Below are 55,879 nucleotides of genomic sequence, written 5' to 3'. Positions count from 1 at the left end.
CGCCTGCCCGGTGGCGGGCAGCGCGGCCAGACAGATCAGCGAAGCAGTGGCAAACAGTCGGGTCATGGTCTCTCTCCGGTTGCTGGCGAGGGCAACGCCCCCGGTGCCGCACACCCTGCGCCGACCGGCCCCGGCCTTCCAGTCACGCCCCCGCGAGCGCGCGGCGATATGCAGGCTTTTGCTCACTCGACGCACCGCCCCTGAAACACCACTCTGTTGTCGTCGATCGGCAATTGGCCCTGCGGCGTGTCCGGCCCGATCTGCCAGTCGATGTCCGACGTGCCGAGATAGGACATGCAATAGACCGTACCCTGATAACGCGCCGCGCTGCTTGCCCCGTCGATCGAGGCGCTGACCGGCCCGCCGGTGGACACGAATTGCGACCGATCGGCCTTGCTCGCCTTGACCTTACCGTCGAAGGTGACGCCGCCATATTCGATGCCGGTCTTGCTGGAGCAGGCCGCAAGCCCCGAGAGCAGCAGCGCCGCCAGAGTGATCCGCAAGATGCGTGTCTGTCGCACGGCGCCCCTCACTCGGCAGCCACGGCGCTGACGCGGCCGGTCTTCTTGTATTTGATGCGGTCTTCGATCTCGTTGCGGAAATGCCGGATCAGACCCTGAATCGGCCAGGCCGCCGCATCGCCAAGCGCGCAGATCGTGTGGCCTTCGACCTGCTTGGTCACGTCGAGCAGCATGTCGATTTCCTCGACCTCGGCCTCCCCGGTCACCAGACGATCCATCACCCGCATCATCCAGCCGGTGCCCTCGCGGCAAGGCGTACACTGACCGCAGCTTTCATGCTTGAAGAACTTGGACAGCCGCCACACGGCTTTGATCACATCGGTATTCTGATCCATGACGATCATGCAGCCGGTGCCAAAGGACGACTTGTTCTCGCGCATCCAGTCGAAATCAAAGATCGCGTCTTCGAGCGAGGCCTTCGGCAGCACCGGACAGGACGCCCCGCCGGGGATGATCGCCTTGAGATTGTCCCAGCCGCCGCGCACACCGCCGCCATGCTTTTCGATGATCTCGCGCACCGACATCGACATCTCTTCCTCGAACACCGAGGGGGTGTTGACGTGGCCGGTCAGCGCCATCAGCTTGGTGCCCGAGTTGTTCTTGCGCCCGAAGCCCGAGAACCACGATGCGCCGCGCCGCAGGATGGTCGGGCAGACGGCGATGGATTCAACATTGTTCACCGTGGTCGGGCACCCGTAAAGCCCCGATCCCGCCGGGAATGGCGGCTTCATCCGGGGCATGCCCTTCTTGCCTTCAAGGCTTTCCAGCAACGAGGTTTCCTCGCCGCAGATATAGGCCCCGGCGCCGTGATGCAGATACAGATCGAAATCCCAGCCCGACCCGGCGGCGTTCTTGCCCAGAAGCCCGGCGTCATAGCATTCGTCGATCGCCGCCTGCAGCGCCTCTTTCTCGCGGATATATTCGCCGCGGATATAGATATACGACGTATGCGCCTGCATCGCGAAGCTGGCGATCAGCGCGCCCTCGATCAGCGTGTGCGGATCGTGGCGCATGATCTCGCGGTCCTTGCAGGTCGCGGGCTCGGATTCGTCGGCGTTGATCACCAGATAGGCCGGGCGACCGTCGGATTCCTTGGGCATGAACGACCATTTGAGCCCGGTCGGGAAGCCCGCGCCGCCGCGTCCGCGCAGACCGCTGGCTTTCATCTCGTCGATGATCCAGTCGCGGCCCTTGCCGATGATCTGTGCCGTCCCATCCCAATGGCCACGCATTTTCGCGCCCGCGAGCGAGCGGTCATGCATGCCGTACAGGTTGGTGAAAATGCGGTCCTCGTCCTTCAGCATCGCATCACTCCTCGTTCGAGCGGTCCTTCTGGCGCGCACGCCAGAGCCCGTAGATCATCCAAATCGCCGTCCCGAACCCGGCGAGCGCCGCCAGATCAAAGAAAGCCCGTGTGCGCTGGGTCCAGCCCAGCAGATCGCCCGCCACTGTGGCGGCGATCCAGGCAAGGCCGGTTCCGGCGATCAGCAGCGCGATCACGCGCCCTTGCCGGTTATGTCGGTCCTTGCCGGTCATTCGTTCGCCTTGCGGCGCCTTTGCAGACGCCGCCCTTTTCCAAACCCTACGAGGCGCCAGTCCGGGCGCCGGACGCAAGCGTCCTCGCCTGCCCGACCCAGTCATCGCGCGACACCCTGCCCCGGAAGCCCTTCAGATTGTCATCCATCCAGGCAATTTCCGGTGCGTTCCATTCGGCGATCTGCTCAAAGCTCCAGACCCCCAGTTCGTTCAGTTGCGCTTCGAGCGCCGGGCCGATGCCCTTGATCTGGCGCAGATCGTCAGCGCCGCCCGCCGGCCTGTCGCGCGCTTCGGGGCGCTGCTCATCTGCCACCGCCTCGTAACGCCAGCTGCCCTTGCGGCTGGCGAGCTCCTGCTCGCCCGCAAGCGGCTTGCTTGCCGTGATCAGCGGGGCCTCGGCGGGCTTTTCTGCCACCGAGGCCGGCGCCGCCACATCGGGGGCAATGACCGGGTCAGACGCGGGCTCTTGGGCAACCGGCGCCTGCGGCGTAACCTTGGGCGCCGGAATCGGCGAGGGCTTGAGCGCGGTCAGCTGTGGCACCGGCGCTCCCAGCCAGACCAGCAGCGCCCCCAGCAGCAGCGCGGCGATCAGACCCAGCAGCAATGCCGCGAAAAATCCCTTGCTGGCGATCCCGAACAGAAACACCAGCGCACCGGCGATGCCGGCGGCAATATAGGTGTTCTTGCTGTTTGCTGCGTTCATCGAAGCTTTGCCCATGTTCCTGTCTCCCCCCGGGTTGCAGCCGCCCCTCGGGCGGCAAGGTAGCCCTTTCTACCCTTTATCGCCCTCCGCCGGGTTTTCGACCTTGGTCGCGTTTTCCACCGGCGCTTCGCGCTTGTCGATGCCGGTCTCATCTGCTGGCGCCCCTTCGGACAGCTGCGGCGTGTGCAGATCCGGTTCGGCGTCGCCCTTTTCGTGGCTGCGATCGCGCCACGGCGTGCGCAGCGGCACCTCGGTGCCGTCGATGCGTTTCACCGTATCGCCGATGGCAAGCGCCAGCTCGACCGAGGCGTTGTGATCCATCCGGCCTTCGACATGGTCGGTCAGCACCACCGGCCCGCCCAGCGGTTCCGATGCAAAGCGCCCGTTCTGCGGCCCCGGTGCCGGCACCTCGCCCGCCGCAAGTTTATCAAGGATCTCCGTCAGCTTCTCGGCGGTCAGATCCTCGTAGTAATCCTTGCCGATCTGCGCCATCGGCGCGTTGGCGCAGGAGCCGAGGCATTCCACCTCTTCCCAGCTGAACTTGCCATCGGCCGAGACCATATGCGCCTTTGGGGCGATCTTGTCCTTGCACACCGCCATCAGGTCTTCGGCGCCGCAGATCATGCAGGTGGTGGTGCCACAGATCTGCACATGGGCGATGCTGCCCACCGGTTGCAGCTGGAACATGAAGTAAAACGTCGCCACCTCGAGCACGCGGATATAGGCCAGCCCCAGCATCTCGGCGACGGTTTCAATCGCCGGGCGCGACAGCCAGCCTTCCTGTTCCTGCGCGCGCCACAGCAGCGGGATCACCGCCGAGGCCTGACGGCCCTCGGGGTATTTGCTGATCTGGCCCTCGGCCCATGCGAGGTTGGCATCGGTGAAGGCGAAGCTTTCAGGCTGGTCGGGATGAAGACGGCGAAGCATCGGCGGGATGGCCTCTCAACTGTGGATCATGTCCGCGCGGGGCGCGGCTGCCCTGACGGGCAAGAACGGGTTATCGGCGACGCGCATCCGGTCAGCCAGCGGCGACGGGCGCGAGGGCGGGTTCGGGGGCGGGCGCAACCGGGGCGCAGCGTCCGGTGACAAGGCGCAGGCCACCGCCGTCAAGCGGCACCGCATCGCCCGCCTTGACCTTGTATTGCGCGATCAGTCGCACCTCGTCTCGGCTCAGCCCGGTCTGAAGCTCGACCGGCAGATAGTCGGCCTCGGTCACCAGATCGCAGCCGATCGAGGCGACCGCATCATCAAAGGCCAGCAGATCGGCCTTGTCCGTGCCCTCGGGCGGCAATGCCAGCACGCATCCCGCAACAGCGGCGATGGGCAACAAGGCCAGAGTTTTCTTCAACATCACGGGTCCACGGTCCTTTGGTCTTGTCTTGCGCCTTGGCGGTTCCCCACGCGGCGGATGAGCGGGGCGGCGCGCCACCCCTGCCAGATCAGCGGTCGACCTCGCCGAACACGATATCGAGCGAGCCGAGCACAGCCGCCACGTCGGCGAGCTGGTGCCCCTTGCACAGGTAATCCATCGATTGCAGATGCAGAAACCCCGGCGCGCGCAGCTTGGCGCGATACGGCTTGTTGCTGCCATCCGCCACGAGGTAGACGCCGAATTCGCCCTTCGGTGCCTCGACACAGGCGTAGATCTCGCCCGCCGGAACGTGAAAGCCCTCGGTGTAAAGCTTGAAGTGGTGGATGAGCGCCTCCATCGAGGTCTTCATCTCGCTCCGCTTCGGCGGCGTCACCTTGCCACGGGCCAGCACATCGCCCTGATTTTCCGGCAGGCGCAGCTTGTCGATGGCCTGCTTCATGATCTTCACGCTCTCGCGCATCTCGGCCATGCGGCAAAGATAGCGGTCATAGCAATCGCCGTTCTTGCCGACGGGGATCTGGAAGTCGAACTCGTCGTAGCATTCATAGGGCTGGGCGCGGCGCAGATCCCACGCAAGGCCAGAGCCACGCACCATGACACCGGAATAGCCGTAATCCTGAATGTCCTGTTCGGTCACAATGCCGATGTCGGCATTGCGCTGCTTGAAGATGCGGTTCTCGGTCAGCAGCCCGTCGATGTCATCGAGCATCTTCGGAAAGGTGCCGCACCATGCCTCGATATCGTCGATCAGCGCGGGCGGCAGATCCTGATGCACCCCGCCGGGCCGGAAATAGGCGGCGTGCAGACGCGCACCGCTGGCCCGCTCGTAGAAGATCATCAGCTTCTCGCGTTCCTCGAAGCCCCAGAGCGGCGGCGTCAGCGCGCCGACATCCATGGCCTGCGTGGTCACGTTCAGCAGGTGGTTCAGGATGCGCCCGATCTCGCAATACAGCACGCGGATCAGCTGGGCGCGGCGCGGAACCTCGGTGCCGGTGAGCCGCTCGATGGCCAGGCACCAGGCATGTTCCTGATTCATCGTGCCAACGTAATCGAGCCGGTCGAAATACGGCAGGTTCTGCAGGTAGGTGCGGCTTTCCATCAGCTTTTCGGTGCCGCGATGCAGCAGGCCGATATGCGGATCGCAGCGCTCGACGATTTCGCCGTCAAGCTCCAGCACCAGCCGCAGCACGCCATGCGCCGCCGGGTGTTGCGGCCCGAAGTTGATGTTGAAGTTGCGGATCTGCTGCTCGCCGGACAGCGCGTCCACGCTGCCGTCGTCGAATTTGGAGCCGTCCATCATTTCAGACCTCTCACACGGGGGCGGGACAGATCTTCGCTCGAAGATCGATCAGCGCGGGCGGTACACAGATTTCTCGCACGAGAAACCCTGGGCTCGGGCAAAGCGGGCATCACTTCGCCTCGGCCTTCTCATCGCCGGGAAGGATGTAGTTTGCGCCTTCCCACGGCGACATGAAATCGAACTGGCGGTATTCCTGCACCAGCTTCACCGGCTCGTAAACGACGCGCTTGAGCTCTTCGTCATAGCGCACCTCGACATAGCCGGTGGTCGGAAAATCCTTGCGCAGCGGGTGGCCGCGGAAGCCGTAATCGGTGAGGATGCGGCGCAGGTCCGGGTGGCCCGAGAAGATGATCCCGAACATGTCGAACACCTCGCGTTCGAACCAGTCCGCCGACGGGTGCACCTTGGTGATCGAGGGCACGGTCTCGCCGTCGCGTGCCGAAACCCGCAGACGCACGCGATGGTTCTGGTACATCGACAGGAAGTGATAGACCACATCGAAGCGCTTGGCCCGCTCGGGGTAATCAACCGCGGTGATATCGACCAGCGACGAAAACCGGCAGGACGCATCGCCCTTGAGAAACTCGACAAAGCCCGCGATGTTCGCTGGCGCCACGTCGATGGTCAGCTCGCCAAACGCCACTTCCCAGCCGATCACGCAATCGGGGCGTTTCATCTCGATATGGCCGCCAAGGTCCTTGAGTGCCTGTGTCATGCCTCTGCTCTCCTCAGCGCACGATGGTGCCGGTGCGGCGGATCTTTTTCTGAAGCGCCATCAGCCCGTACATCAGCGCCTCGGCCGTCGGCGGGCAGCCGGGCACATAGACATCGACCGGAACGATGCGATCGCAGCCGCGCACCACCGAATAGCTGTAATGGTAATAACCGCCGCCATTGGCGCAGGATCCCATCGAGATCACGTAGCGCGGCTCGGGCATCTGATCGTAGACCTTGCGCAGCGCCGGGGCCATCTTGTTGGTCAGCGTACCAGCAACGATCATCAGGTCAGACTGGCGCGGGCTGGCGCGCGGAGCGGTGCCGAAACGTTCCAGATCGTAGCGCGGCATCGAGCTGTGCATCATCTCGACGGCGCAGCAGGCAAGGCCGAAGGTCATCCAGTGCAGCGAGCCGGTGCGCGCCCAATTGATCACATCATCGACCGAGGTCAGCAGGAAGCCCTTGTCGGACAATTCGCGATTGAGTGCCTGCGTGGCGACCTCACGGTCGCCGCCAGCGGTATTCGCCCCTGTCATCACTCCCATTCCAGCGCCCCTTTCTTCCATTCATAGGCAAAGCCTGCGGTGAGCACCGCCAGAAACACCATCATCGACCAGAAGCCGGCGTCGCTGACATCCTTGAACGCCGTGGCCCACGGAAAAAGAAAGGCGATCTCGAGATCGAAGATGATGAACAGGATCGACACCAGATAGAACCGGACGTCGAATTTCATCCGCGCATCGTCGAATGCATTGAAGCCGCATTCATAGGCCGACACTTTCTCGGGATCCGGATGGCGCACCGCAAGCACCACGGCGGCGAGGATGAGAATGGCGCCTAGCGCGATTGCGACGGCGAGGAACACGAGGATCGGGAGGTACTCCCGCAGCAACTCTTCCACTGGCTGGCTCCTTGCACAGGGGCACCGATTGTCCGGCGCTGGGACCATGGCGATCTTGCCTTGCTGACCCCTGATCTATCGCTGGTCTAGCGCGGGGTCAACAAGCTCAGAGAATATTCAGAAAAGGTGAACGTCATATTTTTCAGAAGGATACCGGGGATCTCTGGCCAATAGCGACACATATTGGGATTTTTGTTCTTTGCTGGCGGATAGATATCCGGCGTGCAGACGTGCGTTGCGCAGACTCGGTGGTGCAGACTCAGCGGCTCAGGACCACGAGGGCCAGCGCCGTCATCACCGCCCCAAGAGGCGCCCAGAGCTGCCGCTCGATCGGCTTGCGCGATGCCGCGTGCAGCAGCGTCAGGGCCAGTTGCAACGCCAGCGCCGTCCAGCCGCTGTGGCGCGGCCAGCCCAGCCCCGGAAACCCGGCGGCCGACACGATGGCCAGCGCCAGAAGCCCGTAGACCGGCACGTGGATCAGCGACTGCGCCCGCCCGGTGCGCGCTGCCGGGGCCGCCGCCGCCCAAGGGGCCCCGACCGCCAGCGCCAGATGGAAGACCATGATCGCTCCGCAGAGCGTTGCATATAAATGGGCGATCTGAACGGTCACCGCCTCTGTCCCCGTTTGCGCGCCCTAGCCCGCCACGCGGCATGTCCGCGCAACCTCCGACCTCAGGCCCATGGCGCCGGGCGCTTGTCGAAAAACGCCGAGATGCCGCTGCGGGCTTCGTCGGTTTCCCAGCGGGCGGCAAGCGCGTCGATGGCCATGTCGACCTGTTCCGGCGTCACCTGTCCGGCCAGCGCGTTCAGCAGCGCCTTGGCCTCGCGCACCGCCTGCGGCGCACAGGACAGATACGGCGCGATCTCGGCCTCGAGCGCCGCGTCCAGCGCCTCGGGGGCGACGCAGCGGGTGAGCAGCCCAAGCCGCACCGCCTCGGTCGCACCAAAGATCCGCCCGTTCATGAACACCTCACGCGCCGCCCGCGCCCCCATCTTCGCCACCACGAAGGGCCCGATATTAGCCGGGATCAGCCCCAGCCTGACCTCGGTAAAGCCCAGCTTTGCCGTCTCGACCCCGACCGTAACATCGCAAACCGAGATCAGCCCAACGCCGCCGCCAAGGGCATTGCCCTGCACCCGCCCGATCAGCGGCTGTGGCAGCCCTGCCAGCGCCTGCAGCGCCGACGCAATCCGCCGCGATTCCGTGCGGCGGGTCGCGCCATCCATGTCGAACTGCGCCTGCATCCATGCCAGATCGCCCCCGGCGCAAAAGCTCTTGCCCTCGGCGGCAAGCACCACGACGCGCACCGTTTCATCACCGGCCAACGCGGCGCAGGCGGCTTCGATCTCGCCCATCATCGCGGCCGACAGGGCGTTGTGCTTTTCGGCGCGGCTCAGCCACAGTGTCGCCACCCCGCGCGCGTCGCGCTCTATGCGAACCTCAGTCATGTTGCCCCCCGCATGGCGCGGGCCAATGCCGCCGCCTCGTTTAGCACCGATGCGTCAAGCCCGGTGTCATATCCCAGCGCCGCCAGCCGCGCCGCCAGCACCTCGGTTGCCACGTTGCCCGCCGCGCCCGGCGCATAGGGGCAGCCGCCAAGCCCGCCGACCGCCGCGTCGAACACCCGCAGCCCACGCGACAGGGCGACCTGCACATTGGCCAGCGCCTGCCCGCCGGTGTCGTGGAAATGCCCCGCCAGCGCCGAGGCCTCGACCTCGCCGAGCACCGCCGCCAGCATCGCGTCCACCGCCTCGGGGGTGCCGCGCCCGATGGTATCGCCGAGCGAGACCTCGTAGCAGCCCATCGCCCGCAACGCGCCCGCAACCCGCGCCGCCGCCATAGGGGCCACCGCGCCATCGTAAGGGCATTCCACCACGCAGGAGACATAGCCGCGCACCGGCACGCCCCGGTCCTGCGCCGCCTGCGCCACCGGGCGGAACCGCGCGAGGCTTTCCTCGATCGAGGCGTTGATATTGGCGCGGCTGAACCCCTCGGAGGCCGAGCCAAAGATCGCCACCTCGTCCGCCCCCGCCGCCATCGCCGCCTCGAACCCCTTCATGTTGGGGGTCAGCGCCGTATAAGACACCCCCGGCGCCCGCGTGATTCCCGCCAGCACCTCGGCCGAGCTTGCCATCTGCGGCACCCATTTCGGGCTGACGAAACTGGCGCATTCGATGCGTTTGAACCCGGCGCGCGACAGGCAATCGACCAGCGCGATTTTTTCCGCCGCCGGGATCTGGCGCGCCTCGTTCTGCAAGCCGTCGCGCGGCCCGACCTCGAAGATTTCGACGTAACCGCTCATCGCGCCCCCCTGCTGCTGCTCATGCCAGCTCCCACGCCGGATAGAACGGCTTTGCATATAGCGGCTGCTCACCGCCCGGAAGCGCCGCCTTGAAGGCGGGGCGCGCGGTGATCCGGGCATACCAATCCGCAACGCGCGATACGCCGTCGAGCGCCGCGAAATGCCCCGCCATATACACCGCCTGCCCGACCGCCACATCCGCCGCCGTGAAATCGCCCAGCAGATGGGCGCGCCCGGCCAGCCGCGCCTCGATCGCCGCGTAGCATTTGCCCAGCCGCTTTGCCTCAAGCTGCATGATGATGGGCGAGCGCATGGCATCCTCGCGCAGCATGATGTGCTGCTGGGTCAGGGTCGCGCAATGCTGGCTGATGGTTTCCGCGAAATGCAGCCACGACAGCCAGTCGGCCCGCTGCGCATCGCCCGGCGCGCGCCACAGCGGCCCCGGATGAAGCTCGCACAGGTACTCCATCATCGCGAGGCTTTCGAACAGCACCGCGCCGTCGATTTCCAGCGCCGGCACCCGCCCCGCCGGGGACAGCGCCAGATAGGCGTCGGATCGCAGTGAGCGATCGAACGGGTGGAAGATCACCTCGTGCTCAAGCCCGAGTTCGTGCAGCAGCCACAGCACCCGCATAGAGCGGGATTGCGGCACGTGGTGCAGACGGATCACGCCTCTTCCTCCAGCCGGATCAGCGCCGCGCCCGCCTCGACCTGCGCGCCGGGCGCGACCAGAAGCTCGGCGATGATGCCATCGCGCGCGGCGGTCAGCGTGTGTTCCATCTTCATCGCCTCGAGCACCGCAAGCCGGTCGCCCGCCTGCACCGCCTGCCCCACGCTGGCCAGAACCGCGACCACCCGCCCCGGCATCGGCGCTTCGATCAGGTTGCCTGACGCGCCCGCCGCCGCCGCCCGTGCCAGCGGATCGATGATGCGGAACACCGCGCCGCCGCCGTGGAACAGCGTTACCGTCTGGCCATCGCGCAGCAACTCTGGCGCGGGGCCACCGCCGATGCGCCAGCCAGCGCCGATACGCTCGGCCAACACAAGGTCTTCGCCCAGCGTCACCTCGATACGATGGGCCGAGATCACCCGCAGAACCGCCGAGATCTCTTCGCCGTCATGTTCCAGAACCACAGTCCGCGCCAACGGCTGCCACAGCGTCAGCCCGGCCAGCGCCGGTGCGACTTCCCACAGACCCGCCGCGCAGATCGCCGCCTGCGCCACCAGCGCTGCGGGGGTTGGCGCCTGCGCAGTCAGCTCGGCCAGATCGCGCCCGATCAGCCCGGTATCGACCTCGCCGCGCGCAAAGCCTTCGTGCCGGGACAGCGCGCCCAGAAAGGCAAGGTTGGTCACCGTTCCGGCCACCTGCGTTTGCGCCAGCCCCTGCGCCAGCTTGCGCAGCGCGATGTTGCGGGTTGGGCCGTGCACGATGACCTTGGCGATCATCGGATCGTAATGCGGCGAGATCACATCCCCGGCGCGCACCCCGCTATCGGCCCGCAGCTGCGGCGGGAAGCGCAGCGCCGACAACCGCCCTGTTGCCGGCAAGAACCCCGCCGGCACGTCCTCGGCATAAAGCCGCGCCTCAAAGGCGTGGCCGGTGATGGTCAGGTCCTCCTGGGCGCAGGGCAAGGGCTCCCCCGCCGCCACCCGCAGCTGCCATTCCACCAGATCGACGCCGGTGATCGCCTCGGTCACCGGATGTTCGACCTGAAGGCGCGTGTTCATCTCCATGAACCAGAAGCCATCGGGGCGCAGCCCGTCCGAGCCATCGACGATGAATTCCACCGTGCCCGCGCCCTTGTAGCCGATCGCCTCGGCGGCGCGCACCGCTGCCGCACCCATCGCGTCGCGCATCTCGAGCGTCATGCCGGGCGCGGGCGCTTCCTCGATGACCTTCTGATGCCGCCGTTGCAGCGAACAGTCGCGTTCGAACAGATGCACGGCGCGGGTGCCATCGCCAAACACCTGCACTTCGATATGGCGCGGCGCGGTGACGAATTTCTCGATCAGAACCGCCGGGTTGCCAAAGGCCCCGCGCGCCTCGCCCTGCGCCGAGGCCAGCGCATCGGCAAAGCCCGCCGCGCTGTCGACCAGCCGCATCCCCTTGCCACCGCCGCCCGCAACCGCCTTGATCAGCACCGGATAGCCGATCTGCTGTGCCTGCTGCGCCAGAAACGCTGCGTCCTGTTCCGCGCCGTGATAGCCCGGCACCACCGGCACGCCGGCCTCGTGCATCAGCCGCTTGGCCGCGTCCTTGAGCCCCATCGCCCGGATCGCCGCCGCGCCCGGCCCGACAAACACCAGACCCGCCGCCTCGACCGCATCGACGAAATCGGGGTTTTCGGACAGGAAACCATAGCCCGGATGAATCGCCCCCGCCCCTGTATCCAGCGCCGCCTTGATGATGACATCGCCGCGCAGATAGCTTTCGCCCGGAGACGCGCCGCCGATGCACACCGCCGCGTCGGCCATGGCGACATGCTTGGCCCCGGCATCCACATCGGAATGCACCGCGACGCAGCGCAGCCCCATGGCGCGCGCGGTTTCCATCACCCGGCAGGCGATCTCGCCCCGGTTGGCGATCAACACCGTGTCAAACATCTCAGACCCTCCCGCCTGTTTTCCCCGCCACAACAGCGCGCTTACATCCGGAACACGCCAAAGCGCGTCTCTTCGATGGGCGCGTTCAGCGCGGCGCGCAGCGAAAGCGCCAGCACCTCGCGCGATTTGCGCGGATCAATGATGCCGTCGTCCCACAGCCGCGCCGTGGCATATAATGGGTGCGACTGGCGCTCGAACATCTCGACCGTCGGGCGCTTGAAGTCGGCCTCTTCCTCGGGCGACCATGTGCCGCCCGCGCGCTCGATCGCATCGCGCTTGACCGTGGCCAGAACCCCGGCGGCCTGCGCCCCGCCCATCACCGAAATGCGGCTGTTCGGCCATGTCCACAGGAACCGTGGCTGATAGGCCCGCCCTGCCATGCCGTAATTGCCCGCCCCAAAAGAACCGCCGACCAGCATGGTGATCTTGGGCACGTTGGTTGTTGCCACCGCCGTCACCATCTTGGCACCGTGGCGCGCGATGCCCTCGTTTTCGTATTTGCGCCCGACCATGAAGCCGGTGATGTTCTGCAGGAACACCAGCGGGATATTGCGCTGCGAGCACAGCTCGATGAAATGCGCGCCCTTTTGCGCGGCTTCGGAAAACAGCACGCCGTTGTTGGCGACGATGCCGACCGGCATCCCCATCACCTGCGCAAAGCCGGTCACCAGCGTGTCGCCATAGCGCGGCTTGAACTCATCGAAATACGAGCCATCCACCAGCCGCGCGATCACCTCGCGGATGTCATAAGGCGTGCGCAGATCGCCCGGCACCACGCCAAGGATCTCTTCGGGATCATAGGCCGGTGCTTCCCCGGCCAGCCCCAAGGCGCCCGGCAGGTTCAGCGAACCGACCGCCCGGCGCGCTAGCGCCAGCGCATGGGCATCGTCTTCGGCAAGGTAATCGGCGACCCCGGACAGCCGGGTATGGACATCGCCGCCGCCCAGATCCTCGGACGAGACCACCTCGCCGGTGGCCGCCTTGACCAGCGGTGGCCCGGCCAGAAAGATCGTGCCCTGCTCGCGCACGATGATGGTCACATCCGACATCGCGGGCACATAGGCGCCCCCCGCCGTGCACGAGCCCATGACCACGGCGATCTGCGCAATGCCCTTGGCAGACATCCGCGCCTGGTTGTAGAAGATGCGGCCAAAATGGTCGCGGTCGGGAAAGACCTCGTCCTGATTGGGCAGGTTGGCACCGCCGCTGTCGACCAGATAGACACAGGGCAGCCGGTTTTCCTCGGCGATCTCCTGCGCGCGCAGGTGCTTCTTGACCGACATCGGATAATAGGTGCCGCCCTTCACCGTGGCGTCGTTGCACAGCACCATGACCTGCCGTCCCGCCACCAGCCCGATGCCCGCAACCACGCCCGCCGCCGGGGCCGCGCCGTCATACATGCCATGCGCCGCCATCGCGCCGATTTCCAGAAACGGCGCGCCGGGATCAAGCAGGTTGGCGACCCGTTCGCGCGGCAACATCTTGCCGCGCGCCACATGCCGCTCGCGCGCCTTGGCGCCGCCGCCCTCTGCCGCCAGCGTGGCGGCATCGCGGATCGCGGCCAGCGCCTCGAGATGGGCGGCGCGGTTCTGCACAAAGGCTTCGGACGTCGGAAGCGCCTGGGATTGCAGTTTCATGAGGTCTCCTCCAGACGGGTGAACATCTGCTCTGTTGGCGCATTGCCAGCGCGCGGGCTCACGGCGCGCCCTCTGCTGCGGCGCGTGCCCTGAGATCCTTGCGGATCACCTTGCCGGTCACGGTCATCGGCAGCCCCTCGACAAAGGCGATTTCCCGTGGGTATGAATAGCTTGACAGCCGATCCTTGACGTAGTGCTGCAAGTCTGCGGCGCTGGCCTGCGCGCCGGGTTTGAGCACCACATAGGCTTTGACGATTTCGGTGCGCAGCGCGTCGGGCTTGCCCACCACGCCAACCGTCGCAACGGCGGGATGAGACAGCAGGCAATCCTCGATCTCGGCGGGGCCGATGCGGTAGCCCGCCGAGGTGATCACATCATCTTCGCGCCCGACAAAGCGCAGATAGCCGTCTTCCCATCGCCCACGATCCCCGGTCACCAGCCAGTCACCGCGAAACTTGCGCGCGGTTTCCTGCGGATTGTTCCAGTATTCCAACATCATGGAGCCTGCACCTCTGGCGATCGCTATGTCGCCTTCGCCCAGAGTTTCTGCGCCGTCAGCATCGATCACGCCGATGCGAAACCCCGGCGCGGGCTTGCCGATGCAGCCCGGACGCGGTGTGAAAAGCGCCCCGCAAGAGCTTGCAACCATGTTACATTCGGACTGACCGTAGAATTCGTTGATCGACACACCAAAGGCATTGCGCCCCCAGTCCAGCATCTCGGCCCCAAGCGGCTCGCCGCCGCTGGCGACAGAGCGCAGGCCGGGAATGCCGGTGTTCGCGGCTTTCAGCATCCGCAGCGCGGTCGGTGGCAAGAACACGTTGCGGACAAGGCCGTCGCGGCAAATCCTGAGACAGTCGTCGATCTCGAACCGCGCCATGCGCGCCGCCACCACCGGAACCCCAAGATACAGCCCCGGCATCAGCACATCGAACAGCCCGCCGATCCATGCCCAATCCGCCGGGGTCCACAGGATGTCATCATCCTGCCCGAGCAGATCATGGCTCATCTCGACGCCGGGCAGATGGCCCGCCAGAACTCCGTGCCCGTGCAGCGCGCCCTTTGGCGCACCGGTGGTGCCAGAGGTGTAGATGATGATCGCCGGATCGCCGGGCGAGGTCTGGGCAGCGGGCCATGCGCCCGGCTCCGGCAGCGCCCCAGCCGTCAACACCGGCAGCGCAAATGGCGCCAGCATCGCCGCGCCCTCATCGTCGCTGACCGCGACGCGCGCACCGCTGTAGGCCAGCCGCGATGCAAGAGCATCGCGGCGGAACAGCTTGAACAGCGGCACCGATATCGCGCCCATGCGCCATGCCGCGATATGGGCCGCGGCGCAAAGCGGGCTTTGCGAGAGCAGCACAGCCACCCGGTCGCCGCGCGCAACGCCCTGCGCCCGCAGCCACGTCTCGACCTGCCGCGACAGCCGTTGCAAGGCCCCATAGCTGACCGGAATCGGCTCCGGCCCGCGCAGATCAATAATCGCCGTGCGCGAGGGCACCACCGCTGCCCAGCTGTCGCAGACCTCGTCGGCAAGATTCACCTGCGCGCGCACCGGCCACGCGAACCTGTCGCGCAGGGTTTCGTAATCGGCATTGTGGCACAGCATTGCCCGCGCCCGGCACTCACCCATTGGCCTCATCATGATGAACCCACTGCAATTTCAGACAGATACATGGCTCAGCTCACAGCCGACATCAGCTCGCGCCCGACCAGCATCCGGCGGATTTCCGACGTGCCCGCGCCGATCTCCATCAGCTTGGCATCGCGGAACAGCCGCGCCACCGGCGCATCCGCCAGAAACCCCGCGCCGCCCATCGCCTGCACCGCCTGATGCGCCTGCACCATCGCCTGTTCGCTGGCATACAGACAGCAGGCCGCCGCGTCCTGCCGCGTCACATCGCCCCGGTCACACGCCTTGGCGACCTCGTAAACATAGGCGCGGGCAGAATTCATCGCGGTATACATGTCGGCGATCTTGCCTTGCATCAGCTGAAACGAGCCGATGGGCTTGCCGAATTGCTGGCGCTCGGCAAGATAGGGCATCACCTCGTCAAGACAGGCCGCCATGATCCCGGTGCCGATCCCCGCCAGCACCACCCGTTCGTAATCGAGCCCCGACATCAGCACGCGCACGCCGCGGCCTTCCTCGCCAAGGATATTGTCGAACGGCACTTCTACATTGTCGAAAATCAGCTCGGCGGTGTTGGACCCGCGCATCCCCAGCTTGTCGAAATGCGGGCTTGTCGAAAAGCCGGTCATCGACTTTTCGATCAGAAAGGCGGTGATGCCCTTGGATCCGGCTTCGGGGTCGGTCTTGGCATAGACCACCAGCGTGTCGGCGTCCGGGCCATTGGTGATCCAGTATTTAGAGCCGTTCAGCACGAAGCGGTCGTTTTTCTTTTCCGCCCGCAGCTTCATGCCGACCACGTCAGAGCCGGCCGAAGCCTCGGACATCGCCAGCGCCCCGACATGGGCGCCGGAAATCAACCCCGGCAGGTATTTCTGCCGCTGCGCATCGCTGCCGTTCAGCTTGATCTGGTTGACGCACAGGTTGCTATGCGCCCCGTAGCTCAGCGAGACCGAGGCCGAGGCCCGCGCGATTTCCTCGACCGCGATGACATGGGCCAGATAGCCCATCCCCGCGCCGCCGTATTCCTCGGGCACCGTGATGCCCAGCAGCCCAAGCTCTCCCATCTCGGGCCAAAGCTCATTTGGAAAGGCGTTGCTTGCGTCAACCTGCGCCGCAAGCGGCTTTACCCGGTCCTGCGCCCAGCGGTGGACCATGTCGCGCAGCGCGTTCACGTCCTCTCCAAGATCAAAGCTCATGCCTGCGCTGAACATATCCCGCCCTCCTCCTGACGATTTATTTGAACGCTTGTTCATATCTTGGCGTGCGATGGGTGATCCGTCAAGCGAAAGGAACATCGGGCGAGCCCGGCGCGTTAGGTGCACAACAAGGAAAGGACACCCCATGACCAAGGATCTGAAAGACGAATTCTGGAGCCAGCTCAAAGATGTGCGTGCCGGCCTTCTGACCGCTGACGGCGAGCGCCCGGTGCCGATGTCGCCGCAGGGCGATGCCGAGGGCAAGGCGATCTGGTTCATCACCGCGCGCGGTAGCGCCGCTGACCGGGGCGCGAGATCCGGCGGCGAGGCGACGTTCTACATCGCCGATTCGAAGGCGCATCTTTATGCCAACGTCTTCGGCACGCTCGAGGCGGTGAACGACAGCGAAAAACTTGACGAGCTGTGGAATGCCTTTGCCGCCGCGTGGTTCGAGAATGGCCGCGAAGATGCCGCCGTGCAGCTGGTCAAATTCACTCCGCGCGAGGCCGAAGTCTGGTCTGGCGATGGCGGCGTCAGCTTTCTCTACGAGATTGCCAAGGCGAATTTGGCGGGTGACACGCCGGACGCGGGCGAGCATGGTCGGGTGGTGTTTTGATCTGACCTCAGGGAATCATCCGATGAAACGTATCTGCCTTGCCGCCCTGCTCTGTGTTTTTCCGTTGATGGCGCAGGCCGAGCAGGTCGGCGAGGTCGGCGTCGACTGGACGGGCAACGACATCATCATCGATGCCGTTGCCGACCCCAAGGTCGAGGGCGTGACCTGCCATGTCGCCTATTTCGATCGCGGGTTGATCGACCGGCTGTCCAAGGGCAACTGGTTCGAAGACCCGTCAAATGCGTCGATTGCCTGCCGACAGACCGGGCCGATCACCATTGGCGACATCGACCGCAGCGATGAGGGCGAAGACGTGTTCCGCACCTCGCGTTCCATCGTGTTCAAAAGCCTTCGGGTGAAGCGGATCTTTGACGAAGAAAACCAGACGCTGATCTATCTGGTGCACGCGCAGCAGGTGGCGGACGGCTCTGCCAAGCTGGCGATCTCGACGGTGCCGCTCTACGGCTCCGGCGCGGACTGAACCATCAGGCGGTCACGTCGTGGCCGTAAATCCAGTCGAACTGGCGCAGAATGCGATCCGGCGCGATGCGCCCGGCCGCCGCAAGACCCAGATGCGCCGCGCGGCGGATCAGCGGGTTGCTCAGATGATATTTCCACGCATTGCCGGTGGCTGCGGCGACGATCCGCGCGCAGCGATCCCGGCGAAGCTGCTGGTAGCGCGCCAAGGCCTGCGGCTGATCGGCGCTTGCATCAAGGCAGCGTGCAAGCGTCCAGCCATCCTCCAGTGCCATGTTTGCGCCTTGGGCGAGAAAGGGCAGCGTCGGGTGGGCCGCATCGCCCAGCAGCGCGCAACCTTCGCCAAACCAGCGCCGCGCCACCGGGTGACGAAACAGCCCCCAGAGCCCAACCTTGTCGACCCGGCTGAGCATCTGCGGAACGCTGCCGCCGAACCCCGAGAAGGCGGCGCGCAGATTGGCGGGATCATCTTCATGGGCCCAGCCTTCGGGGGTCCAGCCCTTGCGTTCCTCGGCGGCGACGATGTTGACCAGCGTGCCATTGCGCAGCGGATAACTGACCAGATGCCGCCCCGGCCCCATATGTACCGTGACCTCGGGCGGATGGCCGAAATCATTGGGGATGAGGGCGCGCCACGCCACCTGCCCGGTGAATTTTTCCGGCGCCGCGCCGTTGAGCTCGCCGCGCAGCACCGAATGCAACCCATCCGCGCCGATGACCAGATCCGCCGAGCGCCTGTCGCCAGTCGCCAACGTCACCTCTGGCACCATGCCGGGCGTAATCTGCGTGACCTTCTGATTCAGACGGATCTGAACGCCAGCCGCGCGCGCCGCGTCGGCCAGCAGTTCGACCAGATCGGCGCGGTGGGCAAAGAGATAGCCCTGCCCCTCGGGCAGCTTGCCAAGATCCAGCCGAAGCACCTCGCGCCCGGCGCGGTGATCGCGCAACACTACGGCCCGCGCCTTGCTGGCCCGCGCGCTCAGCGCCGCGCTTTGCCCAAGCGCCTCGATCACCCGCAGCCCGTTCGGGCTGATCTGAAGACCGGCCCCAACTTCGCGGATCGCCTCTGCCTGTTCCAGCACCGTCACCTCGGCGCCGCGCTGGCGCAGCGCCAGCGCCGCCGCCAATCCCCCGATGCCAGCGCCCACGACGATGATCTGCCTGCCTGCCAGTGCCATGCCTTGCTTCCCCAAGGTTCGTCTGCCCGAAACGCAGGACGCCGGGGCGTGCAACCCCGGCGTCCTACTTGCAGCCACGCTGCCGCCCGAAGGCGTCAGTCGTCGCGGTGCACTTTCTCACGCCGCTCATGGCGCTCCTGCGCCTCGAGACTCATGGTCGCGATAGGCCGCGCATCAAGCCGCTTGAGCGAAATCGGCTCGCCGGTGACTTCGCAATAGCCATATTCGCGCTCGTCGATGCGGCGCAAGGCGCTGTCGATCTTGGCGACGAGCTTGCGCTGCCGGTCCCGGGTGCGCAATTCGAGCGCCCGGTCGGTTTCCTCGCTGGCACGGTCGGTGACATCAGGAATGTTGCGGGTGGAATCCTGCAAGGCCTCGATGGTATCGCGGCTTTCGGCAAGAATATCATTCTTCCACGCAAGCAATTTGCGCCGGAAATATTCGAGCTGACGCTCATTCATGAACGGCTCGCTGTCTGCCGGACTATAATCGTCTGGAAGAAAGGTCTCGGGCTTCATTTCTGCTCCCTCTTGAAAGCCGGCCCCTTCATGGTTGACCCCTGAACGACTCCGGCACCCCTTACGTGGCTGGAATTATCCCATGGGACTCGGCTTGTCACTATACAATCCACCTAGGCGCAAGCATATCCATCGAGTGTGCGCCTCGTGCCCGGAAATTGGGCGTGAAAAATTTAACAGTTTTGAAACAAATGATTTATTGCTGTGAGAGGCGGCCTGCCCCGGCCTCACGAGACGCACCAGCTCTGCCCCGGCCCCACAATTGCGCGGGACCGGGGTGTGGTGGGCGCAGGCGTGCTAGAGCACCGCTTCCAAAGCCCGGCCAAGCCGCGCCACCGTGCCATCCACATCCGCCAGCTTGTCGAGCCCGAACAGCCCCAGCCGGAAGGTCGAGAACCCCTCGGGCTCGCCCACCTGCAACGGCACCCCGGCGGCAATCTGCGTGCCCTGCTCGGCAAAGGCCTTGCCCGACTTTATCTCAGGCCGGTCGGTATAGCTGACCACGACGCCCGGCGCGCCATAGCCTTCGGCCGCAACAGAGGCCACACCGCGCCCCGCCAGCAGCGCGCGCACCTTGTCGCCAAGCTCCCATTGCGCCGCCTTGGCTTGGTCAAAGCCCATCTGCTGCGTTTCGAACATCGCATCGCGGAACATCCGCAACCCGTCGGTGGGCATGGTGGCGTGATAGGCGTGGCCGCCCGCCTCATAGGCCGCCATGATGTCGCGCCATTTCTTCAGATCCATGGCAAAACTGTTCGAGGCGGTGGCCTCCATACGCTCCAAAGCCCGCTGCGACAGCATCACCAGCCCGGCGCAGGGCGTGGCCGACCAGCCCTTCTGCGGGGCAGAGATCAACACGTCGACGCCGGTGGCGCGCATGTCGACCCAGACACAGCCCGAGGCGATGCAGTCCAGCACCATCAGCGCGCCGACCTCATGCGCCGCCTGCGCCATTTGCGTGATGTAATCCTCAGGCAGGATGATCCCGGAGGATGTCTCGACATGCGGCGCAAAGACGATCTGCGGCGCTTCGCGGCGGATCGCCTCGCAGACCTCGGCGATCGGCGCGGGCGCAAAACCCGTGGTCGGCGCGTTGCCAATCTGGCGCGCCTTCATCACGGTGACCTCGCCGCCAAAGCCGCCCGCGTCGAAAATCTGCGACCAGCGGAAGGAGAACCAGCCGTTGCGCACCACAAGCGCCTTCGCGCCCTGCCCGAACTGGCGGGCAACGGCCTCCATGCCAAAGGTGCCACCACCGGGCACCAGCGCCACGCCATCGGCGCCATACACCTCGCGCAGCAGCCCCGAGATGTCGCGCATCACCTCCTGAAACGCGGCGGACATGTGGTTGAGAGAACGGTCCGTGAAGACCACCGAAAATTCGTCAAGCCCGGTCGGGTCGACATCGCTGCGCTGAGGCATGGTAAGCTCCTTGCATATTTGCGCCATGGCTAGACCATCGCGGGCAAAAGGCCAACGCCTCCGAACGGCTTTGTGGGACGGCGGGCGGGGCGATGCGCGCAGCGCGAGCGCCGGTCCCGTCACAACAACGGCTCACTCACAACGGCCCCGGACGGCGCTCCTCGCTCAGCATCACGTTCGCCTCGACATTGCCCACCCCCGGCAGCGTCATGATCCTCCGCCGCAGCACCCGCTCGAAATCCGGCAGATCGCGCGCCACCACCCGCAGGCGATAATCGAACGCCCCCAGCACATGGTCGACCACCTGCACCTCGGGGATCGCCCGCACCGCGCGCTCGAAATCCTCAAGGCTCACCCGCCCCTTGGTCGCCAGCTTGATGCCCAGAAACACCGTCACGCCAAAGCCCAGCTTTTCAAGGTCGAGATCCAGCCGCGCCCCGCGGAACACCCCCGCCGCCCGCAGCCGCTGGATGCGCCGCCAGCACGCCGGTTGCGACAGCCCCAGCGCCCGCCCCAGCGCGCCAGCGCTGGCGGTGGCATCCGCCGCCAAGGCCCGCACCAGCGCCCGGTCGATCTCGTCCAGCTCGACGCTCACAGCGGCACCGTTTCATCTGCTTTCACCAAACTCACATGCATCAGCGCCTCTACATCCGAGAGATGCGGCAGCACCAGCAGCCGTTCCCGGTACAGGCGCTGGTAATGCGCCAGATCGCGCGCGATCACCGCCAGCCGCAGATCGACCGTCCCAAGAAAGGTCTGAATCTCGATCACTTCCGGCACACACCGCGCCTCGGCGAGGAATTCGTCAAAGGCGCGCGGCTCGGTCTTGTCCAGCGTCACCCGCAGCATCACCTCGATGCTGTATCCCAGCACGCCCCAGTCGATCACCCCGCGCACCCCGCGCAGCACCCCGCTGTCGCGCAGACCCGCCAGCCGCCGCGCCAGCGTCGAGGGTGTCACCCCGGCGCGCTCGGCCAGTTCGGCCATAGGGGTTTCTGGGTCGGCCTGATACTGGCGCAGGATGCGCCTGTCCGTATCGTCAAGCATGGATTATCCGCATATTTGCCATCAGGCGAATGATCTTTCACCTTTCGGCGGAAACAGCAAGAAAAACGAAAGCAAAATAGCTGCAACCCCGCCTAACTTGCGGCGCATAACAAAAGACCGTCACGGAAGGACGAAGACATGCGCGTTTACTATGACCGCGATTGCGACATCAACCTGATCAAGGACAAGAAGGTTGCCATCCTCGGCTACGGCAGCCAGGGCCACGCCCACGCGCTGAACCTGCGCGATTCCGGTGCCAAGAACGTCGCCGTCGCCCTGCGCGAAGGCTCTGCCTCGGCCAAGAAGGCCGAAGGCGAAGGCCTCGCCGTCATGGGCATCGCTGAAGCCGCGGCATGGTGCGACGTGATCATGTTCACCATGCCCGACGAGCTGCAGGCCGAGACCTACAAGAAATACGTCAAGGACAACCTCAAGCCCGGCTCGGCCATCGCCTTTGCCCACGGCCTGAACATCCATTTCGGCCTGATCGAGGCGCCCGAAGGCGTCGACGTCATCATGATGGCGCCTAAGGGCCCCGGCCACACCGTGCGCGGTGAATACGTCAAGGGCGGCGGCGTGCCCTGCCTCGTGGCCGTTCATCAGGATGCCACCGGCAAGGCGCTGGAAATCGGCCTGTCCTATTGCTCGGCCATCGGCGGCGGGCGCTCGGGGATCATCGAGACCAATTTCCGCGAAGAATGCGAAACCGACCTGTTCGGTGAGCAGGCCGTGCTTTGCGGCGGCCTTGTCGAGCTGATCCGCTGCGGCTTCGAAACGCTGGTCGAGGCGGGCTACGCCCCCGAGATGGCCTATTTCGAATGCCTGCACGAAGTGAAGCTGATCGTCGATCTGATCTATGAGGGCGGCATCGCCAACATGGATTACTCGATCTCGAACACCGCCGAGTTCGGCCAGTATGTCACCGGCCCGCGCATCCTGCCCTATGAGCAGACCAAGAAAGCCATGAAGGACGTTCTCACCGACATCCAGCAGGGCAAGTTCGTGCGTGACTTCATGCTGGAAAACGCCGTTGGCCAGCCGACGCTCAAGGCGTCGCGCCGTGCCAATGACGAGCACCTCATCGAAGAAACCGGCGCCAAGCTGCGCGGCATGATGCCGTGGATCTCGGCCGGCAAGATGGTCGACAAAGCCAAGAACTGATCCGGCCCACGCCGCATCATCCGGCCCGCGCCATCCCGGCGCGGGCCTTTTTCATGCCCACTTACAGCCCCATCGAGCCCAGCACGATCACAAGGATCGTCGCCAGCACTGGGATGCAGACGGCAACCACAAAGATATCCGCATAGCTTTTCTTGTGGGTCATGCCGGTGATCGCCAGCAGGGTGATCACCGCGCCATTGTGCGGCAGCGCATCAAAGCCCCCCGAGGACAGCGCCGTCACCCGGTGCATCAGCCCCATGCTGACACCCTGCGCCTGCCCCATCTCGGCAAAGCGCTCGCCAAGCGCGTTCAGCGCGATCGACATGCCGCCAGAGGCCGATCCGGTGATCCCCGCCAGCACGTTGACCGCCACCGCCAGCGAGGCCACAGGGTTGTCGGGAAACAGCCCCAGCACCGCATCGCGGATCAGGCCGAAGGCGGGCAGCGAGGCGATCACCGCGCCGTAGCCGACCTCGGAAGCAGTATTGAACACCGGCAGAAGCGAGCCCATGGTGCCGGTATTCACCGTGTCGAGCAGATCCTTGAACCGCGCCCAGTTCAGCGCGATGGCCAGCAGGATCGACAGGGTCAGCGACACGATGATGGCCCAGATCCCCGCGACCGAAGACAGCGAGGTCGCGCCGTATTTCGGCTCGGCAAGGTAGTCGGCGCTCATCATCGGGATCACCACATAGGTGAACAGCGCGTTCAGCGTGATCACCGCGATCACCGGCGCAATCGCGACGGCGAAATTCGGCAGCACCACATCGCTTGGCAGCGTGCTGTCGGCGCCGGTTTCTTCGTGCTCGCCATAGCCCTCGCCTCGGCCCTGCGCGGCAGAGCGGCGCCGGTTCAGCCAAAACGTCCCGCCGCCCAACATGATCACCCCCGCCAGCGTGCCCAGCAGCGGCGCGGCAAAGACGTTGGTGCCGAAGAACGGGATCGGAATGGCGTTCTGAATTGCCGGGGTGCCGGGGAAGGCCGTCATAGTAAAGGTAAACGATCCCAGCGCGATGGCCGCGGGCAGCAGCCGCTTGGGCACATCGGCCCGGCGGAACAGCGCGTTGGCGATCGGATAGATCGCAAAGGCCACCACGAACAGCGATACCCCGCCAAAGGTCAGCACGCCGCAGGCCAGCACCACGGCCAGCACCGCCTGTCCGGGGCCGACCCATGCCACGATGCGCTCGGCGATGGTGCGCGCCGCGCCGCCATCGGCCATGACCTTGCCAAAGATCGCGCCAAGCAGGAACAGTGGGAAATAGGTGATCACATAGCCGCCAAGGCTTTGCATGAACACCTGCGTATAGGTCGCCAGCACCGGCAAACCGCCCGACATCAGCACCGCAAGACAGGCCAGCAAGGGCGCAAGGATCAGCACGTTGATCCCCCTGTATGCAAGATACATCAACAATCCCAGTGACAGGATGATCCCGATCAGTCCCATGGACAGTGCTCCTCATGATCACGGTTTAACGACAAGGGTAAGTCTCCTCAGGGTTGTGGCCCACAGGCAAGGCTAGGCCAACCCGGCGCAGCGCACAGGGCCTTCACGGATCTGTCATCGGGTCAGCGGAACACCAGCCCCCACAGGATCGGCAGCAGGATCGCCGTCGCCAGCGCGTTCAGCCCCATGGCAAGGCCGGAAAACGCCCCCGCTGTCTCGTTGACCTGCAAAGCGCGGGCGGTGCCGATGCCGTGGCTGGCGGTGCCCATGGCAAGGCCGCGCGCCGTCCATGGCCGCACCCGGCAGGCGTTGAGCACCATGGTGCCGAACATCGCCCCGATGATGCCGGTCAGGATCACCAGAACCGCCGTCACCGATGGCAGCCCGCCGATCTCCTCGGCGATGGCCATGGCCACCGGCGCCGTCACCGATTTGGGCGCGATGGTCGCCATGATCTCGGGCGTGGCGCCCAGCAGCCACGCCATGGCGACCGATGTGGCGATGGCCGTCAGCGAGCCGCAAAGCAGGCTGATGGCGATGGCCACGCCCGAGCGTTTCACCACATGCCATTGCCGGTACAGCGGAATCGCCAGCGCCACCGTGGCGGGGCCAAGCAGGAAATGCACGAACTGCGCGCCTTCGAAATAGCTGGCATAGCTGGTGCCGGTGGCGGACAGCACGATGACGATGATCACCACCGCCACCATCACCGGGTTCAGCAACGGGTTGCGCCCGCCCTTTTCGAACAGCCACGCAGCGGCCTGAAACGCCACAAGGGTCAGCGTCAGGTGGAACAGCGGCGATGCGCTGAGATAGATCCACGTCTCTGACAGGTTCTGCAAGCTACCCATCCGAGCGCTCCGCGCCAAGCCATGCCATCAGCACCCCGGTCACCGCGATGGTCGCCAGCGTGCTGACCAGCAGCCCCGCGCCCAAGGGCAAGGCCGCCTCTCCAAGCAAGTGGAAATGCAGCATCACCCCGGTGCCCGCCGGTACGAACAGCAGCGACATCGTGCCCAGCAGCCCGGCCGTGACGCGCCCCAGGTCTTCGGGCACATGGCCCCGGATCAACAGGAAGACGAACATCAGCACCATGCCGACCACCGGTCCGGGGATCGGCAGCGCCAAGGCACCGACCAGCAGTTCTCCGAGAAGCTGGCAGGCAAAGATCAGGGTAAGATAGCTCAGCAAGGATAGGCTCCGTCGCAAGGAGGCATGGTGGAATTAAGACTGGCGCCAGCGCACAGCGCAAGAGCATGGCAGCGCAAAGGCGACATGTGCCGCGTGAATGCCCGCTCAGGCGTCATGCGCCGCCTTATCCGGGGCTGGCGCAGATATGGCCTCGAGCAGTCGGGCCGACGATCCGCGCCGCGCGCAAGATCGCACTGCTCTCAGCCCCCGGAGCGCGCCGCAAAGCACGGGCCGGGGCGTCGGGATCACTCCCAGCAGCTGACCTTGACCGTCATCGCGGTGGCGGTCGCTGTCAGGTCTTCGGGGGCCAGTGCGCCGCCGCCCCGCGCGGCAAGGCCTTGCACCCCGGCGCTTGACAGGAACGCCCGCAAGGCTTCGGCATCGGCGGCAAAGCCAACCTCGGCTGGCAGCTGCGCAGCGCCCGTCGCCTTGGGCAGCAACATGCCCAGCACCGCCCCGCTCATGTCCAGCACCGGCCCGCCGCTGTCGCCGTCCCGCGTAGCAACGGCAAGGCGTTCGACACTCTCTTCGCCATTGAGGCCGCGCATGTCCTCGATGGTGCCCCATGTCAGGGTCGGCGCGCTCAGCACGCCGCCAAAGGAATACCCCGCCACGGAGATTTCCGATTTCAGCCGCGGCACCTCGCCGCCAAATGCGGCCACGCCGCGCGGCGCCAGCGCCACCGCCGGTTGCAGCAGCGCCACGCCAAGCGCCGCGTCGCTTGCCGCAACAGTGGCCTCATATGCGCCGTCCAGCGTCACCCGCCCGCAGCCTGCCACCGCCTCGGCGGCGGTCACAACAGCCCCGCCGGGGCTGACGAAAAAGCCCGACACGCTTTGGCGCGGCTGGCGAACCTGAAGCCCGGACACAAGATCAACCGCCTGACCATCCACGCTCACCGCCGCCGGGTCGAGCACCCCGTCCAAGGTGGCGAAAGACGCCTTCATCAGCGCCATGACCCGGCTTTGCCGCTCTGCGTCACCGGCGGGCCAGATCAGCGTCCAGCCTTTGATCTGCCCCCCCTGCAGCGTCACCTCGGTGTGACTGGTGAGGCGCGCATTGGCCCCGGTCAGCACGAATCCGTCGCGGTTGCGCGTCCGTGCGCCCTCGGGCGGCACGATTTCCAGCGTCTGCATGATCTCGTACAGGCCATTGAGGGTCTGGCGGTCGCCGGGCTGGCTGATCAGCAGCACGCGGGCTGCCAGATCGCCGCTGGGCTCGTAAATGGCAAAGGGCGCCTCGTAGCGATCAAAGGCAACCGCGCCGGTCGGCATCTCGATGGAAATGCCGGCGCGGCTGTCGTTGACCTGCGCCATGTCCAGCCCGTCAAGCACGGCGTTGTACTGGCCCAGCAGATCGGCGCGCTGCAACGTGGTCAGCACGCCGGTGACGTCATAGCCCTGACGCGCCTGCCAGTCGGCCATGGCGCGGCGGGTACCGGCGCCAAACGCGCCGTCGATGCCCGCAGTATAGACGCCCGCCCATTTCAACGCGACCTGAAGCATCTCGCGCTGGCCATGCGTCAGTCGGGCCTCGCTGGCACGGGCCTCGCGCGGGGATTCATCGATTTGCGGCTGGGGCTGCGGGACAGGCACCACCTGCGGCGCGGGGGCCGGATCTGGCACGTTCAGCACCCCTCCCACCGGGAAGAACCGGTCGCGGTATTCGCTGCTGGCGGCAAGATAGGCGTCGCTCGGGATCCGCCCGCTGCCGCGCAGCTGGCGCAGCATCGCATTGGCCGCATCGGGCGCATAGGGTCCGAGCGCAATGCCATACCAGCCACCGCCCAGCGTGAATCCGTTCACATCGTTGAGCGCGGCGGCATAGCCGCGCACCGCATCCTCGGCCTCGCGCAGGCTCGGCTGGGCCTCGATCTGGATATAGACCGTCTCCTGCGCATCTGCCCTGTCCGCGATCAGCAGGGCCGCCGCGCTTGCCATAAGAAAGGTCCGAAACATACCCGTATAGCCCCAAGTCGTCATGTCGTGTTGCGTTTCACGGCGTTGTAACAGACCCCGGCGCACCGTCACCTGCAATTCTGCGCGAGAGTGGCAAGCTGTGGCAGCAGCGCCAGCCCCTCGTGCATTGACCCTCCGCGCCGCTGCGCATAATGCAGGATGCGACAGACAGCAGGGGCACAGCATGACCGGCATCCAGGACAAACCGCGCAGTTTCCAGGAGATCATCCTGCGGCTTCAGACCTATTGGGCCACCAAGGGCTGCGCCGTGTTGCAACCCTATGACATGGAGGTCGGCGCGGGCACCTTTCATCCCGCCACCACCCTGCGCGCGCTGGGTTCGAAACCCTGGGCGGCGGCCTATGTGCAGCCCTCGCGCCGCCCGACCGACGGACGCTATGGCGAAAACCCCAACCGGCTTCAGCATTATTACCAGTTTCAGGTGCTGATCAAACCGTCGCCGCCCGATCTTCAGGATCTCTACCTTGGCTCGCTTCAGGCCATCGGCATCGACATGGCGCTGCACGATGTGCGCTTTGTCGAAGACGACTGGGAAAGCCCGACGCTGGGCGCATGGGGGCTTGGCTGGGAGGTCTGGTGCGACGGCATGGAAGTGTCGCAGTTCACCTATTTCCAGCAGGTTGGCGGGCATGACTGCACCCCGGTTTCGGGCGAGCTGACCTATGGCCTCGAACGGCTGGCGATGTATGTTCTGGGCATCGATCACGTGATGGACATGCCCTTCAACGATCCGGCCTCGCCGATCCCGCTGAAATACGGCGATGTCTTCCGCCAGACCGAAGAAGAATATTCGCGCTGGAATTTCGACGTGGCCGACACCGCGACGCTGCTTCAGCATTTCGAGGACGCCGAAGCCGAATGCCAGCGCATCCTTGATCGGCCCGCCGAAGATCCCAAGACCGGCAAGCGCATCGTCATGGCCCACCCGGCCTATGACCAGTGCATCAAGGCCAGCCACCTGTTCAACCTGCTCGACGCGCGCGGGGTGATCTCGGTCACCGAGCGGCAGGCCTATATCGGCCGCGTGCGGGCGCTGGCGAAGAAATGCGCCGATGCCTTCGTGCTGACCGAGGCCGGGGGATACACCCCCGAGCTGACCGAGGCATGAGCGGCAAGATCCTTGCCATTGCCATTGTCGCCACCGCGCTGATCTTTGGCGCGGCGGTGTATTACTTTCAGGTGTTCTACTATTACGAAACGGTCAGTGACGACGCGGGCGAGGTGTTCCTGACGCCGCGCGATGGCGGAGCGCCGCAGCACATCGTCTACAATGACTTCGAAGGCATCGACGCAAGCTCCTCGCCGATCCGCTTTCGCGGCTGTTTCCACACCCCCGAAACGCTGCAATCGCTCGATTCGCGGTTCGAGCGCTATACCGCCGCGCAACCGCGCAATGCGCCGTTCTGGTTCGGCTGCTTTGACGCCGAGGCCATTGGCCTGTTGATCGAAACCGGCGAGGCGCATGTCTATGCGGCGCAGCGCAACGTTGAATACGGCATCGACCGGGTGATCGCCGTAGCCAGCGACGGGCGCGGCTGGATCTGGGAAGAGATCAACGATTGCGGCGACAAGGCCTATGACGGCACGCCGCTGGGCGAGGATTGCCCCGCCCGCGACTGACTTGTTCAGGCAGTGCCGCTGCGCACTGCCTCTGCCGTGGCCCCGACCAGTTCTTTGTAAAGCGCCGCGTCGGTGTCGCCCTCGGTGCCGAACACCACCACGCGCGAGGTGCCGTCAAGCCCAAGCGCGGCCCGCGCGTCCTCATCGCCCGACACCGCGATCAGCCCGGCGAGACCGGCGACGGCGCTTTCGCCCGCGGCGATCGGCGTATCGGTTTCGGGGCGCGCCAGCAGGCGCATGGCGCTGATGGCAGCCGCATCCGTAAGCGCGATCACCGCATCACCGTGCACCCGCAACACCTCCCACGCCAAAGCCGAGACCTCGCCGCAGGCCAGCCCCGCCATAAGCGTATCGAGATCGCCGGTCACGGCGGTTGGCGCACCGGCGCGGTAGCTTTCCAGCCAGCAGGCCGACTGGTCGGGATCGCACAGCACGATCACCGGCCGCGCCGCGCCCCAGCGCCGCACCGCAAGCCCCGCCACCGCCGCCGCCATGCCGCCCACCCCGGTCTGCAAAAAGATATGGGTCGGGGCCGCGTTCAGGGCATCGAACGCCTCGGCGGCCATCACCTCGTAGCCCTGCATCACGTCGCGCGGGATCTCCATGTAGCCTTCGTATGAAGTGTCCGAGACCACGAACCAGCCATTCTCGGTCGCCATGCGCTGCGCCTCGCGCACGCTGTCATCGTAATTGCCCTCGCAGCGACGGACCTGCGCCCCATAGGCCTCGATCGCGGTCTTGCGGGCCTCGGACACGGTGGCATGGATGAAGATCACGCAGTTGCAGCCGAAATTCTGCGCGCCCCATGCGACAGAGCGCCCGTGGTTGCCATCGGTGGCGCAGCACACGGTGATCTGTGCCGCCTCTTCGGGGAAGGCCTTGTTCGTCACCTCGTCCAGCGTCACCTCGCGCCCGAGCGCGCCCGAGAGCTGTTTCGCCAGCAGCCGCGCCACCGCATAGGCCCCGCCAAGCGCCTTGAACGAGCCAAGGCCAAAGCGCCCGCCCTCGTCTTTGTAATGCAGCTGCGCCACGCCGGTCTGCGCCGCAAGCCCCGGCAGCGCCACCAGCGGCGTCGGCGCATAGCCCGGCCAGCCCGAGATGGTTTCGCGCGCCAAGGCCAGCCCGTCATCGGACAGGATCGCGTTCTGCGCATCGCTCCAGGCCGCGCCGCGTTCGGCGAGGGGGTTCATGACAAGGGTGAAGGCGGCGTCGGTCCCTGCGCCACGGGTGATCGATGTGTTCATGTAGCAGTTTCAACCGTCATCGGGCGGCGGCGTCAAGCGTCAGCAACGGAGCGCCAGCGCCCAAGGCGATCCAAATGCACCCTCCGCACCCTTGACAGGCAGCGCGAAACGCCGTTTCACCGCCTCATTCACGTGGCACCGCCCCGGTGCCCCTCTTGCCGGAGTGGACGCGCGCCTCTCCGCTCAACAGCAGAAAGGACGCGCCCCATGCCCCTTACGATTGCCACCGCCCGAAAACCTGCCCTTGCCATCGCGCTTGCGCTGATGGCCACCAGCGCCGCAGCCGACACGCTGTATTTCTCGGCCATCCCCGACGAAGACGAAACCCGGCTCGTCGAGCGGTTTTCCAAGGTCGCCGATTACCTCGAGGCCGAACTTGGCGTCGACGTCGAATTCGTGCCGGTGAAAAGCTACGCCGCCTCTGTCACCGCGTTCCGCAACGATCAGATCCAGCTGGCATGGTTCGGCGGGCTGACCGGCGTGCAGGCCCGGCTGATGGTTCCCGATGCCCGCGCCATCGCGCAGGGCAAGGAAGACCCGATCTTCGTGAGCTATTTCATCGCCAACACCGACACCGGGCTGGAGGCATCCGACAGCTTCCCCGAGGCGGCCAGAGGCATGTCCTTCACCTTTGGCGCCAAGACCTCGACCTCGGGGCGCCTGATGCCGGAATATTACATCCGTAAAGAGACCGGCGAAGCCCCCGAGGCGTTTTTCGACAAGGTCGGATTTTCGGGCGATCACAGCCAGACGCTGCGGCTTGTATCCTCGGGCGCATGGCAGATCGGCGCGCTGAACTACGCCGTCTATGACAAGGCGCTGGAAGAGGGCGCGCCGGAAACCGACACTGCCAAGGTGATCTGGCAGACCCCGCCCTACCCCGATTACAACTGGACCATCCGCGGCGACGTCGATGCCCGCTTTGGCGATGGGTTTGCCGACAAGGTGCAGGCGGCGATCATCGGCATGTCCGATCCCGAGCTGCTGGCCAGCTTCCCGCGCGAGGCGTTCATTGCCGCCGCCAGCGAAGACTTCCAGCCCATCGAGGACACCGCGAAGGAGCTGGGCCTGATCGAATGACGCTGCTCTCGCTTGATCGCGAGACGCTTGGCTATGGCCACACGGCGGTTCTGCGCGAGCTGTCGCTGACGCTTTGCGCGGGCGAGCGTGTGGTGCTGCTAGGGCGCTCTGGCGCGGGCAAATCGACGCTGCTGGGGACGGTGCATGACCGGCTCGCCCCCGGCAATCGCGTGGCGCTGGTGCCGCAGGATCAGGCGCTGGTGCCGCAGCTGTCGGTGCTGCGCAACGTCATGATGGGGCGGCTGAGCGATCATTCCGCATGGCGCAACCTGCGCGCGCTGGTGCGCCCACCGCGGACAGACCGCGACGGCGTTGCAAAGGTGCTGGAGGCGGTGGGCCTTGCGCCCGAGATCGACCGCCCCGTGGGGCAATTGTCGGGCGGGCAGAAGCAGCGCGTGGCGCTGGCCCGCGCCTTCTGGCGCGGCGGCGCGGTGCTGATCGGCGACGAGCCGGTGTCTGCCGTGGATGAAACGCAGGCGCAGGCGCTGCTGGCGCAGATGCAGGGGCGCTTTGACACCTCGATGCTGGCGCTGCATGACGTGGCGCTGGCGCGCGGCTTTGCCACAAGGCTGGTGGGCATCGCGCGTGGCGGCATCCTGTTCGACGCCCCGCCGCAGGAGGTCAGCGATGCCGATATCGCCGCACTCTATACCCGTTAAGCGCATCCCCGGCAGCGCCACGGCGCTGAGCCGGCCGCGCGTTGTCACCTTGTTCGTTGCGCTGGCCGTGCTGGCGCTGCCCTTTGCGGATTTCTCGCTGGCGGGGCACGACCCTTGGGCGGCACTGGGGCGCATGGGCGCGGGTTTTCTGCGCCCCGATTTCGGCGCGGTGGAACGCATCGGCCGCGCCGTCTGGCTGACCGTCGCCTTTGCCTGCTGCGGCGTGGCCCTTGGCGCGGGCACCGGGCTGGCGTTGGCGCCGTTCTATCATTTGCGATCCGTGCGCTGGGTCTGCATCGCGCTGCGCTCGGTGCACGAGCTGTTCTGGGCGCTGATGCTGATGCAGGTCATGGGGATCTCGCCGCTGACCGGGGTGTTGGCCATCGCCCTGCCCTATATGGGGATCTTCGCCAAGGTCTTTGCCGAGCAGCTTGAAGAGGCCGATCAGCGCCCCTCCGAGGTGTTGCCCAAGACCGACCCGCTCAGTCGGTTTCTATGGGCGCGCGCACCGCTGGCGCTGAGCGCGATGAAACATTACACGCTGTATCGGCTGGAATGCGGGCTGCGGGCCAGCGCGGTGCTGGGCTTTGTCGGGCTGCCGACGCTGGGCTTTCAGCTCGACAGCTTTTTCCGCATGGGCGATTACGGCGCGGCTTCGGCGATCATGATCTGCTACGTGGCGCTGATCGCGTCGATCCGGCTGTGGATGCGGCCCGTGCTGGCGTTGCCGTGGCTGGCCGCGTCCATCGTCACGCTGGCGCTGATCACATCGCCGCCCATGGGGTCCGGCGCGCTGATGCGGTTCCTGACGCAGGACATCGTGCCAAGCCCGCTGCGGGGCGGCTGGGATGGCGCGGCGCTGCTGGCATGGCTGGGCGATATCGCCGCCCATGAGGCGCTGCCCGGCCTTGTCGCCACGCTGATCGTGGCGCAGATCGCGCTGATCCTGACCGGGGCGCTGGCCTTTGCCGGCTTTGGCCTGATCGTGCCGCGCGTCACCTCGCGCGCCGGGCGGCTGGCGGGGCATATGCTGCTGGTGATCCTGCGCAGCTTTCCCGAATACATGCTGGCCTACCTGTTCCTGCAGATCCTCGGCCCGTCAATGCTGCCCGCCGTGCTGGCGCTGGCGCTGCACAATGCCGCGATCATTGCCCATCTGACCGGGCGCGAAGGCGAAAGCCTTGTGCCCAAGCTGCGCCGAGACGCGCCGCGCGGCCTGACCCTGTGGGGCTGGGAACTGGTGCCGCGCCTGTTCGGGCCCTTCCTTGCGCTGTGCTTGTACCGCTGGGAGATCATCCTGCGCGAAACCGCGGTGATGGGCCTGCTCGGCATCGCCACGCTGGGGTTCTACATCGACAGCGCCCTTGCCGAGCTGCGGCTTGACCGGGCGCTGGTTCTGCTGATCGCCACCGGGCTGATGACGGCGGGCATCGACGCGCTGTCGCGCTGGATCCGGCGCGGCGCCGGTGCGGGGCTGCGCGGCAGCATCCGTGACGATTGCTGCTGATCAGCTGAGCGCCTGAAACTCCACCCGGCGGTTCTCGTCGGCGCGGGGGTTGGCCTTGTTGAAGGGGAATTTCTCGCCCATGCCCACGGTTTGCAGCTTGGTGGCGGGAATGCCGCATTCCTCGATCAGATGGCGGGCGACCTCCTTGGCGCGCAGCACCGACAGCCGCTGGTTATAGGCGTCGGTGCCCGAACTGTCGGTGTGCCCGACGATGCGCACCATCGACAGATCCGCCTCGGACAGGGCCTGACACATGGCGGCCAGCTTGGGGGCCTGATCATCGGCGATGGCGGCGCTGTCGAAGCCAAAGGCGATGTGCAGGTTGACCTGCAATTCGGGGGCCAGTTCCCCGAACACCACGGGGGCGTCGGTGGCCGCCGCCAGCAGCGGCTTGTTGGGATCGACCGGGCGCGCGCCCGGCGCGGCGGTGGCGGCAATCGACACGCCCGTGTCCGGGGACGGCGCGCTCAGCTGCGGCGCGGTGGTGGCCAGCTGCGGCGCGGCACTTTCGGCCTGCACATCGTCGACCGTCACCAGACGCAGGCCGCGCGTTGCGCCAAGATTGCCCGCCTCGGCCTCTTTGAACACCTGCTTTTGCGCCTGAAAGAGTCGTTTCAGCTCTTCCACCGACAACTCATCCACGGATTGTGCCGGGGCAAGGGCGGGCAAACCCATGGCGATCAACGCGAAAACGGAAACACGAACGGCTCGGGAAAACATCAGAAGCCCTTTCAGCGAAAAAAGTTGGTGGGATGCACGAAAGAAGGTAGCATGGACAGCGTTTCAGATCAGCTTTTTTCGAGGGGCGCCCATGTCAGGTATACCCGACCAGAGGCCGCAATCATTCGGCAGATGCCGACCCCCGGCGGCGGAGCGCGCCGCATGACCCCCCCGACGACCCGCAACCCTGCCCCCATGGCGCCGCGCCTGCAGGGTGCCGGGTTGACCCATGTCGGGCGGGTGCGCACCGAGAACGAAGACAGCATCCTGACCGATCCCGCCGGGCTGCTCTGGGCGGTGGCCGACGGCATGGGCGGGCAAGGGCATGGCGCGATGGCCTCGGACATCGTCATCGACCATGTGGCAAAGCTTGACGATCATGCGCCAGCAGCGCCGACGCTGCGCGCGGCGCTGCTGGCGGCGAACGCGGCGATCCTTGATCTGGCCGCGCAGCAGAACCTTGGCCAGATCGGCGCGACAGCGGTGGTGGCGCTGATCCAGTCCTGCGTCGCCCATCTGGCATGGGCCGGGGATTGCCGCGCCTACCTGCTGCGCGCCGGGCATCTGCGGCTGCTGAGCCGCGATCACACCGTGGTGCAAGAGATGATCGACGAAGGCCTGCTGAGCGACGAGAACCGCGAACGCCACCCGCAGCGCCATGTGGTGACCCGCGCCGTGGGCGCGGACCCGGCGCTTGAGATCGACCATGTTTCGGCGCCGCTGGTGCCGGGCGACCGGCTGCTGTTGTGCAGCGACGGGCTGACCACCTGCCTGCCCGACAGCCGCATCGCCGATCTGATCAGCGCGGCGGGCGATCCGCGCGAGGCCTGCACCGATCTGCTGCGCGCCGCGCTGGAGGCGGGCGCGCCCGACAATGTTTCGGTCATCGTGGTCGGCGTGGAGGGCTGAACCATGCGCGAAGGCGCCCTGATCGGACCGATCATCATCGCCATCGGCCTTGTGGTCGCGGCGGTCTGCTTTGCCGTGGTCGGCGCGCTGCTGCAAACCGCCGACGGGCGCACCGAGCTGCGGCTGGAACGGACCGAGGCCGACCTTGCCCGGCTGCGCAGCGGCATGGACACGCTGCGATCCGAACTGCGCGACGCCGAAGCCGAGATCGAACGCCTTGGCGAGGAGATCGCGCTTGCCGCCGCCCCCGCGCCGCTGGAGCCGCTGCCCCAGGTCGCCCTGCCCGAGATCATCGGCGCCGCCGAGGACATCCCCGGCACCGAAGCCATGACCGAGGAAATGCTGACCGCCAAGGCGCGTTTCAACACGGGCATCACCCAGCCGGGCAACCGCGTCATGCTCGAGGTGCTGGGCCAGCCCCGGTCGAGCTATTCCACCACCTGCCAGCCAATCACCCAGCCCCGGCTCAGGGCGCTGATGGAAACCCGCCAGATCGGGCCGATCCGAGTGACCATGGTGAAACCGGCGCTCGACAGCCTGCAACGCATCCTCGATCGGCTGCAACAGGACGAGCCCGACATCTACGCCGCGCTCGGCACCGCCGGGGCGATCTGCGCCCGGCTGATCCGGGGCTCCAGCTCGTCGATCTCGAACCACAGCTGGGGCACGGCGATCGACCTCAAGCTTCAGGGCCAGCTGGACGGCTTCGGCGATGGCGGCACCCAGTTCGGCCTGTTGCTGCTGGCCGAGCTGTTCAACGACGAAGGCTGGTATTGGGGCGCAGGCTACCGGCGCGAGGATTCCATGCATTTCGAAGTCGGCGTCGAGACCCTGCGCAAGTGGCAGGCGATGGGTCTGCTATGAGCCTCGCCCGCGCTGCCGAGCCGGTGCTGCGCTTCATCGAGAGCCTCAGCGCCAAGGATGGAGAGCGCGCCATCGCCGCCGAGGCCGCCCGGATGCTGGCGCAATTCGAAGCCGCCGCAGCGCAGGGCGGCGCCCCCGCGGTGTCGATCAAACCCGCGCGCTACGCGCTGGCGATTCTGTTGGATCAGCGGGTGCGGGCGATGCCGGGGCTCAAGCTGTCGACATGGTCGGTGATCGCCGCGCGCAGCCTGTTCGAAGGGCGCGACATGCCACCGGCGCGGCTGGCCGAGTTTCGCCGCACCGCGCAGGCCGAAGGGCTGGCCGAGCTCGAGGCGCTGCTGGCCGATGTGCAGGCGCGCCTTGACGGGCTGCGCCATGGCCACCGGCGCGAGGTCAGCGGCTGGGGCTGGTACGCGCTGGGGTTCGCGCTGCTGCTGGGGCTGGGGCTGGCGGGCTATGCCGGGGCGCTGGAATGGCGCTATCATCGCCAGATCGCGGCGGATTTCCGGCAAGAGGCGCTGTTGATCGGGCTTGACCGGCCGCAAGAGGGCGCCGAGCTGACCCGGCGCCTCGATGCGCTGCGCGCGGCGGCGGACCGGGTGGCCGAAACCGCGCGCCATGCGCCGCTGCGCCGCCTGATCCGCCTGCCCGGCGACAGCGAAACCCTCGCCGAAGCCACCTATGCCGAGGCCACGCGCCGCCAGCTTCCGCCGGCCCTGGCCAAGGCGCTGGAACAGCTGCTGGCGAATACCGGCGACGGGCTGGCGCTTTACGATACGCTGCGCGCCTGGGCGGTGCTGACCGGCGAGGCCGAGTGGCAGCCGGGCTATCTCGCGGGCTGGCTTGAAGATCACGGGCTGGGCGGGCTGGCGCGTCATGCCGCGCCGCTGCAAGGGCCCGCCAGTTTCGTGCCCACCGATACCGTGGTGATGGATCAGGCCCGCACCTTTGCCGCCGAGGTGCCCGAGCCGGACCGCGCCTGGCTGGAATTGCTGCGCAGCGACGAGATGCGCGCCCTGCCGGGCTGGGTTCCGACGCAGGCGGTGCCGGGGCTGGAGGATGTGCTGCTGCGCCGCTCGGGGATGGATCTGGCGACGCCGATGCCGGGGCTGTTCACCGCCCGGGGCTGGGAGGCCGCGCTGCGCACCGGCGTCGGGCTGGCGGTGCAGACCGCCCGCGCGCAGGCCCCCGGTGTCACCGGCCTACAGCTCGCCGCCGAAAACCGCTCGCCCGACCTGCTCGCCGACCGGCTGAACCGCGAGACGCTGGCGCGCTGGACAGCCTGGCTCGCCGATCTGCGGGTGCGCCCCTTTGCCGACCGCGAAACCGCGATCATCGTTTCGGGGCATCTGTCGCTGACGGACAACCCGCTCGGCCGGCTGCTCTCGCAGGTCTGGGTGCAGGCCGGCGGGCTGGATCGCAGCCGCAGCCACGCCCAGCAGCTGCTGCTGGCCCGCCAGTTGGGTCCGATGATCCAATATGTCGAACAGGGGCGCATGGCGGAACTCTCGCGGCTGTTCTCGGGGCTGAACGTGGCGCTTGGCGCGGTGGACATCGACGCCAGACGCGCCACCCGGCGGCTGATGACGTTTCAGGACAAGGCGCGCAGCATCGCCGCGCTGAAGAGCGCGCCGCGCATCGTGGTGCAGATTGCCGAAGACGTGCTGGCCGGGGCTGCCCAGCCCGAGGCCGCCGATGCCTCGGGCAATCCGCTGTCGCGCGGCTGGCAGACGCAGGTGTTTGCCGCCTGCCGCGCCGCGCTGGCCGGGCGCTATCCCTTTGCCGACGGCCCCGATGCCGACCCCGCCGCGCTGGCCGCGCTGCTGGGGCCGGATGGGCTTGTGCCGCGCTTCGTGCAAGGCAGCGCGCAGCCGCTGCTCGACAGCTCCCAAAGCCCATGGCGCTGGAAACCCGAAGCGCGGTTTGCCGGGCTTGAAAACGACAGCGCGGCGTTTCTGGAAACGGCGATGCTGGTGTCGCAGGGGTTGTTTGCGGGCGGCGGGCTGGATCATGCGATCACATTCGCGGCGCTGGCAGAGCGCGGCCAGACCCTTGTCGCCATCGGCACCGTTGCTGCCCCGGTGCGCGCCAGCGGCGCGCCCGCAACCCTGCGCTGGCCCGGCCCCGACCCCGCCGCCGGTATCGAAATTTCCTTTCGCGACAACGCCAATGCGGCGCGGCTGACAGAGCCCGGCCCGTGGGGGCTGCTGCGGCTCATCGACGGCACGCGGCTGCGGCTGCGCGACGATGGGGCGCGCGCCCTGCTCGATCTGCGCAATGCGCAAGGGCGGGTGTTTCTGGAGCTGGGCTTTGCCGAGGCGCTGAACCCTGTCTCGGTCCGCCCGATGCTAAGCGGCCTCGTCTGCCCGCCAAAGCTGTAAATTACCTGCCGCAAGGGCGGGAATCCCTGTATAGTCGGGATCAATTATACAGTGCATATTTGATCCCGGACCCGTCCGGAGAAAGGGACAGGACAGATGCCCGCCCGAATTGCCACGCTTGAAACGCCGATTGCCCTCCCCGAAGACAGCCTGAAATTCGCCGCGCTCAGCGGATTTGACGAGATCAGCCGCTGTTTCGAATTCCGCGTCAGCGCGCTGTGTCAGGACGATCTTGTGCTTGCGCCCGACATCCTTGGCCGGGAATGCTGCGTCACGGCGCTCACCAACGAAGAAGACGACGGGCAGATCCGCTATTTCAGCGGCATCTGCGACAGCCTGAGCTTTGACGGCAACGACGAGGACGACCAGTTTCGCTATACGCTGGTGCTGCGCCCGGCGCTGGCGTTGCTGGACAAGACCCGCGACAACCGGATCTTTCAGGAAATGTCGGTGCCAGACATCGTCAGCGCGCTGCTCGACCAGCATGGCATCACCAATTACGAGCTGCGCCTGAGCGGCAGCTACGAGCCGCGGGTCTATTGCGTGCAATATGGCGAAACCACGTTGAATTTCATTCAGCGGCTGCTGGAACACGAGGGCATCTTCTATTTCCACGAATTCGACGATCTGGCGCACAAGCTGATCCTGTGTGACGATCTGGGCGCGCTGGAACCGCATTCGGATGTTTCGGATATTCGATTTGAACCGAATGCGGCGGCGCAGCTGCGCGGCGAAGGCGTGATCACCAAATGGCAGGGCGTGACCTCGGTGCGGCCCGGCATCATGACCCAGACCGACTATGATTTCGAAAAGCCCTCGGCGGATCTGATGGCGCGCCACGATGCCCGCGCGGGGCACCCGAACGACGGGTTTGAGCGCTATGATTACCCCGGCCATTACCTGAAGACCGGGCGCGGCGATGCGCTTACCGACCTGCGATGGCAGGAAGGCCAGCGCGACAGCCATCTGGCGCTGGCGGAAAGCTCGGCCAGCCTTCCGGCGGCGGGGCATACCATCACCCTGTTCGATCACCCGAGGACGCCCGAAAACGGGCTTTATGTGCTGCTGCGCGCCGAATATGCGCTGTGGGACGATCAATATGCCTCGGGGCGCATGGGTCGAGACGAGACCGGCTTTGTCGCCAGCTGGCGGCTGGTGCCCGAACACAGCCAGTGGCGCCCGAGGCTGCGCGCGCCGCGCCCGGTGATGCGCGGCCCGCAAACGGCGCAGGTGGTCGGGCCTGCCGGCGAAGAGATCTACACCGACGCCTACAGCCGCGTGAAGGTGCAGTTCCACTGGGACCGAGAAGGTCAGCGCGATGAAAATGCCTCGTGCTGGGTGCGGGTCAGCGCGGCATGGGCCGGGTCCGGCTGGGGCTTCATCCAGATCCCCCGCATCGGGCAGGAGGTGATCGTCGATTTCCTCGAGGGCGATCCCGACCAGCCGATCATCACTGGCCGCGTTTACAACGCCGAACAGATGCCCCCCTACGAACTGCCCGGAGAGGCAACCAAATCGGGCTGGAAATCCAACAGCTCCAAAGGTGGAGGCGGCTGGAACGAGCTGATGTTCGAAGACATGAAGGGCAGCGAGCTGGTCTATTTTCAAGCCGAAAAGGACCATGACGAACTGGTCAAGAACAACGAGACCCGCCACATCGGCAATGACTGGTCCGAAGACGTGGTGCATGACGCCACCCAATGGGTCGGCCACAACCGCGTTGAGACGGTCGACAATTGCAAGACCACCCATGTCAAGGTCGACCGCACGGTCAACATCGACCATGACGACACCGAAACCGTGGGCAACAATCGCGCCCTCACCGTGGGGGTGAACGAGACCATCGCCATCGGGGCCAATTCAACCGAAACCATCGGCGCGAACCACACCCAGACGGTCGGCGCGAACCAGACCGTCACGGTCAAGGCCAACCGCATCGACGTGGTGGCGATGAATGAGTCCCGCAGCGTGGGCATGGCGCAGGCCAATACCATCGGCCTGACACGCTCGGTCGCGGTGGGCGTCGATCAAAGCCATGACATCGGCAATTCCGACAGCACCTCGGTGGGGCAGGATCAGGCGCTGACGGTGGGCAAGGATCAAAGCGTTTCGGTTGGCGAGAATCGCAGCCTGTCGGTGGGCAAGGACAGTTCGGTGTCGGTGGGCGAGAATTTCACCATGAGCATCGGCAAATCCGGCGGCATGGAGATCGGCAAGGATTTCACCATCACCGCCGAAGACAGCCTGACGCTGAAATGCGGCAAGGCCAAGATCGTGATGAAGAAAGACGGCACCATCTCCATCGAGGGCAAGGACATCACACTCAAAGGCTCGGGCAAGATCGACGCCAATGCCTCCAGCGATGTCACCATCAAGGGCGCCAAGGTCAAGATGAACTGAGCCGGGCCAGCGCCTCGGGGCTGGCGGGCGCGTTGCCCGGCGCCCAGACCAGCGGCGCGCGCAAGGGCACGGCGCTGGGCGGCGGCGACAGCGGGGCCAGCGCCTGCGCCAGCGCGGCCAGATCCAGCGCGCCGCTGAGCCCGGCATCGAGATATGGCAGCGCCATCGCCGCCCAGTCATCGGCGCCGGGCTGATCCACCTGCGGATGCGTCACTGCGCAAAGCGCAAACGCCCGCCCCACCGCATCGCAGCTTGGCACCGCAAGGATCAGCGCCTCCGGCAGCGCCGCAAGGATGCCGCTTTGGGGCCAGCGCTCGGCGTCGATGGGCAGAAAATGCCGCGTCACCCAGTCATCAATCGCGCCCTGCACCCCGGGCGGCAAGGCGCGCGCCACGAAATCCCCCTGCGTCGGCAGCTTGCCAAAGACACCCGCCATTCAGAACCCGCGCGGGCAGGAAAAACCCGAAAACATGCGAAGATCGAACGGGTTCTCGACCGAATTGGCGCGCAGGTTGAAGCTGGCGCTGAAGCCGCGCGCGCCAAGGCGCAACCCGAACACCTCGGGCAAGGCCGTGGCCTGAAGCGCGCCGCCCCGGATCAGCCGCAAGAACGCCCATGACCCGGTTTGCGAGGTGATGACCTCGCCGGTGCCATCGACGGGCGCAAAGCTGAGGGTGATCATGTTGGTCTGGTCCGGCCCCGGCCATGTCATCGGCACCGGGCGGGCGGCGGCGTTGAAATAGCTCAGCACTTGCCCATCGACATTCAGCGTCACGCGCGAGGCGTTGGGCGACAGATCGCGCGGTTCAAGGTTGAAGGCCATGATCGGACCCGCGCCGCCGGGGAACAGCGCATCGCGGATCGATCGCGCCTTGGCAAAAGGCGCCAGCAGCGCGTCGTTCAACCCGAAATCCGCCCGCCAGCGCCATGGCCGCACCGAGGTGTCGACATAGGCCAGAAGATGGTCGTTGATATAGCTGTCGATCAGCCCGTCCTTGCCGAACAGCCGGGCGAAATCCAGCGTATTGACGTCGATGGCCGAGGCCTGATCGAACGGATAGCGCCCCGCCGTGGCCGAGGTGCAGAACGGCAGCACATCCGCCCGCCAGCGCGCATTGAGCTGCGCCACCACCGCATCGCGCGTCACCGCGATGGCATCGCCCGCGATGCCCGCGATCCAGTCGTCGATGGGATCGGGCAGCGCGCCTGCCTCGTTGGCGATGGCCCCGGTCAGCGAGGGCAAGCCTCCCCGCGCCAGCAGCGCCCCGCGTGGATCGGGGCTGGCCGCCACGGTCTGCAATTCATTCGACAGCGCTGTCAGCGCGGTGATGGCATCGTTCAGCAGCGGCGGCTGGCCGTCGACCTCTTCGACGGTGGCGCGGATCGGGGCGAAATGATCCGATACCGGCGTGCCGGGCGGCGCGGGTTCGGCGCCCCCCGGCTGGGCGGCGGCGATCTTCAGCCCGGTCTTGGCCAGCTTGCCGATCTTGCCAAGCTTGAGCAGCGCCTTCTGCCCGGCCTTCTGCGCGGCGGCGTTGTCTTCGATGCCCGGATCGTCGGGGCGGGCCAGATGGGTCTCGCGCACCACCGCTTCGAGCAGGCGCTTGAGCGCGGAATCGGCCGAGGACAGATCCTTGAGGTTCAGCCGCGCCTGATCCAGATCGCCAATCGGCGTCAGCCGGATGTCACGCAGCAGCCCATCCCATTGCGCAATGAAATCATCGTAATACAGCTTGAGCACATCGTCTTCGAGCGTATCCACCGAGGCCTGCGCGCTTTCGTTGCACCCGCCGGCGAACACCGCGCGGTCAAGCTGGGCTTGCGCGGCAACCTCGGGCACCAGCGACAGGATGACGTTGTGAAAGCCATCAAAGGTAAACGCCCCCGGCAGCCCGACCCGCAGCGAGGTTTCCGACAATCGCGTCAGCACCCGGTTGCCGTTTGGCCCCGCCACCTCGGCGGGCACAAAGCCCGGAAGGGTAGCGACATCAGGATCGCTCATCAGCGCGTTATAGGCGCGCACCGCCAGCGGAATGGTGCAGATGCTTTCCAGCGCCACCCCGACAAGCTGCGGATCGGGCGCGATCTTGGTTTCCTCGGTCGCCATGCGGGCCAGCGCAGCAAGCTGGTGGTCGATGCTTTCCTCGGTGGGGAAAATATCGATGGGGGCAAAGCTTGGCAGTACGCTTTGCCACCAGATCGACAGGAACGCGCCATCATAGGGCGCCTGCCCGGTCAGCATCTGATAGGCTTTTAGCCCGCCCAGCAGGAATTCGGGATCGCGGGCATGGCGCCACATGGTTGCTTCAAGCGTGGCAACCATGCGCGGTTCCAGCACGTTGCGCAGGATGCGCTCATAGGCGATCTGTCCGGCGCGGGCCAGTTCCGGCGCGGCGCTGGGGCCTAGCGCCGTCAGCGGCGTGGGCGGCAGAACCGTCGCGGCCTGCAGGGTCTGGGTCGCGGCATCCAGCGCCAGATCGAGGTCCAGCGGATCGGTCGGTGCCTGCCGCGCCGCGACATTGGCCAGCCGCGCCGACAGCGTTGCCAGCTGGCGTTCCTGATCGGCCAGCGCGCCGTCATAGCGCAGGAAACTGTACAGGAACACCGCCCCCAGCAACGCCACCACCAGCGCCGTGCCCGCCAGCGCGGCGCGCCACGCCCACCGCCGGCGATCCTCGGCGCGCGGATCGAAGCGGCCCAGCCCGGCCTCGGGGAACACCAGATCGCTCAGCAGGCCGCGCAGGAAATAGCTGCGCGTGGCGCCATGTTTGCGCGGCTCGGCCCATGGCGCGCGCATCCCCAACGAGGCCGCCGTGGCCGCCACCAGCCGGTCGATGGGAGAGCCTTCCTGCGTGGCAGAGCTGAAATAGACGCCGCGCAACCACGGGCTTTCCTCGTAGCGGCTGTCGCCGAACACCGCCTCGGTGAGGATGGTCAGCGGGCGCATTAGCGCCTCAAGCTGGGCAGGAAAGCGGAATATCTCGGCCCGCTCGGCCAGCGGCAGATCATCGGCGATGCGCGCGCCCAGTCGCGACTCGAGCGCCTCTTGCAACAAGCGCAACTCGCGCAGGATGGCGGTGTCGTCGATACGCTCGGTGGTGCCAAGGCTGGCGCCCCAGACCTGCTCGCGCTGCTGGGTCGACAGATCGGCGAAAAACGTCTCGAAACCGGGGATCAGATCGGCCTTGGTGATCATCAGATAGACCGGCAGCTTCAGCCCCGTGACCTCGCGCAGCTCGGCCAGCCGCTTGCGGATCTCGCGGCCATGATCGCGGATCGAGGCATCGTCGCCCGCCAGTTCCTGTACCGACAGCGTCAGGATCACCCCGTTCAGCGCCCGCCGCCCCCGGTGTTTGACCAGCAGTCGCAGAAAGCCTGTCCATTCGGCGGCATCGACCTGCGGGTCCGACGCCTGCTGCACATAACGCCCGGCGGTGTCGATCAGCACCGCGTCTTCGGTGAAGAACCAATCGCAGTTGCGCGTGCCGCCCATGCCCTTCAGATCATCGCCAAGGTCGATGGGAAAATGCAGCCCCGACTGGCGCAGCGCGGTGGTCTTGCCAGTGCCGGGCGGGCCAATGAACACATACCACGGCATGTCGCGCAGGAATTTCTTGCGCCCCAGCTTGCTGCGTTTCATCTGGTCGAGCACGCCCTGAAACTTGGCGTTCACGGCGGCGATGCTTTCGTCCTCGGGGGCGGCGGGCGGCGGCGCGGCCAGATCGGTGACAAAGGCGCGGTTGGCGCGCGCGGCGCGGATCTGGCGTAGCAGCAGTGACAGCAGCCACAGGATCGCGATGACCCCGATGACGATCACCCGCGTCAGGTCTGATGCCAGCGGTTGCGCCGCGCCGATGCTGACCAGCGGGCCGTAGAGCCAGATCAGCGCGCACAGCAGCACAAGGCCGATGAAGGTCCACAGCGTGCGGGACAACAGGGTGCGAAACAGGATGCGCAGAACGGTCATGGCCTAGACCTTTTTTTGCAGGATGATTTCGACGCGCCGGTTGCGGGCGCGCCCTTCCCGCGTGGCATTGTCACCGATGGGTTCTGCCGCCGCCCGCCCTTCGGAGCTGATCAGCGCGGCATCGACGCCCTCCGCGCGCAGCAGATCGGCGATGGTGGTGGCGCGGGCTTCGGACAGGCCCTGATTGGAGCGGAACGGGTTGGAGGTCTGCACCGGCACGCTGTCGGTATGGCCCACCACCTTGACCGCGCCGATGAACTCGGCGTTGTCGCGGATCACCTGCGCGATCGAACCGACCAGCGCTGTGTATTCGGCGTTGATGTCGGCCTTGGCGCTGCGGAACAATTCCGGCGCGGTGCCCTGCACCACAAGAATGGCAAGGCTGACATCCTCGCGCCCGCTCAGCGCCTTGCCGGTTGCCGCGGGGGCGGCCTGCGCGAACAGCGGCAGCAGTTCCAGCAACACCGGATCGGCGCGGAACTGCGGCACCTCGGTGGTTTCGATCACCGGGCGAAAGATCTCGGCCCGCTCGGAGGGCGGCAGCAATCCCGCCAGCGAGAACAACTGTTCGCTGCGCCCCGACAGGCGCAACCCCAGCGCCATGTAGATCCCGGTGAGCAGCGCGATGCCGATCAGCGCGATGGCCCAGAGCGGCACGATGAAGCGGCGCTCTTCGTCCGCCGCCGCAACCCCGCGCCAATGCGGCGAGAGCGGCGCATCGCGCGCATCGCGGTCGCGCAGGATGCGGGCAAGCTTGCCGCGCAGCGCCGACAGCTTTGCCTCGCCCGCCGCGCCCTCGATCCGATGCTTGCCGCGAAAGCCAAGCGACAGGCACAGAAAGGCCAGTTCCAGCAATTCGGGGTCACGCTCGGGGTATTGCGCCAGCCCGTCAGCCAGCGCAAAAAACCGCTCGCCCGCGTCGATATCGCCGTACATCTGCACCACCAGCGGGTTGCGCGGCCAGCCGCTGCTGCCGCCCCATGGCGTGTTGAGCGCGATGTCATCGAGCAGCGCCGCCACGAACCACGCCCCCTGATCGGCGCGGGTCAGCGTGACGCCCGCCGTCACTGCGGCGTCGCGCGCATGGGTCAGGTTTTCGTGCAGCCGCGTGCGCAGCATGTCGGGGCTTTCGGGGGCGACGGCCTTTTCCAACTCGGGCGCAAAGCCCAGCAGGGCGGCATAGGCGTTGACCAGAGGGTTCCCCGACGCCCGCCCCCCGCGCAGCCGCACCGGCGCATCCGGCGCAGGCTGCGCCGATCGCAGCTGCGGGCGCGGGCGGATGCGGGTGCGGGCGGCGTCGCTTTCCAGCCCAAAGGGATCGTCCTTGGTCATCGCGTTTCCTTCACCGGCTCACCGCGTAGCAGTCGATTTCCGGCTCTCGTTCCAGATTGCCCGCCACGCCGACGACAAAGCCCGGCGCCTCGGCCAGCGCCGCCCAATGCGGCGAGCTGCGGTCCAGCTCAAGGCACAGGCGTTCGCCATCATAGGGGATCTCGCGCGGTTGCGAGCCCAGCGGTTTCAGCGCGATGCCGGTGAGTCGCGATTTCCACAGCGCCTCGAAATCATCGGCCGCGCCCACCGTGGCCTGATCGACGAACATCTTGCGCAGCAGCGCCTCGGACAGATCGCCCCCCACCCGCAGCACGATGCGCGAGCTGCGGATGATGTCGGCATTGTCGATGCGCACGGTCCAGATGTTGTCGGAATGGCGCGCCACCCGCATGGCACGGCTTTTCGGTTCGACATGGCGCAAAGACAGCACCAGAGAGCGCAGCGTGTCGGCCAGCTCGCCAAAAGGCATCTGCGGATCGGTGTGATCATAGGGCGGCATCTCGCCCAGCCGGCGCGCCGAGGCACCATAGGTGGCAAAGCGCCCAGCGATGCCCGCCAGCTCCATATACAGCATCGACGGGTGCACATCGTTCTGCGCCAGCAGATGGGTCAGCCGGGCGCGGGCGCTGTTGGCCGCCTCGAGGATCAGCAGGTTTTCCATCGACGCGCCGGTGCCCGCCAGCACCATGCCGCCATGCGCCTCGGCGATGCGCTGGATGCCGGTCACCAGCTCCTTGAGCAGCTGTGCATACCATGGCACCGCCCCGATGTTCAGCGCTGGCGGCAGGAACCCCGCATCCAGCAGCGCTGCGCCCTCGGCGCCCAGCCCTTCGAGCCGCGCCACCGGCAGCACGGTATAGCCGCGCGGCTCGTCGCCGGGCAGCAACAGCTTGGGCGCAAGGCGGGCGATCTCGATCTCGACAGGCTCAGCGCCGCCGCGGATCTCGTCGCCAAGGGTGAGGGTTTCACCAACATAGCGCGCGCCTGACGGGTCTGCATGGGCCGGGTCGATCTGTGCGCCGCTGCCCGTCGCCGGGATCGCCAGCAGCACCAGCCCCGCGCCGGTTTTCGGCCCCACCGTGGCAGGCGCCAACGGCGCGCAGGCATCAAGGCTGAAGAAGGTGCCGTCGGGCATCACGCCGCGCGCGCCCTCAAGCGCGATCTGGCCCGCGTCCAGCGCCACCTTGTCGAGCCCAAGCTGGCTAAAGCCGTAGCCCTGAAGCGGCATCGCGCCAAGCGCCTGTCGCGCCTGCCATGCGGCAAAGCGGTCCTGTTGCTGGAAATGCTGGGTCCGAAGGAACAGCCCTTCGGACCAGACCACCCTGTTGCTGTCGGTCATGTTGTCCTTTCCGTTCAGGTCGTCACGAGCGAAATGCCGCCCGGCCCGACCGAGATCACCAGCCCGCTGTCTGCCCCCGGCGCGGGCACCTTGCGGCGCAGCACCTTGCCTGCCGGGTCGCGAAAGCCCGCCGTCACGCCGATCACCGTGGTGCCGGGCGCGATGGCGATGTCGCGCGATACGCTGGCGCCGGGGGCCAGCACGATCTGATCCGCCTTGACCAGCTCTGCCCCCACCGCCGCCGAGGCATTTTGCAACGCGAAGACATCGGCGCTGTCAAAATTAGAGGCGCCGCTCATCTGAAGCACCGTGACCGTGACCGGCCGGTCGCTGCCATCGGGGCCGGGGTTCATGCCGGGGCTGGCATCGGCGCGCAGGCTCAGCACCGGAGCGGCGGCCTCTTGGCAAGCGCCAAGCGCCAGCGCGCTGGCCCCCGCGGCAAGGATGAAGCGTCTTGAATAGGTCATCACGTCACTCCTTTCGGTTCTCATAGGCATCGCGGAAATCCACCCCGACCTCGCCGAGGAACTGCTCTTCGGCGGCGCGGGCGATCTCGCGAAAGCGTTCCTCGTAAAGTTGCCAGAGCTTGGCGCTGCGCCCGCCCGCCAGCAGGCTTTCAAGCCGCCCGACATCCTCCATCTCGCGGGCGATTTCGGCGGGGTCGAACTTGCCCAGCATCCGGCGCAGCGCGGTCTGCATCGCCGCCCATGTGCGCATCTGGTGGTCGTGCAGATCGCGAAAGGCTTCGGCCAGCGCCGGATCGGGATCAAGATAGCCGCGCCCGCGCGGGGCCATCAGCGATTCAAGCCCCTCTTCGGTCGAAGCTAGGAATTTCAGCGGGTTGACGTTCTGGCTGGCGATGACGGTTTGCGCCACCCGCACCCGCGCGCGTTCCTGCGCCCGGTGGCGCAGCAGGATCATCAGCCCTTCGGTCAGCGCCCGCATCGAGCGGCCGATCTGTTCAAGCTCTTCGGGGGAGCCGCTTCCTTGCACGCCGAGGCCGCGAAAGAGCGCCTCGATGGGATCGTTTTCGGACGGGGCGGCGCGGGGCGTCACAGGATTGGCGGCAGGTGGCGGCGCTGGTGTCGGATTTGGCGCGGGCTCTGCGGGCGGCTCTGGCACAGGCTCTGACGGCGTGCCAAAGCCAAAGGACGCCGACAGGATCGGCTGTTCCTCCGGGTCTGGCGCGGGCGGTGTAACCTCGGGGGCGGGCTCTGGCTCGAAACTGGCCGAGAGACCGGCGAACAGATCGGGCTTGGCCGGGGGGTCATCGGGGGTGGCCCGATCGGGAGCGGCAGGCTCGGGCGCGCTGCCAAAGAACGCATCGCCCCCGGTGCGTTCCATACTGCGAGCGCGCGGCGCGGTCTCGCCGGGGCTGCCCTGAAGATCGAGCTCGAACGGATCACTCTGATCGAGCGGGCGCGGCGGAGCGGGCGGCTCCTTTTGCCAGTTGAGCGCCGCCCCGCTGTCTTTCAGCCCGAAGGGATCGGGCAGCGTGGCGGGGCGTTCGGGGGGGGGCGGCGCGGCCTCGTGCGCGCCGAAGTCAAAGCCGCCCGGACGTGGCGGCGCGGCTGGGGTCATCGCCGGGGCGATGGTCTGGCGCGGTGTGTCGGGGGAGGCCTCGATGCGCAGGGTGAAATCGCCGAGGCGCAGCTTCATCCCCGGCTCCACAGGCACGGAGTTCCCCGGCCCCAGCGGGTTTGCCGCGTTGTCGATATACAGCCCACCCGAGGAGGCATCGGTCACCATCACCTGCCCGCCCTGTTCGGACAGGATCAGGTGGCGGCGCGAGATGAACATCTCAGGATCGTCCAGCTGCCAGTCGCAATCCTCGCTGCGCCCGATGCTCAGGCGATTGCCCTCGAACACCATCTCGGTGCGCGCCTGCGGCCTCGGGCTGTGTTCCAGCACCAGCTTCATGCGGCCTGCCTTTCCTCGGTTATGGCGGCAAAGCACAGATCGTCTGCGTCGCGCCCCGGCAGCGGCGACAGCCAAGCCGTGCGCCCCAGCTGGCAGCCGCCAAGCTGCGCCGGAGGCACGTCTTCGGCGTGCAGCACAAGGCGCAGATCAAAGGCGATCTCGCGCCCCATGGCCGAAAGCACCGCGTGGCGCAGCCGTGCCCATGCCTCGGGGTCGTTCAGAAAATCGTGGAACTGTGCCAGCGTCAGGGGCCCCAGCCGCAGCTCGGCGCGCGACTGGCGATCAAAGATCCGCGCCCCCGCCACCGCACCGCTGCCAAGCCCGCAATGCTGCCCGCCAAGCCGGGTCTGAAGCCGCTCTGGCAGCGCCGTCCAATGGCCTGCCCATTCGACCACATCCACCGGCAGCCCCAGCACGGTTTCAAGAAACCGCGTCAGCCGCTGCGGCCCGCGCACCTCTTGTGCGAGCGAGGTGGCGTGGTGCAGTTTCGCGCCGTCCAGCCGGGCATCGCTGGTCGTTTCTCCGGGCAGGCCGATGCCGGCCAGCGCGCGCAGCATCGCGGTGATGCGCTCGCCATCGCCATGGGCGATGTGGATTTCGGGGCGCGCATCGGCCCAGGCCCGCCAGTACAGCGCGATCAGCCGGTGTTGCAGCAGGTTGGCGAAATCGAGAAAGGCGGTGTCGGCGCTGGCCCCCTGCCCGGCCCCGTCGAACCAGCGGTTTGACAGGCGCTGGATGATCCAGCGCGTCATATGCAGCGGCAGCGGACCTTCGGGCCCGATCAGCCCCAGCACATTGATCGCCACCTGCGCCGGGCGCTCGGCGCTGGCTGGCGTCAGGCTGGCGACATCCGAGGTTGCAAAGCTTTGCCGGGCAAGCTGACCCAGCCGCGCCGGATCGGGGCCAGACCGGCCAAAGCGCGCCGCATCGGTTTCAAGCCGCCGCAGCAGTTCGAACACATCCATTTCGGCAATCGCCTCGGCGCTCAGATCAGCGCGCGGGTGCCGGGAGTCATCGGCCATGTCACCTCTCTTTGCTGATGGGTCAGCCGCGTGCGGGTGCGGACAAAGGAATTGACGCCGGCGTGGCGCGCAAACAGCTGCGCCAACAAGGCCGACAGCAACAGATCGCTGCCGCCCGACAGCAGCTGATCGTCGATGTGCAGCGTGATCTCGGTGCCATGGCCAAAGCACATCGGCCCCGGCAGACCGAGCCGCTCGATCACCCGGCGCGACGATACCTTTTCCAGCGCCCGGCCATGGCGGCGCAGTGCCGGATCGCCCCGGTCGGCATAAAGCTGGACCAGCGCGCGCAGCGGTTCGGCATCGGCGCCGGTTTCCGCCAGCGACAGGTGGTTCAGCCCCAGCTGCGAGATCCAGCGCCACGACAGGTGATCCATCCGCGCCTCGCCCCCGGTGCCTTGCGGCAAGCTTGATCGCAGCGACGGATGCGGGCGGCGCATGTTGCGCAGCAGGCGCACCTCGGACACCGGATCGCCGGTTTCAAGCGTCAGCTTCGGCATGTCGTCGAGGATCGGCAGATCGCGGTTGGTGCACAGCGCCCGCACGTCGAGCCGGCGCAGCGCCCTGTCCGATGCGCGCCCCGCCGGGCGACCGGTCGACAGGTACAGATCGTCGCCCGAATAGCTCGACCGGGTCTGGCCGCGCCGCACGTCTTCGGTATCGGGCAGCCTCGGGCGGCGTTCGAATGAATAGACATGGCCGCTGTCCATCCCCGCCTCGACCCCGAACAGCGGGCGCAGGCGGGCTTGCGGGCCATCGCTTTCGGCATCCTCGACCCGCAGCAGGCGGTAGATCTCGTAATCCTTGGGGCGGGTGCGGTCGGCCTGGACGATATGCGCCGAGCGGTTGGCGCGCAGCTCGACCAGATTGCATTCATGTTCGAACAGGTTGAGCACCGGCGTCACGAACAGCGTCATGTCCTGCGCGCTGGTCTGCGCCAGCGCCGGGCGTTCCTCGGAGAGCAGGACCACCACGTCGAGCGTGCTGTCGCTGCATGATTGCACGACCGGCGCCAGCCCCGACAGCCCGAGGTAATGAAACCGCTCGGGCATCAGGAAATATTCGCGCAGCAGCCGGTAGCCTTCGAACGAGGGGCGCGCTCGGGGCAAAAGCGCCTCGTCGCCGTCGATGCCAACAAGGCGCGGGCGCGGCAGCGGGCGAAACGGTGTGCGCCCGTCGGCGGGGCGCGCCGCGATGCCGGCGCAGCCCCCGAAACAGGCATCCAGCAACGCCGCCCCCCGCGCGCCCGCGCCAAGGTATATCTCCAGCCGGTCCAGCGGCAGTTCCGACAGTGGCCCGCCTTCCAACCGCTCGAGCGTGATGTGCAGCCCCGCCGAGGCCTCGCGCGACAGCTGCGCCGACACCCCCGCCTGTGCCAGCGCGCCGCGATCGGGCAGGTAGCGCACCGATGCCAGACGGATCGGCCACAGCGCCACCGGCTGCGCGGTGGTATAGGTCGCGCGGGTCGCCAGCCCCTCGCGCAGCCCGGCCACCAGCCGGGTGCCACGCTTCATGGTATAGCCCGAGGTCATCCGCAGCGTCTGCGGGCCGGGCACCATCTGCGCCATGCTCATCGCCGGAGACGGCCCCGCCAGATCGGGGTACAGCATGTCGAGCAGGTTGCGCACATAGCGCGACGCCTCGGCATCGACCTTGAGCCGAGTGCGCGCTGCCAGAAACGCCACGCCTTCAAGCAGCCGCTCGACATAGGGGTCGGGGCATGGCTCCGCGTCCAGCGCCAGATTGCGCGCCACGTTGGGATGCAGCGCCGCGAAATCCTGCGCAAGGCCGCGGATCGCGCCAAGTTCTTCTTCGTAGTAATCAAGGAAGGCCGCGTCCATCAGCGCTCCTCCAGCGTGGTTCGGGCGTTGCCGTTGTCGAGATCAATCGACGTCGACAGCCGCAGCCGCTCGGGCACCGGCGAGAGCAGCAGCGTGCCATCCACCGCGATCACCAGCCCGGCCTTGTCCGAGCGCGACACCGTCACCTTGACGCTGCCCGGCGCAAGGCGCGGCTCGAAGGTGTTGAGCACCCGCTTCAGCTCGCGCGCCAGCGCGTCGGCGTCGATGTCAGCGCCGTTGCGCCCCGAAAACGACGGCACCCCGTAATTGAGCACGCTGCGCCGCACCTCGGGGTAATCGGCGAGCAGGTCGCGCGGGCTTTGATGGGCCAGCGCCTCGCGCGGGGTCAGCAGGAAATCTGCCTCCATCCGCTCTGTGTTGAACAGCATTTCAATGTCGCGCCGCACCGCCTCGCGCAGAATGTCCGAGGTCACCACGATGCCCGCCTCTTCGAGACGGCGCTTGCGGGCGCGCAGGGCCAGCAGCCGATGGGCCAGCTGGCGGGTTTCGGGCGCGATATCGTCGCGGGCCTCGATGCCGCGCGGCCCGGCGGCCACAAGCGTCTCGGCGGCCTCGGGCGCGCCCATGGCCCGGGCAAGATCGCGGCCAAGCGCGGCCGCTTCGGCGCTAAGACCCGGCAGGTCATCGACCAGCCTGTCCCAGAGGGACGGCTGAACGGCATCCTGCCGGGATACCGCCTGTGTCAGGCGATCGTCAGACATGAACCGGTCCCTTGGTCAGACCGCTCACACGCCTGCCGCGATGTCGAACTCGATCTCGTGCTCGTCGCCGGCAGAGTGATCCTCTTCCTGCACCACGTACTTGACCTTGATGTTCTCGAAGGCGAAACCGATCCGCTCCTGCAGCTCCTGACCTTCGCGCTCCACCCGTTCAGAGTCGGTGATGCGCCCGACACCGTCGATCTCGTAGTGCGAGATGATGGTGTTGGTCATGGTGATGGTCAGGTAATCAAGATGCGCTTCGCCGCTGTCACGGCGCACGGTCACGATCACGTCCTTGAAGCTTTTCGCCTGCATCGCGGCCAGCGCAATATACGGCGAGGAGGCATCATAGACCTTCCTGCAGGTCAACGAGCTGACATCGGCCCGCGCGCGGGCACGGCCACGGCCGGTCTGCGCGGTGGCCGCCTGCTCGATCGACCACATGATGTCGGTGATGTCGATTTCATCCTCGTGTTCGGCGCGCTGGCTTTCGCCGTCGATATCGGGGATCTTCAGATAGCCGGTAAATGCCATTTTATCTCTCCATTGTCTTCAAAAGTCATGATTTGACAGAGGGCAGCTCGGACACGAGCCGCAGGCTCGCGTTGATGCCTTCCAGTTGGTAATGCGGCCGAAGGTAGAACCGGGCGTTGTAATAGCCGGGGCGCCCCTCGACGCTGTCCACCTGCACCTCTGCGGCGGCAAGTGGCCGTTTGGCCTTGGCCTTTTCATCAGCCATGGCCGGATTGGCGAGGACATAGCGGTTGATCCACTCGCCAAGCCAAACCTGCATGTCGGCGCGTTCCTTGAACGTGCCGACCTTGTCCCGCGCGATCGCCTTCAGGTAATGTGCAAAGCGGCACACGGGAAAAAGATAGGGAAGATTGGCCGACAGCCGCTCGTTGGCCTGCGCGTCCGGGTCGACCAGCTTGCCGGCGCGGGTCTCGTCATCCTGAAGCGAATGCGCCCCGATAAAGGCCGCAAGATCGGTGTTCTTGCGATGCAGGATCGGCATCATCCCCAGCTTGGCCAGCTCGGCCTCGCGGCGATCGTCGATGGCGATCTCGGTGGGGCATTTCATCGCCACAGAGCCATCATCGGTCGGGAAGGTGTGCACCGGCAGGTTCATCACCGTGCCGCCCGATTCAACGCCGCGGATCTGGGTGCCCCAACCGCTGATCTTGTGGCTGCGGTTGATGTTGACGCCCATGGCGAAGGCCGCGTTCATCCAGACGTAATGATCGTGCTTGCCGTCGATCTGCTCTTCGAAATCGAAGCCCTTCACCGGCACCGTCTCGGCGCCGTACGGCAGCCGCCCCAGCACCCGCGGCATGGTCAGGCCGATATAGCGCGCATCCTCGGACTCGCGCAGCGAATTCCAGCTGGCATATTCGGGCGAGGACATCACCTGTTGCAGATCCTGCGGGTTGGGCAGTTCCTGCCAGCTTTCCATGCGATAGAGCTGCGGCGCGGCGGCGGCGATAAAGGGAGCATGGGCCGATGCGCAAATCCCGGACAGGTTGCGCAACATGCTCACATCCTTGGGCTTGTGGCTGAATTCATAGGCCCCGATGATGGCGCCGAACGGCTCGCCGCCAAACATCGAATATTCGTCGGAATAGATCTTCTTGAAGACCGCTGACTGGTCCCACATCTGGCCTTCGTAATCCTCGAGATGATCGGCCAGGTCGTCCTTGCGGATGTTCATCACCCGGATCTTGAGCTTCTGATCGGTCTCGGTGTTGTTGACCAGATAATGCAATCCGCGCCATGTGCCTTCGATCTCGCGCAGCTCGGGGGCGTGCAGGATCTCGTTCATCTGTTCCGTCAGGATCTGGTCGATGCCGCCGATCAGAGACTTGATCGACTTGACCGCATTGCCGGAAATCGTCGCCGATCCGGCCTTTTCCTGCGCCGCCAGCGCAAGGTTGGCGACAAGGCCCTTGAGCCGGTCAGAAGCCTCGTCCTTGACGCGGAAATCCTTTTCCAGCAGCGCCGAGAATTCGCCCAGATCAAGCGCTTCGGCCTCGGCCGCGCCGGCGTCGGATTTGAGTTCTTCTGCCATGGATCAATCCTCCTTGCCGGCGGCCATCGCGGCCTCGGCGGCCTGCGCCAGCAGCGGCTCGTTGCCCAGCAGCTGCGCGATGCGCTTTTCCGCGTCGACCTTGCCGTCCATGTAGCCCAGCAACTCGACCAGCTGGCTGCGCATCTTCAGCAGCTCGGAGAGCGCTGGCACCTGCGCGGCGATCTTGTCGGGGGCGAAATCGGACATGCTCTTGAAGCTGAGATCGACGAACAGTTCTTCGTCCTTCTCCGCCCCCTCGGCGGCGGGCAAGGTGTTGGGCACGCGGGCCTTTACCCTCGGGGCGAGCGCCTCCATGAACTTGCCGAACCGGCCCGCGTCGGTTTCCACGAAGCTGCGGTCGGGGATCGGCTTGGACGCCTCGGGGGTTTCCGAAGCGCCGGAAAGATCGGCCATCACGCCCATGACAAAGGGCAATTCGATGGTGGTTTCCGATCCGTAATGTTCGACGTCATAGGCGATCTGGACCCGCGGTGCGCGGTTGCGTTCGATCACCTTCTGCTTGCTGTCGGCCATTCAACTCCCTTTCCTGTTCGCTATTTCTTTTTGCCGTCCTCGACCCCGGCGACGCTGCGAAACTCCTTGAGCCCCGACGGCGCCACCTCTTCCATCAGTTCGAGGAAATCCATCATCACCATCCGCCGCATCCGCCGGGCCAGATGCGGCAGCGGGCTGGACGGTTCGGTGCGCTCGTAAAATGCGATGATCCGGTCGAGCGCGGTTTCGACATCGGCGCGGTTGCGGATCTCGCCGGGCAGGCCCGGCGCTTCGGTGGGGGGAACGGGGCTGGCGGCGCCGGAGCCGGTTTCCGGC

At 66.4% G+C, this 55,879-nt stretch carries 53 protein-coding genes and 2 pseudogenes (1 of these 55 cut by a window edge); 12 read left to right on the top strand and 43 right to left on the bottom strand.

The window, feature by feature from the left end; translation table 11 throughout:
- From Q4543_RS05500 to Q4543_RS05410, 19 genes and pseudogenes are all read right to left on the bottom strand, one after another.
- Nucleotides 1-66: the start of a DUF5333 domain-containing protein gene (locus tag Q4543_RS05500; protein ID WP_216004014.1), read on the bottom strand. 345 nt of this gene lie to the left of the window's left edge; 66 of the gene's 411 nt are visible here — the first part of the coding sequence; its start codon is at nt 64-66; its stop codon lies beyond the left edge, outside the window.
- 116 nt (nt 67-182) lie between these two features.
- The gene (locus Q4543_RS05495) at nt 183-521 is read right to left on the bottom strand and encodes a hypothetical protein (protein WP_216004013.1); all 339 of its coding nucleotides are present in this window, start codon (nt 519-521) and stop codon (nt 183-185) included.
- A gap of 8 nt (nt 522-529) precedes the next feature.
- Nucleotides 530-1,825: an NADH-quinone oxidoreductase subunit NuoF gene (nuoF, locus tag Q4543_RS05490; protein WP_216004012.1), complete on the bottom strand. Its 1,296-nt coding sequence runs from the start codon at nt 1,823-1,825 to the stop codon at nt 530-532.
- Between the two features lie 4 nt (nt 1,826-1,829).
- On the bottom strand, nt 1,830-2,057 hold the full coding sequence (locus tag Q4543_RS05485; protein WP_216004011.1) for a DUF5337 domain-containing protein: 228 nt from the start codon (nt 2,055-2,057) through the stop codon (nt 1,830-1,832).
- A gap of 46 nt (nt 2,058-2,103) precedes the next feature.
- Nucleotides 2,104-2,775: an endonuclease gene (locus Q4543_RS05480; RefSeq protein ID WP_303436772.1), complete on the bottom strand. Its 672-nt coding sequence runs from the start codon at nt 2,773-2,775 to the stop codon at nt 2,104-2,106.
- A gap of 87 nt (nt 2,776-2,862) precedes the next feature.
- A pseudogene (gene nuoE / locus Q4543_RS05475) lies at nt 2,863-3,687 on the bottom strand (NADH-quinone oxidoreductase subunit NuoE); the annotation flags it as partial.
- Nucleotides 3,688-3,778: 91 nt separating this feature from the next.
- The gene (locus Q4543_RS05470) at nt 3,779-4,111 is read right to left on the bottom strand and encodes a hypothetical protein (protein WP_303436771.1); all 333 of its coding nucleotides are present in this window, start codon (nt 4,109-4,111) and stop codon (nt 3,779-3,781) included.
- Between the two features lie 88 nt (nt 4,112-4,199).
- Nucleotides 4,200-5,432 carry an NADH-quinone oxidoreductase subunit D gene (locus tag Q4543_RS05465; RefSeq protein ID WP_303436770.1) on the bottom strand — a complete coding sequence of 411 codons (1,233 nt, stop codon included), beginning with the start codon at nt 5,430-5,432 and terminating at the stop codon, nt 4,200-4,202.
- A gap of 109 nt (nt 5,433-5,541) precedes the next feature.
- Nucleotides 5,542-6,147: an NADH-quinone oxidoreductase subunit C gene (locus tag Q4543_RS05460; RefSeq protein WP_216004007.1), complete on the bottom strand. Its 606-nt coding sequence runs from the start codon at nt 6,145-6,147 to the stop codon at nt 5,542-5,544.
- A 13-nt stretch (nt 6,148-6,160) separates the two neighbouring features.
- Nucleotides 6,161-6,694, bottom strand: coding sequence for an NADH-quinone oxidoreductase subunit B family protein (locus tag Q4543_RS05455; protein WP_216004006.1), 534 nt, complete (start codon nt 6,692-6,694; stop codon nt 6,161-6,163).
- Nucleotides 6,685-7,050, bottom strand: coding sequence for an NADH-quinone oxidoreductase subunit A (locus tag Q4543_RS05450; protein ID WP_216004005.1), 366 nt, complete (start codon nt 7,048-7,050; stop codon nt 6,685-6,687). Before Q4543_RS05450 ends, Q4543_RS05455 begins: the two co-directional genes overlap by 10 nt.
- 259 nt (nt 7,051-7,309) lie before the next feature.
- Nucleotides 7,310-7,612 (bottom strand): hypothetical protein, encoded by a 303-nt coding sequence (locus tag Q4543_RS05445; protein WP_303436769.1) that lies wholly within the window; start codon nt 7,610-7,612, stop codon nt 7,310-7,312.
- 110 nt (nt 7,613-7,722) lie between these two features.
- On the bottom strand, nt 7,723-8,499 hold the full coding sequence (locus tag Q4543_RS05440) for a crotonase/enoyl-CoA hydratase family protein (protein WP_303436768.1): 777 nt from the start codon (nt 8,497-8,499) through the stop codon (nt 7,723-7,725).
- Nucleotides 8,496-9,353, bottom strand: a complete 858-nt coding sequence (locus Q4543_RS05435; RefSeq protein ID WP_303436767.1) for a hydroxymethylglutaryl-CoA lyase — start codon at nt 9,351-9,353, stop codon at nt 8,496-8,498. The genes Q4543_RS05440 and Q4543_RS05435 overlap by 4 nt, the downstream gene beginning before the upstream one ends.
- Nucleotides 9,354-9,372: 19 nt before the next feature.
- Nucleotides 9,373-10,023 carry a glutathione S-transferase family protein gene (locus Q4543_RS05430; protein WP_303436766.1) on the bottom strand — a complete coding sequence of 217 codons (651 nt, stop codon included), beginning with the start codon at nt 10,021-10,023 and terminating at the stop codon, nt 9,373-9,375.
- Complete coding sequence (locus Q4543_RS05425; RefSeq protein ID WP_303436765.1) at nt 10,020-11,957, bottom strand: biotin carboxylase N-terminal domain-containing protein; 1,938 nt, start codon at nt 11,955-11,957, stop codon at nt 10,020-10,022. The genes Q4543_RS05430 and Q4543_RS05425 overlap by 4 nt, the downstream gene beginning before the upstream one ends.
- 41 nt (nt 11,958-11,998) lie before the next feature.
- Nucleotides 11,999-13,594, bottom strand: a complete 1,596-nt coding sequence (locus Q4543_RS05420; RefSeq protein ID WP_303436763.1) for a carboxyl transferase domain-containing protein — start codon at nt 13,592-13,594, stop codon at nt 11,999-12,001.
- Nucleotides 13,595-13,652: 58 nt separating this feature from the next.
- Nucleotides 13,653-15,224, bottom strand: coding sequence for an AMP-binding protein (locus Q4543_RS05415; protein WP_303436761.1), 1,572 nt, complete (start codon nt 15,222-15,224; stop codon nt 13,653-13,655).
- A gap of 47 nt (nt 15,225-15,271) precedes the next feature.
- Entirely contained in the window at nt 15,272-16,435 is a 1,164-nt protein-coding gene (locus tag Q4543_RS05410) for an isovaleryl-CoA dehydrogenase (protein ID WP_303436759.1), read from the bottom strand.
- A gap of 130 nt (nt 16,436-16,565) precedes the next feature.
- Here Q4543_RS05410 and Q4543_RS05405 point away from each other — a divergent pair, with 130 nt between their 5' ends.
- Complete coding sequence (locus tag Q4543_RS05405; RefSeq protein ID WP_303436758.1) at nt 16,566-17,036, top strand: pyridoxamine 5'-phosphate oxidase family protein; 471 nt, start codon at nt 16,566-16,568, stop codon at nt 17,034-17,036.
- Between the two features lie 22 nt (nt 17,037-17,058).
- Entirely contained in the window at nt 17,059-17,517 is a 459-nt protein-coding gene (locus Q4543_RS05400) for a CreA family protein (protein ID WP_303436756.1), read from the top strand.
- Between the two features lie 4 nt (nt 17,518-17,521).
- Here the strand turns inward: Q4543_RS05400 and Q4543_RS05395 are convergent, their stop codons facing one another.
- From Q4543_RS05395 to Q4543_RS05375, 5 genes are all read right to left on the bottom strand, one after another.
- Nucleotides 17,522-18,691 carry an FAD-dependent monooxygenase gene (locus Q4543_RS05395; RefSeq protein WP_303436755.1) on the bottom strand — a complete coding sequence of 390 codons (1,170 nt, stop codon included), beginning with the start codon at nt 18,689-18,691 and terminating at the stop codon, nt 17,522-17,524.
- A 95-nt stretch (nt 18,692-18,786) separates the two neighbouring features.
- Nucleotides 18,787-19,209, bottom strand: a complete 423-nt coding sequence (dksA, locus tag Q4543_RS05390) for an RNA polymerase-binding protein DksA (RefSeq protein ID WP_216003995.1) — start codon at nt 19,207-19,209, stop codon at nt 18,787-18,789.
- Between the two features lie 297 nt (nt 19,210-19,506).
- A complete protein-coding gene (locus tag Q4543_RS05385; protein ID WP_303436754.1) occupies nt 19,507-20,631 on the bottom strand; it encodes an aminotransferase class V-fold PLP-dependent enzyme in 1,125 nt (374 codons plus the stop codon).
- A 136-nt stretch (nt 20,632-20,767) separates the two neighbouring features.
- Nucleotides 20,768-21,226 (bottom strand): Lrp/AsnC family transcriptional regulator, encoded by a 459-nt coding sequence (locus Q4543_RS05380; RefSeq protein ID WP_303436753.1) that lies wholly within the window; start codon nt 21,224-21,226, stop codon nt 20,768-20,770.
- Nucleotides 21,223-21,678, bottom strand: coding sequence for an Lrp/AsnC family transcriptional regulator (locus tag Q4543_RS05375; protein ID WP_303436752.1), 456 nt, complete (start codon nt 21,676-21,678; stop codon nt 21,223-21,225). Before Q4543_RS05375 ends, Q4543_RS05380 begins: the two co-directional genes overlap by 4 nt.
- Nucleotides 21,679-21,816: 138 nt before the next feature.
- On the opposite strand from Q4543_RS05375, the gene ilvC reads away from it, so the two are divergent.
- On the top strand, nt 21,817-22,839 hold the full coding sequence (gene ilvC, locus Q4543_RS05370; RefSeq protein WP_216003991.1) for a ketol-acid reductoisomerase: 1,023 nt from the start codon (nt 21,817-21,819) through the stop codon (nt 22,837-22,839).
- A 61-nt stretch (nt 22,840-22,900) separates the two neighbouring features.
- Here the strand turns inward: ilvC and Q4543_RS05365 are convergent, their stop codons facing one another.
- From Q4543_RS05365 to Q4543_RS05350, 4 genes are all read right to left on the bottom strand, one after another.
- Nucleotides 22,901-24,286: a GntP family permease gene (locus Q4543_RS05365; protein ID WP_303436751.1), complete on the bottom strand. Its 1,386-nt coding sequence runs from the start codon at nt 24,284-24,286 to the stop codon at nt 22,901-22,903.
- 122 nt (nt 24,287-24,408) lie between these two features.
- Nucleotides 24,409-25,137: an LrgB family protein gene (locus Q4543_RS05360; RefSeq protein ID WP_303436750.1), complete on the bottom strand. Its 729-nt coding sequence runs from the start codon at nt 25,135-25,137 to the stop codon at nt 24,409-24,411.
- Entirely contained in the window at nt 25,130-25,477 is a 348-nt protein-coding gene (locus Q4543_RS05355) for a CidA/LrgA family protein (protein WP_303436749.1), read from the bottom strand. The genes Q4543_RS05360 and Q4543_RS05355 overlap by 8 nt, the downstream gene beginning before the upstream one ends.
- 245 nt (nt 25,478-25,722) lie before the next feature.
- The gene (locus Q4543_RS05350; RefSeq protein WP_303436748.1) at nt 25,723-27,417 is read right to left on the bottom strand and encodes a trypsin-like peptidase domain-containing protein; all 1,695 of its coding nucleotides are present in this window, start codon (nt 27,415-27,417) and stop codon (nt 25,723-25,725) included.
- A 202-nt stretch (nt 27,418-27,619) separates the two neighbouring features.
- On the opposite strand from Q4543_RS05350, the gene Q4543_RS05345 reads away from it, so the two are divergent.
- Nucleotides 27,620-28,564: a glycine--tRNA ligase subunit alpha gene (locus Q4543_RS05345; protein WP_303436747.1), complete on the top strand. Its 945-nt coding sequence runs from the start codon at nt 27,620-27,622 to the stop codon at nt 28,562-28,564.
- Entirely contained in the window at nt 28,561-29,076 is a 516-nt protein-coding gene (locus tag Q4543_RS05340; RefSeq protein ID WP_303436745.1) for a DUF6446 family protein, read from the top strand. Before Q4543_RS05345 ends, Q4543_RS05340 begins: the two co-directional genes overlap by 4 nt.
- Before the next feature lie 5 nt (nt 29,077-29,081).
- Here the strand turns inward: Q4543_RS05340 and Q4543_RS05335 are convergent, their stop codons facing one another.
- Nucleotides 29,082-30,320 carry a diaminopropionate ammonia-lyase gene (locus Q4543_RS05335; protein ID WP_303436744.1) on the bottom strand — a complete coding sequence of 413 codons (1,239 nt, stop codon included), beginning with the start codon at nt 30,318-30,320 and terminating at the stop codon, nt 29,082-29,084.
- A gap of 207 nt (nt 30,321-30,527) precedes the next feature.
- Between Q4543_RS05335 and Q4543_RS05330 the strand changes: the two genes are divergently transcribed.
- The 3 genes from Q4543_RS05330 to Q4543_RS05320 are packed head-to-tail and all read left to right on the top strand — an operon-like array spanning nt 30,528 to nt 33,566.
- Nucleotides 30,528-31,400 (top strand): putative selenate ABC transporter substrate-binding protein, encoded by an 873-nt coding sequence (locus Q4543_RS05330; RefSeq protein WP_303436743.1) that lies wholly within the window; start codon nt 30,528-30,530, stop codon nt 31,398-31,400.
- The gene (locus Q4543_RS05325) at nt 31,397-32,059 is read left to right on the top strand and encodes an ATP-binding cassette domain-containing protein (protein WP_303436742.1); all 663 of its coding nucleotides are present in this window, start codon (nt 31,397-31,399) and stop codon (nt 32,057-32,059) included. Before Q4543_RS05330 ends, Q4543_RS05325 begins: the two co-directional genes overlap by 4 nt.
- Entirely contained in the window at nt 32,028-33,566 is a 1,539-nt protein-coding gene (locus Q4543_RS05320) for an ABC transporter permease (RefSeq protein ID WP_303436741.1), read from the top strand. Before Q4543_RS05325 ends, Q4543_RS05320 begins: the two co-directional genes overlap by 32 nt.
- Here the strand turns inward: Q4543_RS05320 and Q4543_RS05315 are convergent, their stop codons facing one another.
- Nucleotides 33,567-34,241 (bottom strand): OmpA family protein, encoded by a 675-nt coding sequence (locus Q4543_RS05315; RefSeq protein ID WP_216004084.1) that lies wholly within the window; start codon nt 34,239-34,241, stop codon nt 33,567-33,569. It lies immediately after the preceding gene.
- Between the two features lie 207 nt (nt 34,242-34,448).
- Here Q4543_RS05315 and Q4543_RS05310 point away from each other — a divergent pair, with 207 nt between their 5' ends.
- From Q4543_RS05310 to Q4543_RS05295, 4 genes are all read left to right on the top strand, one after another.
- Nucleotides 34,449-35,195 (top strand): PP2C family serine/threonine-protein phosphatase, encoded by a 747-nt coding sequence (locus tag Q4543_RS05310; RefSeq protein ID WP_303436740.1) that lies wholly within the window; start codon nt 34,449-34,451, stop codon nt 35,193-35,195.
- A gap of 3 nt (nt 35,196-35,198) precedes the next feature.
- A complete protein-coding gene (locus tag Q4543_RS05305) occupies nt 35,199-36,059 on the top strand; it encodes a M15 family metallopeptidase (protein ID WP_303436739.1) in 861 nt (286 codons plus the stop codon).
- Entirely contained in the window at nt 36,056-38,440 is a 2,385-nt protein-coding gene (locus Q4543_RS05300; protein WP_303436738.1) for an ImcF-related family protein, read from the top strand. The genes Q4543_RS05305 and Q4543_RS05300 overlap by 4 nt, the downstream gene beginning before the upstream one ends.
- Before the next feature lie 96 nt (nt 38,441-38,536).
- A complete protein-coding gene (locus Q4543_RS05295; protein WP_303436737.1) occupies nt 38,537-40,840 on the top strand; it encodes a type VI secretion system Vgr family protein in 2,304 nt (767 codons plus the stop codon).
- On the opposite strand, the gene Q4543_RS05290 is transcribed toward Q4543_RS05295, so the two are convergent.
- The 13 genes and pseudogenes from Q4543_RS05290 to Q4543_RS05230 all read right to left on the bottom strand — a co-directional run.
- The gene (locus tag Q4543_RS05290) at nt 40,827-41,276 is read right to left on the bottom strand and encodes a TagF domain-containing protein (RefSeq protein WP_303436736.1); all 450 of its coding nucleotides are present in this window, start codon (nt 41,274-41,276) and stop codon (nt 40,827-40,829) included. The genes Q4543_RS05295 and Q4543_RS05290 overlap by 14 nt on opposite strands.
- Complete coding sequence (tssM, locus tag Q4543_RS05285; protein ID WP_303436734.1) at nt 41,277-44,807, bottom strand: type VI secretion system membrane subunit TssM; 3,531 nt, start codon at nt 44,805-44,807, stop codon at nt 41,277-41,279. It abuts the gene before it with no gap.
- A gap of 3 nt (nt 44,808-44,810) precedes the next feature.
- A complete protein-coding gene (icmH, locus tag Q4543_RS05280; RefSeq protein WP_303436733.1) occupies nt 44,811-46,139 on the bottom strand; it encodes a type IVB secretion system protein IcmH/DotU in 1,329 nt (442 codons plus the stop codon).
- Nucleotides 46,140-46,149: 10 nt separating this feature from the next.
- Nucleotides 46,150-47,478: a type VI secretion system baseplate subunit TssK gene (gene tssK, locus Q4543_RS05275; RefSeq protein WP_303436732.1), complete on the bottom strand. Its 1,329-nt coding sequence runs from the start codon at nt 47,476-47,478 to the stop codon at nt 46,150-46,152.
- A gap of 14 nt (nt 47,479-47,492) precedes the next feature.
- A complete protein-coding gene (gene tssJ / locus Q4543_RS05270) occupies nt 47,493-47,945 on the bottom strand; it encodes a type VI secretion system lipoprotein TssJ (RefSeq protein WP_303436731.1) in 453 nt (150 codons plus the stop codon).
- A 4-nt stretch (nt 47,946-47,949) separates the two neighbouring features.
- On the bottom strand, nt 47,950-49,398 hold the full coding sequence (gene tagH / locus Q4543_RS05265) for a type VI secretion system-associated FHA domain protein TagH (protein WP_303436730.1): 1,449 nt from the start codon (nt 49,396-49,398) through the stop codon (nt 47,950-47,952).
- The gene (tssG, locus tag Q4543_RS05260) at nt 49,395-50,420 is read right to left on the bottom strand and encodes a type VI secretion system baseplate subunit TssG (protein ID WP_303436728.1); all 1,026 of its coding nucleotides are present in this window, start codon (nt 50,418-50,420) and stop codon (nt 49,395-49,397) included. Before tssG ends, tagH begins: the two co-directional genes overlap by 4 nt.
- Nucleotides 50,384-52,261 carry a type VI secretion system baseplate subunit TssF gene (gene tssF / locus Q4543_RS05255; protein WP_303436727.1) on the bottom strand — a complete coding sequence of 626 codons (1,878 nt, stop codon included), beginning with the start codon at nt 52,259-52,261 and terminating at the stop codon, nt 50,384-50,386. The genes tssG and tssF overlap by 37 nt, the downstream gene beginning before the upstream one ends.
- Nucleotides 52,261-52,983 carry a type VI secretion system baseplate subunit TssE gene (gene tssE / locus Q4543_RS05250; protein ID WP_303436726.1) on the bottom strand — a complete coding sequence of 241 codons (723 nt, stop codon included), beginning with the start codon at nt 52,981-52,983 and terminating at the stop codon, nt 52,261-52,263. The genes tssF and tssE overlap by 1 nt, the downstream gene beginning before the upstream one ends.
- Before the next feature lie 24 nt (nt 52,984-53,007).
- A complete protein-coding gene (locus Q4543_RS05245) occupies nt 53,008-53,517 on the bottom strand; it encodes a type VI secretion system tube protein Hcp (RefSeq protein ID WP_303436725.1) in 510 nt (169 codons plus the stop codon).
- 25 nt (nt 53,518-53,542) lie between these two features.
- Nucleotides 53,543-55,048 (bottom strand): type VI secretion system contractile sheath large subunit, encoded by a 1,506-nt coding sequence (gene tssC, locus Q4543_RS05240; RefSeq protein WP_303436724.1) that lies wholly within the window; start codon nt 55,046-55,048, stop codon nt 53,543-53,545.
- Between the two features lie 3 nt (nt 55,049-55,051).
- Nucleotides 55,052-55,582 carry a type VI secretion system contractile sheath small subunit gene (gene tssB, locus Q4543_RS05235; protein WP_303436723.1) on the bottom strand — a complete coding sequence of 177 codons (531 nt, stop codon included), beginning with the start codon at nt 55,580-55,582 and terminating at the stop codon, nt 55,052-55,054.
- Nucleotides 55,583-55,602: 20 nt separating this feature from the next.
- Nucleotides 55,603-55,879: pseudogene (locus Q4543_RS05230) on the bottom strand (hypothetical protein); the annotation flags it as partial.

Origin of the sequence: Salipiger sp. 1_MG-2023 (assembly GCF_030547555.1) — a bacterium.
Taxonomy (GTDB): Bacteria; Pseudomonadota; Alphaproteobacteria; order Rhodobacterales; family Rhodobacteraceae; genus Salipiger.
This window is presented reverse-complemented; position numbering and strand designations above follow the sequence as displayed.

Excerpts from the sequence above, each read along its gene's own strand:
- Q4543_RS05360 (WP_303436750.1), bottom strand. The coding sequence starts at position 25,137 with ATGGGTAGCTTGCAGAACCTGTCAGAGACGTGGATCTATCTCAGCGCA.
- Q4543_RS05375 (WP_303436752.1), bottom strand. The coding sequence starts at position 21,678 with ATGCTTGACGATACGGACAGGCGCATCCTGCGCCAGTATCAGGCCGAC.
- ilvC (WP_216003991.1), top strand. The coding sequence starts at position 21,817 with ATGCGCGTTTACTATGACCGCGATTGCGACATCAACCTGATCAAGGAC.
- Q4543_RS05290 (WP_303436736.1), bottom strand. The coding sequence starts at position 41,276 with ATGGCGGGTGTCTTTGGCAAGCTGCCGACGCAGGGGGATTTCGTGGCG.
- Q4543_RS05305 (WP_303436739.1), top strand. The coding sequence starts at position 35,199 with ATGCGCGAAGGCGCCCTGATCGGACCGATCATCATCGCCATCGGCCTT.
- Q4543_RS05470 (WP_303436771.1), bottom strand. The coding sequence starts at position 4,111 with ATGTTGAAGAAAACTCTGGCCTTGTTGCCCATCGCCGCTGTTGCGGGA.
- tssG (WP_303436728.1), bottom strand. The coding sequence starts at position 50,420 with ATGGCCGATGACTCCCGGCACCCGCGCGCTGATCTGAGCGCCGAGGCG.
- Q4543_RS05325 (WP_303436742.1), top strand. The coding sequence starts at position 31,397 with ATGACGCTGCTCTCGCTTGATCGCGAGACGCTTGGCTATGGCCACACG.
- Q4543_RS05335 (WP_303436744.1), bottom strand. The coding sequence starts at position 30,320 with ATGAACACATCGATCACCCGTGGCGCAGGGACCGACGCCGCCTTCACC.
- tagH (WP_303436730.1), bottom strand. The coding sequence starts at position 49,398 with ATGAAGCTGGTGCTGGAACACAGCCCGAGGCCGCAGGCGCGCACCGAG.
- Q4543_RS05455 (WP_216004006.1), bottom strand. The coding sequence starts at position 6,694 with ATGGGAGTGATGACAGGGGCGAATACCGCTGGCGGCGACCGTGAGGTC.
- Q4543_RS05460 (WP_216004007.1), bottom strand. The coding sequence starts at position 6,147 with ATGACACAGGCACTCAAGGACCTTGGCGGCCATATCGAGATGAAACGC.
- tssJ (WP_303436731.1), bottom strand. The coding sequence starts at position 47,945 with ATGACCTATTCAAGACGCTTCATCCTTGCCGCGGGGGCCAGCGCGCTG.
- Q4543_RS05465 (WP_303436770.1), bottom strand. The coding sequence starts at position 5,432 with ATGATGGACGGCTCCAAATTCGACGACGGCAGCGTGGACGCGCTGTCC.
- tssB (WP_303436723.1), bottom strand. The coding sequence starts at position 55,582 with ATGGCCGACAGCAAGCAGAAGGTGATCGAACGCAACCGCGCACCGCGG.
- Q4543_RS05420 (WP_303436763.1), bottom strand. The coding sequence starts at position 13,594 with ATGAAACTGCAATCCCAGGCGCTTCCGACGTCCGAAGCCTTTGTGCAG.
- Q4543_RS05400 (WP_303436756.1), top strand. The coding sequence starts at position 17,059 with ATGAAACGTATCTGCCTTGCCGCCCTGCTCTGTGTTTTTCCGTTGATG.
- tssC (WP_303436724.1), bottom strand. The coding sequence starts at position 55,048 with ATGGCAGAAGAACTCAAATCCGACGCCGGCGCGGCCGAGGCCGAAGCG.
- tssM (WP_303436734.1), bottom strand. The coding sequence starts at position 44,807 with ATGACCGTTCTGCGCATCCTGTTTCGCACCCTGTTGTCCCGCACGCTG.
- tssE (WP_303436726.1), bottom strand. The coding sequence starts at position 52,983 with ATGTCTGACGATCGCCTGACACAGGCGGTATCCCGGCAGGATGCCGTT.
- nuoF (WP_216004012.1), bottom strand. The coding sequence starts at position 1,825 with ATGCTGAAGGACGAGGACCGCATTTTCACCAACCTGTACGGCATGCAT.
- Q4543_RS05245 (WP_303436725.1), bottom strand. The coding sequence starts at position 53,517 with ATGGCATTTACCGGCTATCTGAAGATCCCCGATATCGACGGCGAAAGC.
- Q4543_RS05410 (WP_303436759.1), bottom strand. The coding sequence starts at position 16,435 with ATGTTCAGCGCAGGCATGAGCTTTGATCTTGGAGAGGACGTGAACGCG.
- Q4543_RS05405 (WP_303436758.1), top strand. The coding sequence starts at position 16,566 with ATGACCAAGGATCTGAAAGACGAATTCTGGAGCCAGCTCAAAGATGTG.
- Q4543_RS05320 (WP_303436741.1), top strand. The coding sequence starts at position 32,028 with ATGCCGATATCGCCGCACTCTATACCCGTTAAGCGCATCCCCGGCAGC.
- Q4543_RS05345 (WP_303436747.1), top strand. The coding sequence starts at position 27,620 with ATGACCGGCATCCAGGACAAACCGCGCAGTTTCCAGGAGATCATCCTG.
- Q4543_RS05350 (WP_303436748.1), bottom strand. The coding sequence starts at position 27,417 with ATGGCAAGCGCGGCGGCCCTGCTGATCGCGGACAGGGCAGATGCGCAG.
- Q4543_RS05310 (WP_303436740.1), top strand. The coding sequence starts at position 34,449 with ATGACCCCCCCGACGACCCGCAACCCTGCCCCCATGGCGCCGCGCCTG.
- Q4543_RS05300 (WP_303436738.1), top strand. The coding sequence starts at position 36,056 with ATGAGCCTCGCCCGCGCTGCCGAGCCGGTGCTGCGCTTCATCGAGAGC.
- Q4543_RS05340 (WP_303436745.1), top strand. The coding sequence starts at position 28,561 with ATGAGCGGCAAGATCCTTGCCATTGCCATTGTCGCCACCGCGCTGATC.
- Q4543_RS05425 (WP_303436765.1), bottom strand. The coding sequence starts at position 11,957 with ATGTTTGACACGGTGTTGATCGCCAACCGGGGCGAGATCGCCTGCCGG.
- dksA (WP_216003995.1), bottom strand. The coding sequence starts at position 19,209 with ATGAAGCCCGAGACCTTTCTTCCAGACGATTATAGTCCGGCAGACAGC.
- Q4543_RS05480 (WP_303436772.1), bottom strand. The coding sequence starts at position 2,775 with ATGGGCAAAGCTTCGATGAACGCAGCAAACAGCAAGAACACCTATATT.
- Q4543_RS05385 (WP_303436754.1), bottom strand. The coding sequence starts at position 20,631 with ATGCCTCAGCGCAGCGATGTCGACCCGACCGGGCTTGACGAATTTTCG.
- Q4543_RS05395 (WP_303436755.1), bottom strand. The coding sequence starts at position 18,691 with ATGGCACTGGCAGGCAGGCAGATCATCGTCGTGGGCGCTGGCATCGGG.
- icmH (WP_303436733.1), bottom strand. The coding sequence starts at position 46,139 with ATGACCAAGGACGATCCCTTTGGGCTGGAAAGCGACGCCGCCCGCACC.
- Q4543_RS05315 (WP_216004084.1), bottom strand. The coding sequence starts at position 34,241 with ATGGGTTTGCCCGCCCTTGCCCCGGCACAATCCGTGGATGAGTTGTCG.
- Q4543_RS05365 (WP_303436751.1), bottom strand. The coding sequence starts at position 24,286 with ATGGGACTGATCGGGATCATCCTGTCACTGGGATTGTTGATGTATCTT.
- Q4543_RS05445 (WP_303436769.1), bottom strand. The coding sequence starts at position 7,612 with ATGGTCTTCCATCTGGCGCTGGCGGTCGGGGCCCCTTGGGCGGCGGCG.
- Q4543_RS05435 (WP_303436767.1), bottom strand. The coding sequence starts at position 9,353 with ATGAGCGGTTACGTCGAAATCTTCGAGGTCGGGCCGCGCGACGGCTTG.
- Q4543_RS05330 (WP_303436743.1), top strand. The coding sequence starts at position 30,528 with ATGCCCCTTACGATTGCCACCGCCCGAAAACCTGCCCTTGCCATCGCG.
- Q4543_RS05485 (WP_216004011.1), bottom strand. The coding sequence starts at position 2,057 with ATGACCGGCAAGGACCGACATAACCGGCAAGGGCGCGTGATCGCGCTG.
- Q4543_RS05295 (WP_303436737.1), top strand. The coding sequence starts at position 38,537 with ATGCCCGCCCGAATTGCCACGCTTGAAACGCCGATTGCCCTCCCCGAA.
- Q4543_RS05440 (WP_303436768.1), bottom strand. The coding sequence starts at position 8,499 with ATGACTGAGGTTCGCATAGAGCGCGACGCGCGCGGGGTGGCGACACTG.
- tssK (WP_303436732.1), bottom strand. The coding sequence starts at position 47,478 with ATGACCGACAGCAACAGGGTGGTCTGGTCCGAAGGGCTGTTCCTTCGG.
- tssF (WP_303436727.1), bottom strand. The coding sequence starts at position 52,261 with ATGGACGCGGCCTTCCTTGATTACTACGAAGAAGAACTTGGCGCGATC.
- Q4543_RS05415 (WP_303436761.1), bottom strand. The coding sequence starts at position 15,224 with ATGGGTGAGTGCCGGGCGCGGGCAATGCTGTGCCACAATGCCGATTAC.